Annotated in this window: 41 protein-coding genes and 1 pseudogene; 20 read left to right on the top strand and 22 right to left on the bottom strand. The window is 58.0% G+C overall.

Features of this window, described 5'->3' with window-relative positions:
- Window positions 1–354 precede the first annotated feature (354 nt).
- On the bottom strand, window positions 355–1,008 hold the full coding sequence (nfsB, locus tag ACYASS_RS16705) for an oxygen-insensitive NAD(P)H nitroreductase (protein ID WP_463586940.1): 654 nt from the start codon (window positions 1,006–1,008) through the stop codon (window positions 355–357).
- Between the two features lie 38 nt (window positions 1,009–1,046).
- Window positions 1,047–2,054: a zinc-binding alcohol dehydrogenase family protein gene (locus ACYASS_RS16700; protein WP_463586939.1), complete on the bottom strand. Its 1,008-nt coding sequence runs from the start codon at window positions 2,052–2,054 to the stop codon at window positions 1,047–1,049.
- Between the two features lie 107 nt (window positions 2,055–2,161).
- Between ACYASS_RS16700 and ACYASS_RS16695 the strand changes: the two genes are divergently transcribed.
- Together ACYASS_RS16695 and ACYASS_RS16690 are read left to right on the top strand one after the other, a co-directional pair.
- The gene (locus ACYASS_RS16695) at window positions 2,162–3,067 is read left to right on the top strand and encodes a LysR family transcriptional regulator (protein WP_463586938.1); all 906 of its coding nucleotides are present in this window, start codon (window positions 2,162–2,164) and stop codon (window positions 3,065–3,067) included.
- Window positions 3,068–3,243: 176 nt separating this feature from the next.
- Complete coding sequence (locus ACYASS_RS16690) at window positions 3,244–3,759, top strand: GNAT family N-acetyltransferase (protein WP_463586937.1); 516 nt, start codon at window positions 3,244–3,246, stop codon at window positions 3,757–3,759.
- A 46-nt stretch (window positions 3,760–3,805) separates the two neighbouring features.
- On the opposite strand, the gene ACYASS_RS16685 is transcribed toward ACYASS_RS16690, so the two are convergent.
- From ACYASS_RS16685 to ACYASS_RS16670, 4 genes are all read right to left on the bottom strand, one after another.
- Window positions 3,806–4,300 (bottom strand): copper chaperone PCu(A)C, encoded by a 495-nt coding sequence (locus ACYASS_RS16685; RefSeq protein ID WP_463586936.1) that lies wholly within the window; start codon window positions 4,298–4,300, stop codon window positions 3,806–3,808.
- Window positions 4,300–4,905, bottom strand: a complete 606-nt coding sequence (locus ACYASS_RS16680) for an SCO family protein (protein ID WP_463586935.1) — start codon at window positions 4,903–4,905, stop codon at window positions 4,300–4,302. Before ACYASS_RS16680 ends, ACYASS_RS16685 begins: the two co-directional genes overlap by 1 nt.
- 153 nt (window positions 4,906–5,058) lie before the next feature.
- Window positions 5,059–6,438 carry a PepSY-associated TM helix domain-containing protein gene (locus tag ACYASS_RS16675; RefSeq protein ID WP_463586934.1) on the bottom strand — a complete coding sequence of 460 codons (1,380 nt, stop codon included), beginning with the start codon at window positions 6,436–6,438 and terminating at the stop codon, window positions 5,059–5,061.
- A gap of 91 nt (window positions 6,439–6,529) precedes the next feature.
- Complete coding sequence (locus ACYASS_RS16670) at window positions 6,530–6,949, bottom strand: DUF2946 domain-containing protein (protein WP_463586933.1); 420 nt, start codon at window positions 6,947–6,949, stop codon at window positions 6,530–6,532.
- Window positions 6,950–7,367: 418 nt separating this feature from the next.
- Between ACYASS_RS16670 and ACYASS_RS16665 the strand changes: the two genes are divergently transcribed.
- A complete protein-coding gene (locus ACYASS_RS16665; RefSeq protein ID WP_463586932.1) occupies window positions 7,368–9,746 on the top strand; it encodes a TonB-dependent siderophore receptor in 2,379 nt (792 codons plus the stop codon).
- Between the two features lie 345 nt (window positions 9,747–10,091).
- Here the strand turns inward: ACYASS_RS16665 and ACYASS_RS16660 are convergent, their stop codons facing one another.
- The 3 genes from ACYASS_RS16660 to ACYASS_RS16650 form a co-directional block, all read right to left on the bottom strand.
- Complete coding sequence (locus tag ACYASS_RS16660; RefSeq protein ID WP_463586931.1) at window positions 10,092–10,475, bottom strand: ester cyclase; 384 nt, start codon at window positions 10,473–10,475, stop codon at window positions 10,092–10,094.
- Window positions 10,476–10,546: 71 nt separating this feature from the next.
- On the bottom strand, window positions 10,547–12,814 hold the full coding sequence (katG, locus tag ACYASS_RS16655; RefSeq protein ID WP_463586930.1) for a catalase/peroxidase HPI: 2,268 nt from the start codon (window positions 12,812–12,814) through the stop codon (window positions 10,547–10,549).
- Window positions 12,815–13,364: 550 nt separating this feature from the next.
- Window positions 13,365–14,282 (bottom strand): LysR family transcriptional regulator, encoded by a 918-nt coding sequence (locus ACYASS_RS16650; protein ID WP_463586929.1) that lies wholly within the window; start codon window positions 14,280–14,282, stop codon window positions 13,365–13,367.
- A gap of 199 nt (window positions 14,283–14,481) precedes the next feature.
- Here ACYASS_RS16650 and ACYASS_RS16645 point away from each other — a divergent pair, with 199 nt between their 5' ends.
- Window positions 14,482–15,225: an SDR family oxidoreductase gene (locus ACYASS_RS16645; protein ID WP_463586928.1), complete on the top strand. Its 744-nt coding sequence runs from the start codon at window positions 14,482–14,484 to the stop codon at window positions 15,223–15,225.
- Window positions 15,226–15,374: 149 nt separating this feature from the next.
- Here ACYASS_RS16645 and dctA read toward each other — a convergent pair whose 3' ends face one another.
- Together dctA and ACYASS_RS16635 are read right to left on the bottom strand one after the other, a co-directional pair.
- The gene (gene dctA, locus ACYASS_RS16640; protein WP_463586927.1) at window positions 15,375–16,694 is read right to left on the bottom strand and encodes a C4-dicarboxylate transporter DctA; all 1,320 of its coding nucleotides are present in this window, start codon (window positions 16,692–16,694) and stop codon (window positions 15,375–15,377) included.
- Between the two features lie 145 nt (window positions 16,695–16,839).
- The gene (locus ACYASS_RS16635) at window positions 16,840–18,012 is read right to left on the bottom strand and encodes a mandelate racemase/muconate lactonizing enzyme family protein (protein ID WP_122663228.1); all 1,173 of its coding nucleotides are present in this window, start codon (window positions 18,010–18,012) and stop codon (window positions 16,840–16,842) included.
- 116 nt (window positions 18,013–18,128) lie between these two features.
- Here ACYASS_RS16635 and ACYASS_RS16630 point away from each other — a divergent pair, with 116 nt between their 5' ends.
- Together ACYASS_RS16630 and ACYASS_RS16625 are read left to right on the top strand one after the other, a co-directional pair.
- Complete coding sequence (locus ACYASS_RS16630) at window positions 18,129–19,001, top strand: LysR family transcriptional regulator (protein WP_463586926.1); 873 nt, start codon at window positions 18,129–18,131, stop codon at window positions 18,999–19,001.
- A gap of 173 nt (window positions 19,002–19,174) precedes the next feature.
- Window positions 19,175–21,070, top strand: coding sequence for a metallophosphoesterase family protein (locus tag ACYASS_RS16625; RefSeq protein ID WP_463586925.1), 1,896 nt, complete (start codon window positions 19,175–19,177; stop codon window positions 21,068–21,070).
- Here ACYASS_RS16625 and ACYASS_RS16620 read toward each other — a convergent pair.
- Window positions 21,067–21,750, bottom strand: coding sequence for an ArsR/SmtB family transcription factor (locus ACYASS_RS16620; RefSeq protein WP_463586924.1), 684 nt, complete (start codon window positions 21,748–21,750; stop codon window positions 21,067–21,069). The two genes, ACYASS_RS16625 and ACYASS_RS16620, sit on opposite strands and share 4 nt — an antisense overlap.
- Before the next feature lie 74 nt (window positions 21,751–21,824).
- Here ACYASS_RS16620 and ACYASS_RS16615 point away from each other — a divergent pair, with 74 nt between their 5' ends.
- Entirely contained in the window at window positions 21,825–23,048 is a 1,224-nt protein-coding gene (locus ACYASS_RS16615) for an MFS transporter (RefSeq protein WP_463586923.1), read from the top strand.
- 234 nt (window positions 23,049–23,282) lie between these two features.
- Complete coding sequence (locus tag ACYASS_RS16610; RefSeq protein WP_463586922.1) at window positions 23,283–23,939, top strand: ATPase; 657 nt, start codon at window positions 23,283–23,285, stop codon at window positions 23,937–23,939.
- 103 nt (window positions 23,940–24,042) lie between these two features.
- Here ACYASS_RS16610 and ACYASS_RS16605 read toward each other — a convergent pair whose 3' ends face one another.
- The gene (locus ACYASS_RS16605; RefSeq protein ID WP_463586921.1) at window positions 24,043–24,945 is read right to left on the bottom strand and encodes a LysR family transcriptional regulator; all 903 of its coding nucleotides are present in this window, start codon (window positions 24,943–24,945) and stop codon (window positions 24,043–24,045) included.
- A gap of 107 nt (window positions 24,946–25,052) precedes the next feature.
- Here ACYASS_RS16605 and ACYASS_RS16600 point away from each other — a divergent pair, with 107 nt between their 5' ends.
- Window positions 25,053–26,435 carry an MFS transporter gene (locus tag ACYASS_RS16600; RefSeq protein WP_463586920.1) on the top strand — a complete coding sequence of 461 codons (1,383 nt, stop codon included), beginning with the start codon at window positions 25,053–25,055 and terminating at the stop codon, window positions 26,433–26,435.
- A complete protein-coding gene (locus ACYASS_RS16595; RefSeq protein ID WP_463586919.1) occupies window positions 26,432–27,706 on the top strand; it encodes a glucarate dehydratase family protein in 1,275 nt (424 codons plus the stop codon). The genes ACYASS_RS16600 and ACYASS_RS16595 overlap by 4 nt, the downstream gene beginning before the upstream one ends.
- Before the next feature lie 174 nt (window positions 27,707–27,880).
- Here ACYASS_RS16595 and ACYASS_RS16590 read toward each other — a convergent pair whose 3' ends face one another.
- The gene (locus ACYASS_RS16590; protein ID WP_463586918.1) at window positions 27,881–29,317 is read right to left on the bottom strand and encodes an NCS1 family nucleobase:cation symporter-1; all 1,437 of its coding nucleotides are present in this window, start codon (window positions 29,315–29,317) and stop codon (window positions 27,881–27,883) included.
- 301 nt (window positions 29,318–29,618) lie between these two features.
- Here ACYASS_RS16590 and ACYASS_RS16585 point away from each other — a divergent pair, with 301 nt between their 5' ends.
- From ACYASS_RS16585 to ACYASS_RS16575, 3 genes are all read left to right on the top strand, one after another.
- On the top strand, window positions 29,619–30,329 hold the full coding sequence (locus ACYASS_RS16585; protein ID WP_463586917.1) for a GntR family transcriptional regulator: 711 nt from the start codon (window positions 29,619–29,621) through the stop codon (window positions 30,327–30,329).
- A gap of 18 nt (window positions 30,330–30,347) precedes the next feature.
- Window positions 30,348–31,082 (top strand): aspartate/glutamate racemase family protein, encoded by a 735-nt coding sequence (locus tag ACYASS_RS16580; protein ID WP_463586916.1) that lies wholly within the window; start codon window positions 30,348–30,350, stop codon window positions 31,080–31,082.
- A 396-nt stretch (window positions 31,083–31,478) separates the two neighbouring features.
- Entirely contained in the window at window positions 31,479–32,264 is a 786-nt protein-coding gene (locus ACYASS_RS16575) for a sulfite exporter TauE/SafE family protein (protein ID WP_122663217.1), read from the top strand.
- A 118-nt stretch (window positions 32,265–32,382) separates the two neighbouring features.
- Here ACYASS_RS16575 and ACYASS_RS16570 read toward each other — a convergent pair whose 3' ends face one another.
- The 3 genes from ACYASS_RS16570 to ACYASS_RS16560 form a co-directional block, all read right to left on the bottom strand.
- Window positions 32,383–34,752, bottom strand: a complete 2,370-nt coding sequence (locus ACYASS_RS16570) for a TonB-dependent siderophore receptor (protein ID WP_463586915.1) — start codon at window positions 34,750–34,752, stop codon at window positions 32,383–32,385.
- 117 nt (window positions 34,753–34,869) lie between these two features.
- Window positions 34,870–35,799, bottom strand: coding sequence for a FecR domain-containing protein (locus ACYASS_RS16565; RefSeq protein ID WP_463586914.1), 930 nt, complete (start codon window positions 35,797–35,799; stop codon window positions 34,870–34,872).
- Window positions 35,796–36,302, bottom strand: coding sequence for a sigma-70 family RNA polymerase sigma factor (locus tag ACYASS_RS16560; protein WP_463586913.1), 507 nt, complete (start codon window positions 36,300–36,302; stop codon window positions 35,796–35,798). The genes ACYASS_RS16565 and ACYASS_RS16560 overlap by 4 nt, the downstream gene beginning before the upstream one ends.
- 147 nt (window positions 36,303–36,449) lie before the next feature.
- Between ACYASS_RS16560 and ACYASS_RS16555 the strand changes: the two genes are divergently transcribed.
- The 3 genes from ACYASS_RS16555 to ACYASS_RS16545 all read left to right on the top strand — a co-directional run bounded on the left by ACYASS_RS16555 (window position 36,450) and on the right by ACYASS_RS16545 (window position 40,194).
- Complete coding sequence (locus ACYASS_RS16555) at window positions 36,450–37,133, top strand: HD domain-containing protein (protein WP_463586912.1); 684 nt, start codon at window positions 36,450–36,452, stop codon at window positions 37,131–37,133.
- 87 nt (window positions 37,134–37,220) lie between these two features.
- On the top strand, window positions 37,221–38,894 hold the full coding sequence (locus tag ACYASS_RS16550; protein ID WP_463586911.1) for a methyl-accepting chemotaxis protein: 1,674 nt from the start codon (window positions 37,221–37,223) through the stop codon (window positions 38,892–38,894).
- A gap of 127 nt (window positions 38,895–39,021) precedes the next feature.
- The gene (locus ACYASS_RS16545; RefSeq protein WP_463586910.1) at window positions 39,022–40,194 is read left to right on the top strand and encodes a hypothetical protein; all 1,173 of its coding nucleotides are present in this window, start codon (window positions 39,022–39,024) and stop codon (window positions 40,192–40,194) included.
- Between the two features lie 171 nt (window positions 40,195–40,365).
- On the opposite strand, the gene can is transcribed toward ACYASS_RS16545, so the two are convergent.
- Complete coding sequence (gene can, locus ACYASS_RS16540; RefSeq protein WP_122663212.1) at window positions 40,366–41,007, bottom strand: carbonate dehydratase; 642 nt, start codon at window positions 41,005–41,007, stop codon at window positions 40,366–40,368.
- 148 nt (window positions 41,008–41,155) lie between these two features.
- Here can and ACYASS_RS16535 point away from each other — a divergent pair, with 148 nt between their 5' ends.
- The gene (locus ACYASS_RS16535) at window positions 41,156–41,572 is read left to right on the top strand and encodes a serine kinase/phosphatase (RefSeq protein ID WP_463586909.1); all 417 of its coding nucleotides are present in this window, start codon (window positions 41,156–41,158) and stop codon (window positions 41,570–41,572) included.
- Window positions 41,573–41,768: 196 nt separating this feature from the next.
- On the opposite strand, the gene rimI is transcribed toward ACYASS_RS16535, so the two are convergent.
- Complete coding sequence (rimI, locus tag ACYASS_RS16530; RefSeq protein WP_243247981.1) at window positions 41,769–42,221, bottom strand: ribosomal protein S18-alanine N-acetyltransferase; 453 nt, start codon at window positions 42,219–42,221, stop codon at window positions 41,769–41,771.
- Window positions 42,214–43,011 carry an energy transducer TonB gene (locus ACYASS_RS16525; RefSeq protein WP_463586908.1) on the bottom strand — a complete coding sequence of 266 codons (798 nt, stop codon included), beginning with the start codon at window positions 43,009–43,011 and terminating at the stop codon, window positions 42,214–42,216. The genes rimI and ACYASS_RS16525 overlap by 8 nt, the downstream gene beginning before the upstream one ends.
- Before the next feature lie 143 nt (window positions 43,012–43,154).
- Here ACYASS_RS16525 and mksB point away from each other — a divergent pair, with 143 nt between their 5' ends.
- From mksB to mksF, 3 genes are read left to right on the top strand one after another with little or no spacing between them, the layout of a single operon-like run.
- Window positions 43,155–44,426 carry an Mks condensin complex protein MksB gene (mksB, locus tag ACYASS_RS16520; RefSeq protein ID WP_122663290.1) on the top strand — a complete coding sequence of 424 codons (1,272 nt, stop codon included), beginning with the start codon at window positions 43,155–43,157 and terminating at the stop codon, window positions 44,424–44,426.
- Entirely contained in the window at window positions 44,416–45,126 is a 711-nt protein-coding gene (mksE, locus tag ACYASS_RS16515; protein WP_027900171.1) for an Mks condensin complex protein MksE, read from the top strand. The genes mksB and mksE overlap by 11 nt, the downstream gene beginning before the upstream one ends.
- Window positions 45,123–47,954 carry an Mks condensin complex protein MksF gene (gene mksF / locus ACYASS_RS16510; RefSeq protein WP_463586907.1) on the top strand — a complete coding sequence of 944 codons (2,832 nt, stop codon included), beginning with the start codon at window positions 45,123–45,125 and terminating at the stop codon, window positions 47,952–47,954. Before mksE ends, mksF begins: the two co-directional genes overlap by 4 nt.
- Window positions 47,955–48,028: 74 nt before the next feature.
- Here mksF and ACYASS_RS16505 read toward each other — a convergent pair whose 3' ends face one another.
- Together ACYASS_RS16505 and ACYASS_RS16500 are read right to left on the bottom strand one after the other, a co-directional pair.
- On the bottom strand, window positions 48,029–48,892 hold the full coding sequence (locus tag ACYASS_RS16505; RefSeq protein WP_422765553.1) for a methyl-accepting chemotaxis protein: 864 nt from the start codon (window positions 48,890–48,892) through the stop codon (window positions 48,029–48,031).
- Window positions 48,884–49,654: pseudogene (locus ACYASS_RS16500) on the bottom strand (MCP four helix bundle domain-containing protein); the annotation flags it as partial. The gene ACYASS_RS16505 and the pseudogene ACYASS_RS16500, both read right to left, overlap by 9 nt.
- Window positions 49,655–50,172: the final 518 nt, after the last annotated feature.

Genomic DNA, 50,172 nt, shown 5'->3' with positions numbered 1-50,172 from the left:
CTCTCCTAAGTTGCGGCGCTGCCCGCGCCCGCCCCCCCCCCCGCCCGCCCCCCCCCCCACCACCCCCCCCCCACCCCCCCCCCCCCCCCCCCCCCCCCCACTCCTACAGGGTCGGCGTTGGCCGCGATACAACGCAGTGCCATCGACACCGGTGTCGCGCCTTGCAGATTCAATTTTCGCTGCGGCGCGTCAATGCCCCGGCAATCCGCAAGTGATTGACAGCATTAGGCCAGCTTAGTGCCTGTTTGACGGGCGTATTTCTGCGCGATTTGAGGTAAACCGCGTAATAGAGAGGTCGCAGGTATACAAGTCCCGGGCGGGTGTCGCCCGAGACCTGCCATCCACTGCTTTTACTTACAGAAAGGTAAACACTGACTCGGCAGAGAGACGCGACTTCGGCAGCTTGGCGTTGAAGTCGGTTTCGCTGCGATAGCCCAGGCTGACGATCACCAGGCTGCTGAATCCCTTGGCCCGCAGGCCGAGTTCTTCATCAAGTATCTTGAAGTCGAAACCTTCCATGGGCGTGGCGTCCAGACCCAGCGAAGCAGCGCCCAGCAGCAACGTGCCCAGCGCCAGATAGGTTTGTTTTTCCATCCAGTGCTGCACGTCCTTGAGGTCGAAGCGATGCAGGTCTACATAGCCGCGACGCAGTTTGTCCTGGCCAGCCTTGGCTTCCGCGTTCTGGAAACGGCCGTCCAGTTCCTCTTGATCGACCACCGCCTGCAAGTGAGCTTCGGCCATTTCAGTGCGTGTGCAGAGGACGACGACATGGGAAGCGTTGAGAATCTTCGCTTCGTTGTAGGCAAAGCCATCCTGTGCGCCTTTGGCGATCCGCGCCTTGCCTTGCTCGTCAGCAGCCACGACGAAGTGCCAAGGCTGCGAATTGACCGACGACGGGCTATGGCGTAACTGGTCAAGCAACGAATCAATAGTTGCCTGAGGGATTTTGCGGGTCGCGTCATAAGCCTTGGTGGTGTAGCGGCTCTTGGCGAGGCTGGCGAGTTCCATGGTGTTCTCCAAATCGAAAAGGGTTGAGTCAGCTGAAATCAAAAGCCTTCGAGGACGATCTTGCCTTTCGCCTTGCCGCTTTCCACGACCGCGTGGGCACGGCGCAGGTTGGCCGCGTTGATCGTGCCGAAATGCTCGCCGAGCGTGGTTTTGAGCACGCCTTGATCAATCAGGTCTGCAACGCGATTCAACAGCTCATGCTGCTTGATCATGTCCGGGGTTTCGAACAGCGAACGGGTGAACATCAGCTCCCAGTGCAGCGATAGCGCCTTGCGCTTCATCGGCACCACGTCGAGGGTTTGCGGATCGTCGATAAGCGCCAGCTTGCCTTGCGGACGCAGCGCTTCGATCAACTGCGCGAAGTGGCTGTCGGTGTGGGTCAGGCTGGCAACATGAGTGACCTGGCCAACGCCAATCTGCTCCAGCTGCGCCACCAACGGTTTGCTGTGATCGATAACGTGATGCGCGCCGAGCTGCTTGATCCACGCTTGAGTTTCGGGGCGCGAGGCAGTGCCGACAACGGTCATTCTGGTCATCTGACGAGCCAGTTGAACAAGGATCGAACCCACGCCGCCCGCAGCACCGATGATCAACAGGCCCTCGCCTTCACCACCGCCCTCTTCAACGCCAAGGCGATCAAAGAGCAATTCCCAAGCGGTGATTGAAGTCAGCGGCAACGCGGCCGCGTGGGCGTTATCGATGGATTTCGGTTTATGACCGACGATGCGCTCATCCACCAGATGGAATTCGCTGTAGCTGCCGGGGCGCACGATTGAGCCGGCATAAAACACTTCATCACCGGGTTGAAACAGCGTCACGTCACTGCCCACTTCCCGCACCGTACCGACGGCGTCCCAACCGACAACTTTGGGTTCAGTGGCAGCCGAACCCGCACGGATCTTGGTGTCTACCGGGTTGACCGATACGGCACGCACTTCAACCAGCAGGTCACGAGGACCGGGCGCAGGTTTAGGCAGGTCCATGTCGAGCAGCGCATTAGGGTCTTCAATAGGCAGACCGTGTTGGGTGAAGGCAATGGCTTTCATGGGAATTCCTTTGAATGTGGTTTTTCAAAACGTGGGGCCATACTCACCTTCTCTACCGCAAAGAAAAACCCCTAAAATGCGCCAACACTTTCACAGCTGGAGTGAAGATGATTCGCATTGATGATCTCTCCTTATTCGTGCGGACAGCCGCTTTAGGCAGTTTTTCCAACGCGGCACGGGAGGTCGATCTATTGCCAGGCCAAGTGGCGGCGGCGATCAAACGCCTGGAGCGTGAACTGGACGTGCGCCTGTTTGCGCGCTCCACACGCAGCCTGCGCCTGACGATTGAGGGCGAGCAGTACTTGCCCAATGCCCAAGCCGTGCTCGACACGTTGAAAGACGGCCGCGAGAAGCTGCGCCGCGAATCTGCAGAGCTACAGGGCATGCTACAGGTCGCCGCGCCCTCGGACCTCGGCCGTAACGTGTTGCTGGGGTGGCTGTCCGAATTCCGTCGCGAACATCCGACGTTGTCGATGCGCCTGTTTCTATCTGATCAGGTTGCCGACATGTTCCGCGATCCGGTAGACGTTGCGATTCGCTACGGGCTGCTGGAAGACGCCAATTACATCGCCCTGCCGCTGGCAGCGTGGAATCGGAGGGTGCTGGTGGCGTCGCCCGATTACCTGCAGCGCCATGGCAGGCCCCAGACGCCGGAGGATCTGCTGCGTCACGACTGCTTGCTCTACACTCTCGGAGGGCGGATCTACGATAAATGGCGAGTCGGCGCGCGAGTGATGTCGGTGTCGGGGCCGCTGTTTTGTGATGATGCCGATGTCGCGCGGCGCTGGGCCGTTTCGGGCGAAGGCATTACCTACAAATCGTGGCTGGACGTCAGTCAGGACATCAAGGCTGGCCGACTGGAAATCCTCCTGCCGGATTATCCCGGTGAGCCTGTCCCGCTGAATCTGGTCTGCCCGCACCGCAAACAGTTCTCCCCTGCCATTCAACAATTGCATTCGTTGTTGAAAGGCAAGTTCGCGGAGCTGGAGTTGGAATTGCCTGGGTTGATTTGAGGTAATGGAAATCAAAGCCGGACGCAGGACCTGTAGGAGTGGGCGTGCTCGCCCTTCAGTTTTTTGGGCGCCGCAATTTTCGGCTGAACGGGAGCCAACGCGAGCAAGCGCACACCAACAGGGCCCTCATTTCAACGCCATAATCCGTAAGCACACCCGACAGACTGGACCCGCCCATGCAAAGAACCACCGAACGACTGCTACTCAGACCACCCCGCCCCTATGACCTGGCTGCAATGTTCGCTATCTATAGCGACCCAGCCACCAATGTGTTCAACCCCAACGGCCCGATGAAAGAGCTCGCGCAGGCGCAGATATTTCTGAATGCCTGGATGCGTCACTGGCAGGAACAGGGATATGGCTGGTGGACGGTGGCAACTCGCGAAGCGCCGGATAAGGTCATCGGCTTCGGCGGTGTGGCGTTGATGAAGTACCTCGACGTTGAGCGGGTCAACCTCGGGTATCGCTTCGGTGTTCCGGCGTGGGGCAAAGGTTATGCGACGGAGTTGGCCAGCGCGGCGCTGGGGTATGCGTTTAACGAGCAGAAGCTACCGAAGGTATACGGGCTGGTTCGGCCCACGCATCAGGCCTCGATCAGAGTGCTGGAAAAGATAGGAATGCAACGTATTGATGTGCTGGACGATGTGCCCGGGCAAGCGCCCAGTCTGGTGTTTCTGGCGAACCGGAGTTGAAATCGCGGCAAGCCTGAATAAAGGCCTGCCGACGACATTTAAAGCATCAATGCATCTTGCTGTGATCGTGCATCGCGCCATGATCCGGCGCATTCAACGCACGAGCAGTGGCTTCAACCGCAATCGACTGTTTAACCCCTTTACCGTCCTCGACGATCAAGGTCAGCGGGACTTTATCGCCCTCTTTCACTTGGCTTACCAGATTGATCAGCATGACGTGATAGCTGTTCGGGTCCATGACCACTGGCTGGCCTGCAGGCAAAGCAACCGACGTCACTTCGTGCATGCTCATCACGTCGTCCTTCATGCTCGACTGATGAATCTGCACGATTTTCGCCACCGGCGACTGCGCCTCTAGCAACTTGCTGTCGGTACTGGCCGTCAACGTCAGAAAAGCCCCGGTGGACGACTGCCCCGGCACGGTTGCCCGCACCCACGCATCTTCGACCACCGTTTGCGCCGAAACCTGAGCAGCCATACCGATCAGCGAAAGCCCCAGCAGCGCGTGTTTGAGGAAATTTTTCAGGCGTTCAAGGTTCATCAGCAGACCTCCATGACAGTCAGCAGATCTTCTGTGCACTGTTGGGCAGAAAGGGAGTGAGACAGACCGAGGCGCAGCACGCCACGGGTGTCGTAAACGTAACTGGTCGCGGTGTGGGACATGGTGTACGTGTCGCCCGTCGGGATTTTCTCGTAGAACACGCCGAACTCTTTGGCGGTTGCGGCAGTTTCTTCGAGGGTGCCGTACAACGCCACAAAGGTCGGATCGAAGGCCTTGACGTAGGCATCGAGCATTGCCGGTTTGTCGCGCTCCGGATCCACCGTGATGAAAATAACCTGGAGCGTATCGCCATCCGGCCCCATCAGTTTCTTGATCTGTGCTGCTCGCGCCAGCGCAGTGGGGCACACTGCCGGACACTGAGTGAAGCCGAAAAATACCATCGGCATCGTGCCGCGAAAGCTCGACAGGGTTTTAACATTGCCCTGCGGATCCTTCAGCTTGAAGGTCCGGCCGAGGATATTGTCGCTCAGGTCCTTACCGTACTTGAACGACAGTTTGTTGGAATCACCGCAACCTGCGAGCGCGCCCAGACCCAGCACGCCCATGCCGCCGATGAGCTGGCGACGGGTCAGTAATGTGTTCATGTCCTACCTCTTGAAAAACAACGGAGCCAGTACGCTGTCCCCGTTATTCAAATTCTCGGTGCCGCTAAAGCCGCGTAGGTTACCTGTGACATTTCCTACAGTCGCTGTAGTAATGTCAGAAAATGCTTCACGGCACGTTCTGCCCAGTCGCGGTCAGCCCTGGCTGCGCACAAAGGCGACAGACGGCGCTCTGTACGTGACGATGACATCGCAGATAACCAGTACCAACAGGCTCCAGCCCAACACCGGCAAGCAAACGCCAAGCGTGATCGCCACCAGCGGCCAGGCGACTCGGGCAGCAAAGCCTGATTGCCGCCACGCATCGACCAGTGTCGGCTGCCGTGTGAGAGTCGGCCTGCGCCGCCACCACATCAGGTAACCGATGACCACCATCAAAACCAGGCCACTGGCAAAAAACACCAGAATCAGTTGATTGGCCAGGCCAAACAATACGCCCATGTGCGCGTCGATCCCCCAGCGGGTCAGTTTGGCGGGTACTGAGTACTGGGAAAATTCAACGTGGTCGACCACCGCAAGGTTATTCGGATTGATCGAGACAGCATCAACCTGAGTCGGCCAACTGCGATCGATTTCAGCGACCACCCAGGCTTTTTCCGGTTTGCTCGACGGCCGAATCTCAACCTTGGCAGCCTCGATATTGGCACTGCGCGCAGCGGCCAGCACGCTATCGAACAACGCCGGATCCAGCGCTGCACCTGAGACAGAAGGCGCCATGGGCATATGGTGCTCGGCGTGTTCGTCCATAGGCATGCTCATGTTCATTGGCGTATCAGCCGGTTTTGCCAGCGCCGTCGCAACGCTGGGCGTTGACCAGCCGTAGTAAGCGCGCAGCACACCAATGTTGTCACCGGCGTATTGCGACCAGGTCAATCCGGTCGCCGAGAAGAACAACAAACCGAGCATCAGCCAGAGCCCGGCACTGGCATGCCAACTGCGCAAACCACTGCGCAGGGTCCTGGCGCGCTTGCGTCGCACCGCCCACAACACAACGCCCCCCGCTGCAGCGACCCACAACCAGGAAGCAGCCAGTTCGCTGTAAATGCGGCCAACATCACCGAGCAGCAAACTGCGGTGAAACTGATCGATCCAAGTGCGCAGCGGCAATATCCCGCTGGTCCCGTAGACCTTCATGTCCCCCCGAATCTCGCCACTGACAGGATCAACGAACAGTGCCCGATGCTCGGACTCTCCAAGACCAGGCGCGTTGAACATGACACGGGTGGTATCGCCCTGATTGGGCGCAGGACGTACCGCCGCAACCGTCGCCCCCGGACCGGCAACGGCCTGCGCTCGACGTACCTGCGCTTCGAGGCTCAGTGCCGGGCCGTGGGTTTCAGTGTGCAAAGCGTGGGCGTACAGCTGTTTTTCGAGCTGCGGCGTCAGGGCATAAACCACCCCGCTGAGTGCCGCGACCAGAATAAAAGGGCCAATAAACAGGCCGATGTAAAAATGCAGCCTTTTCACCAGAGCGACAAAAGCGCCTGACGATGGCTGTGCAGGTAAAGCGGACATAAGGCTCACCAACGGTTAAACGCGCTCAGCCAGAGCAGGCTCCGGCGAGGCAAAAAATCGATATTGGTTTTTTAACGACGAGTGGGTGCCGTCAAGGAGCCTGCGGGTTGAGCCCGGGGAAACACTGGCGTGAGGCACGGCCTGGCCAGAGAGCCGGGAAGACGAAGCGAGGATTACGGGTGCGGATCAACCAGCTCAGGGCGACGAAGAAAATCATCGCCAGAGTCAGCGTCCCGGCAAACGAACAGTCGCCGAACAGCGACTGCATGCTGCCCGGCGTGGCCATGTTTTTCGTAGACATGTCCATTGAGGCATCCATCGACATCTCGTGATGCATGCCACTCATGGCCGAAGTGCCGTGATGTTCATGGTGGGAAGGTGCCGCGGCGGGCTTCCCTGAAAACGCCCCCATCATCTGGCCATGACTCATGGCGCACGCGAGACCATTGAACAGGATGAAGGCATACAGCATCCAGGCAATGGGCGAGCGATGGGTTCGGAAGAAATTCATGGCGGCTAATTTAGCATTTCAGCCGGGGGGAAGACAGGACACAGGTCAATGGTACGCATGACACCGCGCCGCTTTGGGGAAACAAGATACGTGTAGGAGCCAACGTGTTGGCGAGACATTGGGCCTGCACAGTCAGGCATTCCGCCTCGCCAACAAGTTAACTCCTACCAGGGACCGTACCGTGACCATCTGCCGCAGCCACTGCGCCGCACGGCAAATCACCAAGGCGTATGAGCACATCTTCACAATAAAGTTCACGACTGATAACGATTTGTATTTGCTGTCGCATTCACACCTTGTTAGGATCGCGTCATCTTGCGCTCCACCGTAGTTCGGCAATGTCTTGAACATTTGTGTCAAAACATCATGCCAGGTGATCTCGTGCGCTTATTTTTTGACCCCTTTCAGGATCACAAAAATGTCCCGTCCCGCCCTATCAGCCTTGACCATCGCTCTGGCGCTCGGTTTATCCGCTTCAGCTTTTGCTGCCCCGGTCCGTCTGGACCTTCCGGCCCAACCGTTGGCGACATCCCTGGCTCAGTTGGGCAAGGCGAGCGGCATGACGGTGACATTCGATCCGCAGTTGGTCGCAGGCAAGCAAGCGCCAACAGTGCGTGGTGATCTGGAGCCTGCACAGGCCCTGCAACGCCTGCTGGCAGGTAGCGGTCTGACGGCCAATGTCGAAGGCAACTCGGCACGCGTGATCCAGCCGACTCAGGGCGCTATTGCTCTGGACGGCGTGAACATCAACGCGGACTATGGCCTTGCAGGCGTCGCAACGACTGAAGGCACCAACTCGTATACAACCGGCTCGATGAATACAGCGACCAAGTTGCCGCTGTCGATTCGTGAGACGCCACAGTCTGTAAGTGTTGTGACACGCCAGCGCATGGACGATCAGGGCATGAACGACGTCAATGACGTAGTCAAATATGCGCCGGGGGTTACTTTGCGCAAGTTTGGTCAGGACCGTCAGCAGTTTCTGGCTCGTGGTTTTACGATTGATAACCTGATGTATGACGGGCTTCCAACCATCCTGAGTACTTTTACTCAGGACACACTGGCAGAAGCCGACCTGGCTCTTTACGACCGAGTGGAAGTGGTGCGCGGTGCGACCGGACTGATGACCGGTTCTGGTAGCCCGTCGGCAACCCTGAACCTGGTACGTAAACGCCCGACGGCGACGCCGCAGGTGAGCATCACTACCAGTGCTGGCAGTTGGGACCGCTATCGCACAGAAGTTGATGCCTCCAACAAGCTCAACGAGTCCGGCACTGTCCGTGGACGCGTAGTAGCTGCCTATCAAGACGACAAAAGCTTTGTCGACGAGCGCAACAAGCAGCGCCAGACCTTCTACGGCATCCTCGAGGCCGACCTGAACGATTCGACCACCTGGACCATTGGTGCCTCGAAACAAAAAGACGACGCGACGTCAGATTGGGGCAGCTTGCCTTCAGGCCGTAACGGCGAAAATCTTGGGTTCTCGCGCTCGACGTTCCTCAGCGGTGACTGGGCCTACTGGAATCGCGACAACGTCAGTCTGTTCACTGACCTGACGCATCGCTTCGACAATGGCTGGAGCGGCAAGCTGGCAGCGTCCAAGATCTGGGCCAAGTCAGATACGTTCTCCAACTACATCGCGTACCCTTTCCCGGACCCGGGCGTCGGCTATGAACAAGGCGCAGGCCAATACGACACCAAAGACACGCAAAACAATCTGGACGCGTCTCTTTCTGGCCCATTCAAACTATTTGGGCGCGAGCATGATCTGAGCTTTGGCGTCAGCCATCGCCAGGAAAAATTCGATCAGCGTGGCGGCTTCTGGGCCAACTATGCAGTTGATCCCTTCGCCATCACTCCGGGTACCGTACCTAAACCTTCAGCTGAAACCCGCAGACCGTACGCAAGCAAAAACGTAGCCACCGAGAACGCAGCTTATGCAGTCGCTCGTTTCAATCCGACTGACCCGCTTCACGTAATCATCGGTAGCCGGTTGAGCTGGTATGACTACGACAATCAGAGCGGCACTGGCGACTATAAGGTCACTCAGGAAGTTACACCGTACGCGGGCGTTATCTACGACCTGAACGACACCTACTCGGTTTACGCCAGCTACACCGAAATATTCAAACCTCAAAGCGAACAGAATGCTTCTGGCTCCGCATTGAAACCAATGACGGGTGAAAGCTATGAAATTGGTCTGAAGGGCGAATACTTCGACGGCGCGCTGAACGCCTCGGTGGCGTTGTTCGACATGACTCAGGAAAACCGCGCGTATCTGATTCCAAACCAGAGTCTCGCGAACTGCCCGTCCTTCCCGGCGTCCAGTTGCTACGACACAGCGGGCGAGGTTCGCAGCCGCGGTATCGATACCGAAATCAGCGGCGCGCTCACTCCAAACTGGCAGTTCTCAGCAGCCTACACCTACCTGCTGAGCCAGTACGTCAAGGATGCAAGCAACCAGGGCAAGCGGTTTGGTCCTGATCAGCCTAAGCAACTGTTCAAAGCCGCTACCACCTATAACCTGGAAGGTGACCTCAACAAGTGGCGTGTCGGTGCAGACGTTCTTGCCCAGAGCGAAACTTTCAACCGCGTCGGTAACGGCCACGCCACTCAGGATGCTTACTCGGTCGTAGGCCTGATGGCAGGCTACAAGTTCGACGAGCACTGGGATGGCCGCGTTAACTTCAACAACGTGTTTGACACCAAGTATTGGCAGGGCATTCCGACTGGCTCGGGCAGCGGCGTGTATGGCGACCCGCGTAACGTAATGTTCTCGTTGAAGTGGACTCTTTGATAAACGCTGATGTGGTTGCCCTCTTCAAGGTAACCACACGCTGACCCGACGCCATCGCGAGCAAGCTCACTCCTACAGGGGATCACATTTTTCCTGTGGGAGCGGTGCTTGCCCGCGATAAGGGCGATGCGGTGTGGCGGGCAGTCCGAGGCCTCGTTCTTCGCGGGCAAGCACCACACACAAGTTCTTCACCATCCAGTGGGACCGGCTTTAGCCGGGAAAGAGCCAGTAAAATCACCGAAAACAGGTTGTTGAAACCATCGCCTTCCCGGCTAAAGCCGGTCCCACGTCGCACATCAGCTTGCGGAGTAAACATAGAATCTCCCACAGGAACCGCGTTTGCACCTAAAGCTGTGCTTCAACGGCTGCTTTATCAATCACCGACCACACCTCGGCAATCCTCCCCTCCCGAAACCGATAAAACACGTTCTCGCTGAACTGCACTTTCCGGCCGTTCACCGGCAGCCCCATGAAACTCCCGATCGGGGTGCAGGCGAAGTCCAGGCGGGCGGCGATATGTTCGGGCTCGGCGATTAAAAACCGTATGTTGAAGTGCAGATCCGGAATCTCTCGATAATCCCGCTCAAGCATCTCGCGATAGCCATTGAGGCCCACTCGCCTGTCGTTATAGTGCACATTTGCATCGACAAACTGCCCCAGCGCCTCCCACTTCTGTTTGTTCAAACAGTCGATATAACCTCGGTACACGTCACGCAGATCACTGCTCATGAAATATCTCCGTCAATAAAAAGCCCCGACCTGATGACTCAGCCCGGGGCTTTTCGTTTCAAGCGTCTACATCAGGCAAGGTCGAAGCGATCAAGGTTCATCACTTTGGTCCAGGCCGCGACGAAGTCACTGACGAACTTCTCCTGGGCGTCGCCTGCGGCATACACCTCAGCCAATGCACGCAACTGCGCGTGCGAACCGAATACCAGATCGACACGGGTGCCGGTCCATTTGACGGCACCGGTCTTGCGGTCACGGCCTTCGAACTCATCCTTGGCATCCGACACCGCGCGCCACTCGGTGCCCATGTCCAGCAGGTTGACGAAGAAGTCGTTGGTCAGTGTTTCCGGACGCTGAGTGAATACACCATGGCGGGTTTGGCCGACGTTGGTGTTCAACACCCGCAGGCCGCCCACCAGTACGGTCATTTCCGGTGCGGTCAGGTTCAGCAACTGCGCCTTGTCGACCAGCAATGCTTCAGACGACGAGCCAAAGCGGCCCTTCTGGAAGTTGCGGAAGCCATCGGCGACAGGTTCGAGGAAACCAAAAGACTCGACATCCGTCTGTTCCTGAGAGGCGTCGGCACGACCCGGCGCAAAAGGAACGGTGATGGCATGACCGGCGTTTTTCGCCGCTTGCTCAACGCCAGCAGAACCGGCCAGCACGATCAGGTCGGCGAGGGAGATTTTCTTGCCGCCTGCTTGCGCGCTGTTGAACTCACTCTGGATGCCTTCCAGTTTCGCCAGCACGTGCGCCAGTTGCTCGGGCTGGTTGGCCTGCCAGAACTTTTGCGGCGCCAGACGCAGACGACCGCCGTTGGCACCGCCGCGTTTATCGGAACCACGGAAGCTGGAGGCTGCTGCCCATGCGGTGGAAACCAGCTGTGAAATGGACAGGCCCGAAGCCAGAATTTTGGCCTTCAGTGCAGACACATCGCTGTCATCAACCAACGGATGATCAACGTCTGGAATCGGGTCTTGCCACAGCAGCTCTTCAGCCGGTGTTTCCGGGCCGAGATAACGGGACAATGGCCCCATGTCCCGGTGGGTCAGCTTGAACCAGGCGCGCGCGAATGCATCGGTCAGCTGATCCGGATTGGCAAGAAAACGACGGGAGATCACTTCGTAAGCCGGGTCAAAGCGCAGCGCCAGGTCAGAGGTCAGCATGGTTGGAGTGTGGCGCTTGGACGGGTCATGAGCGTCAGGAACCAGACCAGCTCCTGCGCCGTTCTTCGGACGCCACTGATGGGCACCCGCCGGGCTTTTGAACAGCTCCCACTCGAAACCGAAGAGGTTTTCGAGATAGTTGTTGCTCCACCGGGTTGGCGTGGTAGTCCAGGTGACTTCCAGGCCACTGGTGATGGTGTCGCCACCTTTACCGGTGCCAAACGTGCTTTTCCAGCCCAGACCTTGCTCCTCGATGTCTGCCGCTTCGGGTTCTGCGCCGACGTTGTCAGCCGGACCAGCACCGTGGGTTTTACCGAAAGCATGACCACCAGCAATCAGGGCCACGGTTTCTTCGTCGTTCATCGCCATACGGCCGAAGGTTTCGCGGATGTCCTTGGCCGAAGCCACTGGATCCGGGTTGCCTTCCGGGCCTTCCGGGTTCACATAGATCAGGCCCATTTGCACGGCTGCCAATGGGTTTTCGAGGTCACGGCCCGGAGCGTCATTACGACTCTCTTCAGTGCCGTGCTTGCCAGCATCGGCCACCAGCACACCTTCGCCCTCGGGTTGAGCTTCCTTGCCGTAGCGCGTGTCGCCGCCCAGCCAGGTTTTCTCGGAGCCCCAGTAAACCGCCTCTTCCGGCTCCCAGACATCGGCCCGCCCACCGGAGAAACCGAACGGCTTGAAGCCCATGGTTTCCAGCGCCACGTTGCCAGTCAGGATGATCAGGTCAGCCCAGGAAATCTTGCGGCCGTACTTCTGTTTGATCGGCCAGATCAGACGACGCGCCTTGTCGAGGCTGACGTTGTCGGGCCAGCTGTTGAGCGGCGCGAAACGCTGTTGACCCGCGCCTGCACCGCCACGACCGTCAGCCGTGCGATAGGTACCGGCGCTGTGCCAGGCCATACGGATAAACAGCGGTCCGTAGTGACCAAAATCGGCTGGCCACCAATCCTGCGAGTCGGTCATCAGTGCGCGCAGGTCTTGTTTGACGGCTTCCAGATCCAGACTCTTGAAGGCTTCGGCATAGTCGAACTTCTCGCCCATCGGGTCGGACAGCGATGAATGCTGATGCAGAATCTTCAGGTTCAGTTGCTTGGGCCACCAGTCACGGTTGGTTGTACCGCCACCCGCAGCTGCGTGGTTAAAGGGGCATTTCGATTCAGTCGACATGTTTTATTTACCTTTGGTCGAGTTCATCCGCTACCGGGTCAGGTCCAGACCTCGAATAGCGATGTGGGTCATCACGGCACAACGTAAACCTTGGCACTGGATCAGCAGATCGCTGTCACCACGCACATACTCTAAAGAAACGGCTACCGGCTCGGCAGCGCCAGAACAAGCCTAGACGCCACTTGACTAGAGAGCTAATAAGCTAAGTCTTGGGGGTCGATAGACATACTCTGTTAATCGATAGATAAAACTTGAAGGTATGAGCTTTTTTAAGCATTTATCTGCGGGAGATTCTATTTTGGCCTGCTCGCTCTATGGTCGATGGCATTCTCTGTTGAAGCGGTGCTTGCCCGCGAATCAGTCGACGAGGTAAATCAGGCAGACCGCATCATCGTTCTTCGCGAGCAAGCTCGGCTCCTACAGTTGATCGCGAAGCCTGTTGGAGCGGTGCTTGCCCGCGAATCAGTCGACGAGGTAAATCAGGCAGACCGCGCCATCGTTCTTCGCGAGCCAGCTCGGCTCCTACAAGGGGTTGCGTTTCGATCGGTGGCTAACTCGTACCCTGCGGGAAACGTTGCGGGTCGGAGAAGCTTGTCAGCAGGTGGTCGTATACCAGACGAACACGCGGCGCCACAGGTCCGCGCTGCGGACGATAGACGAACAACTCCCACGGCGGCGGTGCGATCTGCGCGACCACCTCCACCAGCTTGCCCTCTTTCAGATAAGGCTCAGCCAGATAACGGGGCATTTGCGCATAGGCCAGCCCCGCCAGAGCAATTTCCCGCTCGGCTTCTGGATCGTCGCAGGTAAAAGCTGCTGACTGCGGCATGAACGTCTGCCCATCGGCAAATACCCAAGGCCACGGCCGGCCGGTCTTGCGGTCGATCAGCACGGACAACGGGCGCTGTTTGAGTTCATCCAGGGTCAAGGGCTGCCCCATTGAGGCCACCAGTTGCGGCGCGGCCACTACGTGGAACGGAACAGTGCCCGCCGCCCTCGCGATATAGCGCCGGTCTCGGATATAGCCCACCCGAATGCCGATATCGACCTGTGCCTCAACGGCATCAGTCATTTCATCATCGAAGCGCAAGTCGATGCGCAGCTCAGGGTGCTTGCTCATCAGGGGTTTCAGGAATTCCAGCAGGTAAAGCCGGCCGATGGCATGCGGCGCGGTGATGCCCACGCGTCCGGCCAGGCCGTCTTCTTCAATGCCGGTGTGACGAGTGAACAACTGATCGAAGCCGCTCAAGGTGTCCCGCGCCTGTCGCGCCAGATCCTCGCCGAATGCGGTGATGTGAATTTGCCGAGTGCTGCGGTGGAACAACATTTCGCCGAGGGTGTTTTCCAGTTCCTTGATAGCTCGGGTCACGCTCTGCGGCGAAGTTCCCAGGCGACTGGCGGCCTCACGGAAGGTGTCCGATTCGGCGGCGGCGCAGAAAATTCTCAGCATTTCGACGCGGTTGAGCATGGCAACTCCTGAATACGCATCGCCCTCCCGGCTAAAGCCGGTCCTACGGGGCGCCGCATGACAAAGACAAGACGTCGGAATATTCCAATTTCTGGAATTCCTAAATCCTATCTCTTCCATTTGTCGATAGGAAGAAGGCGATCACAATTGATTTCGAAAGCGGTTATCCATTTCGACATCCACTCAAAGGTATTCAGACATGAGCAATAACATCGAAGGTAAAGTTGTCGTCATCACCGGTGCCAGTAGCGGTCTGGGCGAAGCCACTGCACGTCATCTTGGCGGTCTGGGGGCGAAGGTTGTCCTGGGCGCTCGTCGCAAGGCGAACCTGGACACGCTGGTCAACGAGATCACGGCTGCAGGCGGCAACGCCGTTGCCTACCAGACTGACGTGACCCGTAAAGAAGATGTGGACGCGTTGATCAAAGGCGCACTGGATACTTTTGGCCGTGTGGACGTGTTGATCAACAACGCCGGTGCCATGGCGATCGCGCCTATGTCGGAAGGCAAGACCGATGAATGGGACCGCATGATCGACATCAACATCAAAGGCCTGCTCTACGGTATCGCCGCAACCCTGCCAGTGTTCCAGCAACAGAACAGCGGCCACTTCATCAACATCGCTTCGGTTGCGGGCATCAAGGTCTTTAGCCCGGGCGGCACTGTTTACAGCGGCACCAAATTTGCCGTGCGGGCAATTTCCGAAGGGCTTCGTCATGAAGTCGGTGGCAGCATCCGCACCACGACCATCGAGCCAGGTGCAGTGGATTCGGAATTGAAACTGGGCAGTTCGCACCAGGCCAGTTCTGAAGCGGTGGGCGAGTTTTATAAACAGGCCATCCCCGCCAGCTCCGTGGCCCGCGCTATTGCTTTTGCCATCGAGCAACCGGCCGACGTGGACATCAACGAAATCGTGCTGCGCCCGACTACGCAGGATTTTTGATTACTCGATTGTAGAGCCACGACAAAATCTGTAGGAGTGAGCTTGCTCGCGATAGCGTTCTGCCTGTCAGTTGCCGGTCGAATGACAGGACGCTATCGCGAGCAAGCTCACTCCTACGGGGGATTGCATTTCAATTCGTTTGAATGCGCCTAAACAAGCTTACTCACCGTTTTACCAGCGCCCTTCCTCAGCGAACTCTGCTCTTTCATCGCCGTGATTTCCCGCGCCGCCTGAGCCTGGTCGAATGAGCCATCCCATTTGGCAATCGCGATGGTGCCGATGCCGTTACCAATCAGGTTGGTGACTGCCCGTGCTTCGTTGAGAAAGCGGTCGACGCCCAGCAGCAACACCAGGCCTACCAGCGGAATATCGCCAATCACCGACAGCGTTGCTGCCAGGGTGACAAAGCCTGCGCCTGCAACGCCCGCCGAACCTTTCGAGGTCAGCAACAGCACGCCCAGCACCACCAGTTGATCCATCAAGGTCAGCGGCGTATTGGTCGCCTGCGCCACGAAGATCGCCGCCATGGTCAGATAGATGCAGGTGCCGTCGGAGTTGAAGGTGTAGCCAGTTGGCAAGACCATGCCGACCACGGATTTCTTGCAGCCAAGCTTTTCAAGCTTGACCATCATTCGCGGCAGCACCGCTTCGGTCGAACACGTACCGAGTGTGACCAGAATTTCATCCTTGAAGTAGCGCAGGAACTGCAATAGCGGCAAGCCCGACCAGCGCGCCACGCTGCCCAATATCACGACGATGAAGAACAGCGTCGTGACGTACAGGGCGATGATCAATTGCCCCAACGACATCAGCGTGCCAATGCCGTACTTGCCTATGGTGAACGCCATGCCTGCACCCGCGCCCAGCGGAGCGAGTTTCATGACCATCGCAACGATCCGAAACAGGGTTTGCAGCAGCAGGTCGATGACGTTTACCAGCGGCTTGCCGGTTTCGCCCAGTTGCACCAGCGCAACGCCCATCAATACCGAGACCAGGATGACCTGCAGCATCGCGCCCTTGGCGAACGCGTCGAACAGCGTCGTGGGAATGATGCCCATGAAGAACTCGATCACACCGCCCTGTGCCGCAGCGGCCTGGGTGTAGCCGTTGACTGCGCTGGCATTGAGAGTATTGACGTCGATGTTCATGCCGACGCCTGGCTTGAGGACATTGACGACCACCAGGCCGATGACCAGCGCCAGCGTGGAAAGCACCTCGAAGTAGATCAGGGCTTTGCCGCCAATACGGCCGACTTCCTTGATGCTGCCCATCTTGGCAATGCCGACTACGACCGTGCCGAAAATGATCGGCGCCAGCAGCATTTTGATCAGCTTGATGAAGCCATCGGCAAGCGGTTGCAGTTTGGCGCCGATATCAGGAAGGAAGAAGCCGATGGCACCGCCAATCACGATGCCGATCAACACCTGGACATACAGCTGGCCGTACCAGCGTGTGGGTGTGTTGCTCATGAGAACCTCGATTTTGTTGTTGTATGAGGATTTTCAGCAATCCGTGCCTCTGTAGGAGCTGCCGAGGGCTGCGAAACGGTTGTGTCTGACACACCGCGATTCGCAGCCTTCGGCAGCTCCTACAGGGGTAAGGGTTAATTCACTATCAAGCGCCCTCACCCAGCTCACGCATCACGGCATACAGCGCGGACTTGGCCTCGAAACCGACACCCGGGATGTCCGGCAGGCCTACATAGCTGTTCTCGACCTTGATGCCATCGGCGAAACCGCCAAATGGCTGGAACACGTCCGGATAGGACTCGTTGCCGCCCAGGTGCAGGCCCGCTGCGATGTTCAGCGACATCTGGTGGCCGCCATGGGGCACGACGCGGCGCGATGACCAACCGAGTTCTTTCATCACGTCGAGGGTGCGCAGGTATTCCACCAGCCCGTAAGACAGCGCGCAGTCAAACTGCACAAAGTCGCGATCAGGGCGCATGCCGCCATGGCGCAGCAGGTTGCGGGCGTCCTGATGGGAGAACAGGTTTTCTCCGGTCGCCATGGGCAGGTCATAGTGGTTGGCCAGTTCAGCCTGAAGCGCGTAATCCAGCGGGTCGCCGGCCTCTTCGTACCAGAACAGGTTGTAAGGTTTGATGGCCTCGGCATAAGCAATCGAGGTTTTCAGGTCGAAGCGACCATTGGCGTCGACCGCCAGACGGCGGCCATCGCCAACGACTTCCAGCACGGCTTCGATTCGGCGGATGTCTTCATCCAGCGGTACGGCACCGATTTTCATCTTCACGACGTCGTAGCCGCGGTCCAGATAACTCTGCATTTCAGCCTTGAGTTTGGTCTGGTCCTTGCCCGGATAGTAATAACCGCCCGCTGCGTAGACCCATACCTTGTCGTCCGCGACACCATCACGATAACGATCAGCCAGCAGGCGATAGAGCGGCTTGCCTTCGATCTTGGCCACCGCGTCCCATACCGCCATGTCGATGGTGCCGACGGCCACCGAACGCTCGCCGTGGCCGCCTGGCTTCTCGTTGGTCATCAGGGTTTTCCAGATGGCGAACGGATCAAGATTGTTATGTTCCTTGTCGATCAGACTTTCAGGGTCCGCTTCGGCGATACGCGCCAGAAACCGGTCCCGCATCAGCGCACCCTGACCGTAACGCCCATTGGAGTTGAAGCCGTAGCCGATGACCGGCTTACCGTCACGGATAACGTCCGTGATGACGGCAACAACCGAGCAGGTCATCTTTGAAAAGTCGATGTAGGCGTTGGCAATAGGCGATGCGATAGAAACGGTTTTCTCGCGAATGTCCACGATGCGCATGGGGTAAGTCCTCTCTGATTATTAGGTTGTTGCCAGTGCGAGAGAACTCTAGGGCTAGCAGCCCGGGCGCAGCCAATGCTTATAATCGAGCACCTCATGCACAGGTGGCATTGCCCATGGAACTCGCTTGGCTGGAAGACTTTGTTGCGCTGGCAGAACTGGAAAACTTCTCTCGTGCGGCTGACTCACGCCATGTCACCCAACCGGCGTTCAGCCGCCGGATCAAATCGCTGGAGAACTGGATGGGCGTTGAGTTGTTTGAACGCACCACCCATGGCGCAACGCTGACCGACGTGGGCGGGCAGATGCTCGGCAACGCGCAGGACATGACACGCCGCCTGCATCAAATGCGTCTGGATGCCCGCGAGCTGGCAGGCAAACAGCTGCGCACGCTGTATTTCGCAGCAACTCATTCGCTGTCGTTCACGTTTTTCCCCGGCTGGATCAGAAGCATCGAACGGGAAGCCCCCATCGAAGGCGTGCGCCTGCATTCGGACAACATGCGCTCCTGTGAACAGATGCTGCTGAACGGCGAGGTGCAGTTTTTGCTGTGCCACCATCACCCGGACGTGCCGCCTCGTTTTGCCAGCGAGCAGTTTCTGGGCAAAGCAGTGGGCGTCGATGTGTTGTTGGCGCTGTGCGCGCCAGGGCAACGCAGCGTGAACTCCAGCGACCCACTGGATTATCTGGGCTACACCGCAGATTCCGGGCTGGGCAGGATCATTAATTGGCGGCTTAACCGCTCGCAGCCGGAGCAGCCCCTGCAAACCCTGTTCAGCTCACACCTGGCGGCGGTGCTGCTGTCGATGGTGCAGGAAGGCAAAGGCATGGCGTGGTTGCCGCGTACGTTGGCTGAGTCAGAAATGAGCCAGAACCGGTTGGTGCGGGCCCTGGAAGAAACCTGGGACATCCCCGTGGAAATCCGCCTGTTCCGCGCCCGCACGCCGCTGAGTGATTTCGCCGAGGCGTTCTGGAATGGGTTGGGGTAGCTACCTGAACTTGCCTTGGTAGGAGCTAACTTGTTGGCGAGACAATAACTCGAGGTACGCAGGTCCATTGCTTCGCGAACAAGTTCACTCCTACAAGAGAAGCCGCTGCGCCTCGGATCCTGATCAACTGAGGTACTATCGACGGCTCTTTGTAGCCTGGGTGCATGTGCCGGATGTCTTCAACTGATTCCCTCCCTGCCGTTCTTGCCGGTCCGATTCTACGTCGCCTTGAGCCTTGGCGCCTGGTGATGTGGCTGGTGGGTTCGCGGCCTTTGACGTTGACGTTGCGCCTGCCAGACCGCGATTACCCGCTCGATGAACAGCAATGTCAGGTCGTTGCAGTAGGCCGCAGCGCCTTTATTCACTTGATCGACCTGCCGCTGGATGATGCTCTGCCGTGCGATGTCGCCATTGCCTACGACCTGCTGATTGACGGCCAGCAAGGCATTGCCGAATGGGCGCCGCATCTGCTGTACGCCGACCGCACACTGCCGAATTTCGTGCTGCGCAGCACCATTGAACAGCTGCTCCACGGCTCCTGCCGTAAACCGCATCACGCTGCGGACGAAGGTTTGTTGTGCGCAGACCGGCTGCTGGCGGCCAATCCGGATGCCGAGCATCGCCCAGCGCTGTTGATGATGAGCGGCGATCAGGTCTACGCCGACGACGTGGCGGGGCCGATGCTGCGCGCCATTCATGCGCTGATCGAACGTTTGGGGCTGTTCCATGAGCACCTGGACGGCGCAGTGGTCGACGACAGCGCAGCGCTCTACAACCATCCGGCCAGTTACTACAACCGTGCCGATTTGTTACCGGCACTAAAAAGCAACGACACGCTCCGTGAGCGGTTCTTCGGCGGTGCGCGCAAGCCGATTTTCACCAGCAGCACGGCTGATAACCATCTGGTCACGCTGTCTGAAGTGATCGCCATGTACTTGTTGGTCTGGTCGCCAGTGCCATGGACGCTGATCGCCCCGACACCACCGGTTTTCGAGGCTGGCGAGCAACCTCGCTATGAACAGGAACAGCTGAGAATCGACGCTTTTGTCGATGGTTTGGGCGGCGTATCACGGGTTTTCGCTCACTTATCATGCCTGATGATCTTTGATGATCATGACGTGACAGACGACTGGAACCTCTCGGCAAAATGGGAAGAAACCGCCTACGGCCACCCGTTTTCGAAGCGTATTATCGGTAACGCGCTGCTGGCTTATCTGCTGTGTCAGGGCTGGGGCAACAACCCGGATGCGTTCCCTGATCTATTGGAAAAAACTCAACAGCTGACCCGGCAAACATCCGATGGTTATCTGCAGAGCGAAACGCTCGACAGTCTGATTGGCACGCTGCTGAAATTCCAGCAGTGGCACTACGTGCTACCGACTTCACCCGCGCTGGTGGTGCTTGATACCCGCACCCGACGCTGGCGCAGTGAATTCAATCTGCATCAGCCTTCCGGCCTGCTCGATTGGGAGGCGCTCAGTGAGCTGCAACAGGAACTGCTGGATCATCCTTCAGCGATCATCGTTTCACCCGCGCCAGTGTTCGGTGTGAAGCTGATTGAAACCGTGCAGAAAATCTTCAGCTGGTGCGGGCACCCGTTGTTAGTCGACGCCGAAAACTGGATGGCACATCGCGGCGCGGCACAGGTCATCCTGAACATTTTTCGACACTCGCGCACACCCGGCAATTACGTGATTCTGTCGGGCGACGTGCATTACTCGTTCGTCTACAAAATCCTGATTCGCCATCGAACCGCTAACCCGCACATCTGGCAGGTCACCAGCAGCGGCTTGAAGAATGAATTCCCGCAAAGCCTGCTGGACTGGTTCGACCGCCTGAACCGTTGGCTGTATTCGCCTCGTTCGCCACTGAACTGGTTTACCAAGCGGCGCCTGATGCGCGTAGTGCCGCGCATCCCCGAGCACAGCAAAGCCGGTGAGCGACTGTGGAATTCGGCGGGCGTGGGCCAGGTATTTTTCGATGCCAAGGGGCGGCCGACCGAGATTTACCAGCTTAACGCCAACGGGCGTGAACCCACACGGTTCATCGAGCCAGACGGCAAGGCTTAACTAACGAAAGCTTTAGTCAGTGCGTCACGACCTTTGCTCGTGACGTTCAAGGCTCGGGAATCTAGCTGCCGGGTAACCCAACCGCGCTTGAGCATCAGTTCCAGAATGGCGGCGCCCAGCGCGCCGCCGATATGCGGGGAGCGCTCGCTCCAGTCCATGCACGGATAAGCCAGTCGCCTGCGCTGAGCGCGCATGGCATCAACATCGACGCCCAGCTTTAACAATCGCTCGACGCCCTTTTCGGTGAGGCTGTAATCCTTCCCCTGCGCCTCGATCCAGTTGGCTTGTAGCAGTACGTCATGAAGCCTGACCGCGACCTCACCTGCGCAGTGGTCATAACAGGTCCGGGCGTGCCTGAGTGCGGCGGGCGTGCTGGGCTGGAAAGGAGTAGCGGGTTGGCCGGTAATCGACAGCAACGACTCCAGAGCTCGCGCCACACGGCTATTGGCCAATCGATAGTAACGATGTCGCCCCTGCACCACTTGCTCGACCAGCCCGTGCTCGCGCAGACGCGAAAAATGATTGCTGGCCATGGAGGCTGTCACGTCGGCTACCGCAGCCAGTTCGGTGGCGGTACGCGCCCGACCGTCGAGCAAACTGCACAACATGCGTGAGCGCGCCGGGTCAGCGATGGCACCCGCCACTTCGGAAAGCGAAACCTCTGCGCATTCGACATCCATAGTTCAGCCATCCCTGAAGCATCGTTTTAGGCGCTCATCATACTGAGGTTCACCGCACATTTAGGGATTGAGTCATGAAGCAACCGGGTTTCTTTGGCAGCAAAGTCGTCGCTGCCACGTTTGTAATGGCTGTGTTTGGCTGGGGTATTGGTTTCTACGGGCCGCCGATTTTTCTCTATGCCGTATTGCAGCGCACTGACTGGTCGGTGTCACTGTGCTCAGCGGCAGTGACGTTGCACTTTCTCGCGGGCACCCTGGTGATCGTCAATCTGCCTCGTCTCTACAAACGCTTTGGTCTGGCTAGCGTGACCGTATCCGGCGCGACGGTGCTGGCATTCGGCGTCTACGGTTGGGCGATGGCGAATCAGCCTTATCAGTTATTTATCGCGGCGCTGCTCAGCGGATTGGGATGGGTGACCATGGGCGCAGCAGCGGTCAATGCGGCCATCGCACCGTGGTTTGTCAGCAAGCGCCCCGCCGCATTGGCCATGGCTTACAACGGGGCGAGTATTGGTGGAGTGATTTTTTCATCGGCGTGGGTTTACCTGATTAATCAGCTTGGCTTTGATCAGGCGGCTCTGTGGGTGGGAGGCGTGTCGATCAGCGTTATTTCCTTGCTGGCGTTCAAGTTCTTCGCGTTGCGCCCGGAACACTTGGGGCAATACGCCGACGGTGCCGACCAGGCACCTGCCGAGGCAATCAGCCCGGCCGTATCGCCCTCAACCTCTCTATGGCGCAATCGACAATTTTTGACCCTGGCAGCAGGCATGTCGCTGGGCCTGTTTGCGCAGATCGGATTGATTACCCATTTGTTTCTGGTGCTGGTGCTGCATTTGTCTGAGCAACAGGCAGGCTTGGCGATGGGTTTGGCAACGGCCAGTGCGATTGCCGGCCGGACACTGGTGGGCTGGCTGATGCCTGCCCATGCAAACCGCCGTAATGTGGCGTGCCTGAGTTATGGCGTTCAATTGCTGGGCTGCATCGTAATGCTCGGCGTTGGCCAGGCTCCAGGGCTGGTCTGGCTGGGTGTGGTCCTGTTTGGCGCGGGAATCGGCAACGCGACTTCGCTGCCGCCACTGATTGCCCAAGCGGAATTCCCACGTCAGCACACTCAGCGCGTGGTGGCGCTGATCGTTGCGACCGCGCAAGGCTGTTATGCATTTGCTCCGGCGATTTTCGGGGTCGTGAAGTCATCGAGTGATACGGCGAACAGCGCAGTATTGATATTTACTCTGGCGGCGGCGATTCAAGGGATGGCGATAGTGGCGTTGCTGGCGGGCAAGGTTCGACATTCCTGAGTTGGAATAATCCTCTGTAGGAGTGAGCTTGCTCGCGATAGCGTTTTATCAGACGAGGCTTCCTTGACTGTTAAAACGCTATCGCGAGCAAGTTCACTCCTACAGAGGGTGCCTTTCACCCCACGCACTCATCATTCGTTCAATCGATAGTCACCATCAAAATTCGCAAGTTCTGGTTTTTTCGGCAAAGGAGGAGGATGGCCACATACCGAAACCGCTTGTGAGGAATACGCGATGAGACTTTCAACCCTGCTGACGCTTGTCGCCGTATTGACCGGTGGTGCCTTTGCACCCGCCTTCGCTGCCGAGCAAGCGACCTGCCAATTCCAACCGGTTGCCGACAGCAGCACCGGCCTGCAGCACTCGCAATCGGTTGGTGTGCTGTATAGCGAAAATACCGTCAACACACTCGCCTACCTTGAGCAGTACCATTCAGTTGCCGTGAATGGTGCAAAAAATGCAGATCTGGATTCGCGTATTCGCGAAGCCTTCGTTAACAGCTCCGACCCAAAACTGGCCATCGACTGGCTGAAAAGCTCACTGCAAAAAGAATTCGCCTCGGTGACTGTCTACGACAACCTGGATGCGCTGATGCAAGCCAGACCTGACGTGGTAGTGATGCTCGACACTTACAACCGTCTGGTGACCCAGCGTAATACTCAGGTCGAGGCGCGGTTTGTGGCGAAGTTTTACGACACCAATCTGCAATACATCGGCAAAGCCGAAGGTTATGGCGGCAAGGAAATGACGTCGGTGTGGGTGCATGACAAAGCCGCCGCTGAAATCGCTGCGCAGATTGATCAGCAGCGTGTGCTGCAAGTGAATGCGCTGAAACAATTCGATGCGTCGCTGAAGGCGCTGGTTGTTTCGGGGCAGGTTGCGGCGAATTGAGGTGTTGGATTTCTGTGGGAGCTGAGCTTGCTCGCGATAAGGCTGGACGCGGTTCACTTTTAGATCACGTCCAGCCTTATCGCGAGCAAGCTCAGCTCCCACATTAGATCACCGAGGCATCAGCCACCGCCCCCCTTATCGCATCCAGCAACATCGCAAACGCCGGATTGTCATTGTCCGACCTCCAGATCAGGTGCAGTTCGCTTTGCACGCCCTCGCCCAGATCGATGTCGCGAAACGTCACGCCCTTGAACACCACGCTCGCCGCGCATCGCGGCACCAGTGCCAGGCCCATGCCGGCATTGACCAGCGCCAGAATAGTCAGCGACGAACCCAGCCATTGCACGTACTGCGGCGCCACCCGCGCAGAGCGGAACATGCCGGTCAGCAATTCGTTGAACGGTGGGTAAGCCGCGTGGGAATACATCAGGAATGGCTCGGCATCCAGATCCGACACTGTTACCGTTTCAGCATTAGCCAGCCGATGAGTACTGGGCACCGCCAACACAAACGGCTCACGCACCAGGCACTCGGTGGCAAACCCCGGCTGTAGCAACGGTGAACGAACAATCCCCAGATCGATGCGCCGCGCCCGCATGGCTTCGTGCTGCTGGTAGGTGTTCATTTCTTCCAACGAAATCTTTACCTGCGGCTGTTTGAGCCGTGCCTCGGCAATCACCTTGGGCAGAAACTCATAGACCGCACTGCCGACAAAGCTGATGGTCACCGAGCCAATATCCCCTTCAGCAAAACGCTTGGCCGATGCAGCCGCTTGCTGAGCACGCTCCAGCAGGTTCTGCGCCTCCACGAAAAACGCCCGCCCTGCCGCCGTCAACGCGACGCTGCGAGTACTGCGCGTAAACAGCGCCACACCTAAATGATGCTCAAGCAATTGAATCTGTCGACTCAAAGGTGGCTGGGTCATGTTCAGGCGTTCAGCGGCACGACGAAAGTTAAGTTCGGTGGCGACAGTGGTGAAACAGCGAAGCTGAGCAAGCTCAAACATTGATTCATTCCAGGTATCAATCAAGTGCCAATCTAGATTAGACCGGAACAAAGACTGCGTCCATGATCGGCTCGTCCCCAAAAAAATAATGATCGGGAGTCGCCTCAGTGAACACAGTCCAAAGTCCGACGGACGCCTCAGCGCTTGCCCGGGCAGCCGCCAAGGTCAAGCGCCACGTCCTGCCCCTGTTCGTCATCATGTTCATCGTCAATTACATTGACCGGGTGAACATCGGCTTCGTGCGTAGCCATCTGGAAACCGACCTCGGTATTGGCGCAGCAGCGTACGGCCTGGGTGCCGGGCTGTTCTTTGTCGGCTACGCGATTTTCGAAGTCCCTTCCAACATGCTGCTGCAACGCTATGGCGCTCGCGCCTGGCTGACGCGGATCATGTTCACCTGGGGTCTGGCGGCAATGGCCATGGCCTTCGTCCAGGGTGAAACCAGCTTCTACGTGCTGCGGTTCATTCTCGGTGCAGCCGAAGCCGGCTTCTTCCCCGGCATCATTTATTACTTCACCCAGTGGTTGCCCGGCGCAGACCGCGGCAAGGCCATGGCTATTTTCCTGAGTGGCTCCGCCATCGCTTCAGTGATCTCAGGCCCGGTATCGGGAGCGCTGTTGCACATCAGCGGCATGGGCCTGCATGGCTGGCAGTGGATGTTCCTGATCGAAGGCTTTGCTTCGGTGGTGCTCTGCGCATTCGTCTGGTTCTGGCTGCAATCGCACCCCAGCGAAGCCAAATGGCTGAGCGATGAAGAAAAGGCTGCGCTGATCGGCGCCATTGCCGAAGAGCAGCGCGAACGCGAGGCCTCGCAAACCATAAAGCCATCGATGTTCAAACTGCTGGCCGACAAACAGATCGCACTGTTCTGCTTCATCTATTTCTCCATCGCCTTGACCATCTACGGCGCCACTTTCTGGCTGCCGAGCATGATCAAGAAGATGGGTAATCTGGGTGATTTCCAGGTGGGTCTGTTCAACTCGATCCCGTGGATCATTTCGATCATTGCCATGTACGGTTTCGCAGCCATGGCCAGCAAATGGAAATACCAGCAAGCCTGGGTCGCCGTGACGCTGGTGATCGCTTCGTTTGGCATGTTCATGTCCACCACCGGTGGCCCGGTCTTCGCGTTTGTCGCCATCTGCTTCGCAGCGATCGGTTTCAAAGCAGCCTCGGCGCTGTTCTGGCCGATCCCGCAAGGCTATCTGGACGCGCGAATCGCCGCAGCAGTCATCGCCCTGATCAATTCCATCGGCAACCTCGGCGGCTTCGTTGCGCCCACCGCGTTTGGCTTCCTTGAACAAACCACCGGTTCCATCGAAGGCGGTTTGTATGGCCTGGCGATTACCTCACTCGTAGCCGCAGTGGTGATCTTCTTCGCCCGCACCAAGCCTCGTGGCGACACACCAGGCGTGCTGGGCGGCAAGCCTGACGACGCGAAAAAAAACATGGATAAGCCTCAAGCCCTGACATCGGGAGCAGCCTCTTGAAAATCAAACGTGTAACCGTCACCCCCATCGCCTTTCGTGATCCGCCCCTGCTCAACGCCAGCGGCATCCACGAGCCTTTCGCGCTGCGTTCGATCATCGAAGTTGAAAGCGACAACGGCTACATCGGTCTGGGCGAAAGCTACGGCGACGCCCCGGCGCTGGCGATCCAGCAACAATTGCAGAGTCAGTTGATTGGCCTTGATCCGTTCAATCTCAACCAGCTACGCACTATTGTGCAGGCGACCGTGGCAGCCAACAAACCGGCGAGCATTGCCGGTGCGGAACTGGCCCCCGGTTCCCATGCCAGCAAAGCGGTGAGCAATGCTTATTCGGCTTTCGAAGTTGCGCTCCTGGATTTGCAGGCCCACTACCTGAACGTTCCACTGGTGGACCTGCTTGGCGGTGCGATTCGCGATGAGATTCCGTTCAGCGCCTACTTGTTCTTCAAGTACGCGCAGCATGTGGATTCACCCTACAAGCCAGACAACTGGGGCGAGGCGCTGAATGAGGAGCAGATCGTTGCTCAGGCTCGGCGGATGATCGAGGAATACGGATTCAAGAGCATCAAGCTCAAAGCCGGAACCCTGCCCCCGGAGCATGAAGTGTCCTGCATCAAGGCACTGAAGAAAGCCTTCCCGGGCTATCCATTGCGCATCGACCCTAACGGCAACTGGTCGCTGGAAACCTCGATTCGCATGGCCGAATTGCTGGGCGACGATCTGCAGTATTACGAAGATCCGACGCCAGGTCTTGAAGGCATGTCCGAGCTGCACAAACGCACCGGCTTGCCGCTGGCCACCAACATGGTGGTGACGGATTTCGATGAGTTCCGCCGCAGCGTCGCGCTCAACAGCGTGCAGATTGTGCTCGCCGACCACCATTACTGGGGCGGCCTTCGCGACACTCAAGCACTGGCCAAGATGTGCGACACCTTCGGACTCGGCGTCTCGATGCACTCCAACTCGCACCTGGGCATCAGCCTGATGGCGATGGCGCATGTCGCCGCGTCAGTGCCGAATCTGGATTACGCCTGCGATACCCACTACCCATGGCAGGAACCGGACGAGGAAGTGATCAAGGGCGGCAAGCTGCCGATTGTCGACGGCTGCGTGAAAATCACTCGCGCGCCAGGGCTGGGTCTGGAGCTGGATCGGGATCAACTGGGCAAGCTGCACGATCAATACTTGACGTGTGGCATCCGCCAGCGCGATGACGTGAAACAGATGCAACGCTACAAGCCAGACTGGAAAGCGGTTAAGCCGCGGTTCTGATCTGCCCTGGCTCACCAGACATACCTTTGGCCCGACACTCCCCCTGTGCCGGGCTTTTTTTGGACCTTTTTTGTTGGAGCGAGGCTTGCCCGCGAAAGGGTTCTGTCAGTCGACATACATATTGACTGGCACACCGTATTCGCGGGCAAGCCTCGCTCCAACAACTTATTCCATTCACGCCATCGCGGGCGCAGCCATTTTCACATCCCGACGTGCCAGCACCAGATAGAACGCGCCACCCAGGAAGCAGCCGGTGAACCATGCAAAGTTGGCAATTGGCTTGAACCACGGCACGAAGGTAAACAACAAACCAATCAGTGTCGCGGCCAGCAACGCTTTGATCGCCACCGGGTTGAAGCCGTTGGTGTACCAGTAGCGGCCAGCCGGGGTGTCGTCGAACAGAGCATCCACATCGATGTACTGCTTTTTGATCAAGTAGAAATCCACCAGCAGGATGCCGAACAGCGGGCCGATAAAGGCCGCCAGCACGTCCAGGGTGTAGTGAATCACTTCCGGATTGTTGAACAGGTTCCACGGCGTGATAAAGATGGACGCCACTGCCGCGATCATGCCGCCCGCACGCCAGCTGATTTTGCTCGGGGCGCAGTTGGCGAAATCGAAGGCCGGGGACACGAAGTTGGCCACGATGTTGATGCCAATGGTGGCGGTCACAAAGGCAAACGCGCCCAGCAACACGGCAACGGTGTTGTCGATGCGTGCCACGGTGGCGATAGGGTCATGAATCATTTCGCCAAAGACCGGCAAGGTCCCGGACACGATCACCACCGTCACCAGCGAGAACGCCAGAAAATTCACCGGCAAGCCCCAGAAATTTCCGCGTTTAACGTCAGCCATGCTCCGGCAATAACGACTGAAATCACCAAAATTCAAAGTAGGCCCGGAGAAGTACGACACCACCAGAGCCGTTGCCATGACCACCTGACCGAATGCTTCCCAGCCGCTCAGGGATTTTTCCGACAGGGTGAAACTGATGTTGCTCCAGCCTGCTTTCCAGACGATCCAGCCCGCCAGCAGGAACATGACCGCGTAGACTACCGGGCCCGCCCAGTCGATGAAGCGACGAATCGAATCCATGCCGCGCCAGAACACAATGGCCTGCAATACCCAAAGGGTGAGGAAGCCCATCCAGCCGAGATAAGACAACCCGGCGAAGTGCACCTGAGCGAGGCTTTCCATGGACGGAAAGAAGCGCAGTACGACAATGACCAGTGCGCTGGACGCCAGATAGGTTTGCACCCCATACCAGGCAACTGCGATCAAACCGCGAATTACCGCCGGAATGTTTGCGCCGAACACACCGAACGCCAATCGGCAAATAACCGGATAAGGCACGGCGGCTTGCTGACTCGGCTTGGCGAGCAGGTTGGCGATGACCTGAATGATGCAAATCCCGACCAGCAAGGCGATCAACACTTGCCAACTGGCGAGCCCCAACGCGAACAGGCTCGCGGCGAAGACATAGCCGCCAACGCTGTGCACGTCGCTCATCCAGAACGCGAAGATGTTGTACCAGGTCCATTTCTGCTTAACCGGGCCGAGATCTTCGTTGTACAAGCGAGGGCTATAGCCCTTTGGAATTTCTGGATTCATCGCACGCACTCTCCTTTGATCGATGCCGCTCCGGAGACTGCATACGGAGGCTGGCGTTATTTGTATACGATCTGAAAGGCATGATGCATGCCAAACACGGCGAACGCGCCCAAAAGGCAGGCGCTAGAAGTGTCCGTGCATCTCAGCCGCAGAGCCGCCTTATCTTTAAATGCTCAATTAAAGTGCATAAATGCGCAGTGTCAGTGCATACAATCAGCGTTACTACGGCTATAAGCGGTGATGGCAAATCGACCAGACTTTGTATACGATCAGCCACACATTCACCGGTTAAAGCGGCCTTATGAATCCTCTCTTCCTCGCCACCCCTGCGATGAGCGACTCCACACTGAGCCGCGATGAACAGATCTATCAGGACATTCTGGAAGCCATTGTCGAACACCGACTATTGCCGGGCACCCGCTTGCCCGAAGATGCCTTGGCGGAAGTGTTTGCCATCAGCCGGACCGGTATTCGCAAAGTTCTGCAACGGCTGGCACTGGAGCGGCTGGTGACGTTACGCACCAATCGCGGCGCGGAAGTCGCGCAGCCCACCGCTAAAGAAGCTCAGGATGTGTTTGCTGCCAGGCAATTGATAGAGCCTGCGCTGATGCCAGCCGTGGCCGAACAGATTGACGCCGCGCAACTGAACACACTGCGCACGCTGGTCGATGAGGAACACCAGGCCCAGCGCGACGGTTTGCACAGCAAAGCCATTCAGTTGTCTGCGCGCTTCCATGTGCAGTTGATTGCGCTGGCCGACAATCAAGTACTGACCGAACAGGTCGCCCAGTTGACCACGCGCTCGTCACTGATCATTGCTGTTTATGGTTCGCGCCACAGTGTGGGCTGCGACTGTGGCGATCATGGTGAGCTGCTCGGGCTGCTTGAAGCAGGCAATGGCGCGTCGGCCGCGCAATGGATGGGCAAGCATCTGGCAAGCATCCGCGCCAGTTTGCAGGTCGATCAGGTGACGCCGGTCGAGCCGGACTTCAAAACCATTTTCAAGCGTTGATCCGCGAGTCGAGTCGAAATGAAAATCCAGGTCATCAACCCTAATACCAGCCAGAGCATGACGGCGAGCATCGGGCGGGCTGCCCGCGCGGTGGCACGGGCCGACACTGAAATCATCGCCTGCTGCCCGGACGCTGGCCCGGAATCCATCGAAGGCCATTTCGACGAGGCCATCGCCGCCGTCGGCGTGCTGGAAGAAGTTCGCAAGGGCGTCGAAGCGGGTTACGACGCACACATCATTGCCTGCTTCGGCGATCCGGGCTTACTGGCTGCGCGCGAACTGGCGCGCGGCCCGGTCATTGGCATTGCCGAAGCGGCCTTTCATGTTGCCAGCCTGATCTGCACGCGGTTTGCGGTGGTCACCACCCTGACCCGCACGCGAATCATTGCCGAGCATCTACTTCGCAACTACGGCATGACCGAGCATTGCACCTCGGTACGCTGCGTTGATGTGCCTGTGCTGGAACTGGAAAGCATGGGTGAGCAGGCCCTGGCTGAACGCATTGCCGAGCAGGCGATATACGCACGCGACAACGAAGGTGCAGGCGCGATCATTCTCGGGTGCGGCGGGATGGCAGACTTGCCGGGGCTGGTCAGCGAAATGACAGGCTTGCCGGTGGTAGACGGCGTCGCCGCCGCCGTCAAACTTGCCGAGGCATTGGGTGAACTTGGGCTCGCTACCAGCAAGCACGGGGACCTGGCCTTTCCGTTGGCCAAGCGCTTTACTGGGCGCTTTGCGCATTTCGGTCGTTAGCCAAGCCTGCTCTCATCAAATGTAAAATAACTGTGTGAGTTTAAAGGCTATTTCTGTAGGAGTGACCGAGGTGGCGATCCACATTGCTCGCGATAGAGTCAGCTCAGACGATACTTTCTAACCTGATCCACCGCTATCGCGAGCAAGCTCACTCCTACAGGGAAATATCTGCTGCGAGGCAGCGATGGCGTTCGGTCTGATACACCGCTATCGCGGCCTTGCGGTGCTCGTGCGCTCCTACAGGGTCTGATGTCCGCTACACAAAACAGCTGCTCCCACCGAGCACTAATAAAGATATATCGATAGACCGTATCGATATAAGAAGTTATTAAAAACGTCGTTATGCTGCCCGCCAGTTTTTTCTGACAGTCGCCCTTTTTGTTGTGGGAAGCAGTAATGGATTTTGGTGGTTTGGGGTTGGTGGTTGCGGGCCTGGTGGTGGGCTTCATCGTGGGCATGACGGGTGTGGGCGGCGGCTCGCTGATGACGCCGATCCTGCTCTGGTTCGGCGTCAATCCGGCCACGGCCGTTGGCACTGACCTCTTGTATGCAGCCATCACCAAGTCAGGCGGTGTGTGGGTCCATAAAAGAAACGACAACATCGACTGGAAAATCACCGGCTGGCTGACCATGGGCAGTGTCCCGGCGGTACTGCTGACGCTGTGGTTCCTCAGCACCTTGCACGCAGCTCCAGACGCCATGAACGCGGTGATCAAGCAGGCATTGGGTGTCGTCCTGCTGCTGACCGCTGCGGCGGTGTTCTTCAAAAAACGCCTGCTCGCATTCGCCCACAACCGGGCAGGTGGTAACTACAACCCAAGCGGCAAGAGCCTGAACGCGCTGACCGTGGTAACCGGCCTGATTCTCGGCACAATGGTCGCACTGACATCCATTGGCGCCGGTGCGCTGGGTACTGTCGCGCTGTTTATCCTTTACCCCTTCCTCGCCACTCGCCGACTGGTGGGCACCGAAATCGCCCACGCCGTCCCGCTAACACTGGTTGCAGGTCTGGGACACGCCGGTATGGGCAACATGGATTGGGGAATCCTGGGGTTCCTGCTGCTGGGTTCGCTGCCGGGAATTTATCTGGGCAGCCACCTTTCCGGCCGGGTCTCGGACGACATCCTGCGTCCATGCCTGGCAATCATGCTGGCGTTTATCGGGTACAAGCTGGTTTTCTGATTCACGACTCTGTAGGAGATGCCGCAGGCTGCGAATGGCGGCGTGTCAGGATAAATCCTTCGCAGCCTTCGGCAGCTCCTACAGAAAATGCATTTCAATCCATTAGCTTGCGTGTTGGCTACCAGCGATAACTCACCGAGCCAATCACACTTCGCTCATCGCCATACCGGCAGGTTGTGTTGCAGTACAGATATTTACGGTCCGCGAGGTTTTGCGCCTTGGCGGCCACCTCCCAGTGCTTGCCGATTTCATAACTGACCAGCGCATCGACCAAGGTGTAAGCGCCGATCTTGCCTTCGTAGTCTGTCGGCGTAGCGCGGGTCGTGCCGATGTAACGAGCGCCCGCAGCCACGCGCATTTGCGGAATACCGAATGCGCCCAGACGATAGCTCGCCCACACACTGGCGCTGTGATACGGAACACCTTCGATACGTTTGCCGACGTTAGTCGCTGCCTGATCTTCAATGACGTGCGAGTCGGTATAGGCATAACCAGCTGTGAGTGTCAGGTTTTCGGTCGCCTCGGTCTTGGCCTCCAGTTCCAGTCCCTTTGAGCGGGTTTTCCCGTACTGCACATAGGTGGCGCTGGCAGCATCGTAGCTGAGCGCATTGTCCTGAGTAAGCTGATACACAGCAGCGCTGAGCATCGTCTCGGTGTCGGGCGGCTGATAGCGCAGCCCCAACTCGTACTGTTCACCCTCAAGCGGCGCAAACGCGTTGCCAAAAGCCGGGTTGCTGACACTCGCAGGCTGGAAGGACTGGCTGTAGCTCACATAAGGAGCCAAACCGTTTTCGGCGAGGTAGACCAGGCCGATGCGCCCGGTAGCCTTCTTGTCATTACGTGACTGGCGGCTGTCATCAGCATGACTGGTGGTTCGACTCTCCGCCCAATCCTGTCGGCCACCCAGCAGCAGCACCCATTTTTCGTCGAAGGTGATCTGGTCTTGCAGGTAAACACCTGACTGGGCGCTGTGCAGATCTGAACCACTGTCTGCGGCAGTATTGGCCCCGACACCGGTATACACCGAGTTGGCCAGATTCAAGGGTGGCGCGAACTGCGCCAGCGTGCCGCTGATGTAGCGATGCGAATCATAGGTCTTGTGGTAGTAATCAACGCCGGCGAGCAGAGTGTGTTTCCAGTTTCCGCTCTCGAAGGTGTACTGCACATTGTTGTCAGTCGTCCAGCCCGTCGAACGTTCTTCTCGCTCGCTGTAACGTCGAAGCAGATTAGAGCCGACGATGGAGAACGGAATCAGATAATTCCAGTCAGTGTTCGCCTGAAAGTAACGCAGGCTGTGATTGACCTTCAGGTTCTCATTGAAGTCGTGGCTGAACAGGTAACCCAGGGTGTCCATACGGTTATTGAAATGGTCGTAGCCTGGCTCACCGGTGAATTGATCACGACCAATCTTGTAACCCGGCGTTGAGCTGTAAGTCGTCATGCGATAACTGGTGGGCGGCGCGAAACCGGTATAGGTTTCCTGATGGCTGGCCAGCACGGTCAGTGAGGTGTCCTCATCGGGACGCCAGGTGATGGCCGGAGCGATGTAACGCCGATCATCATCAACGTGGTCGACCTGGGTATCACTGTCGCGCCACAAGCCGGTCAGGCGGTAACTGAACTGGCCCTGATCGTCCAGCGGCCCACCGAGATCGAAGGTGTACTGCCGTCGATCATGGTTGCCGAATTCCACGCCAATTTCATGCACGGGGGTGTCCGTCGGGCGCTTGCTGACGGTATTGATCATGCCACCCGGTGACAGCTGACCGTAAAGCACCGAGGACGCGCCTTTGAGTACTTCGACACGTTCAAGGCCATAGGCCTCGACGCTGCCGTCGTAAGGGTTGGACTGTAATTTCATACCGTCGCGGAGGATGCCGCCAGTACCCGCGCCTACGTTGAAGCCGCGCAGCGTGTAATCATCAGCAGTGCGACTGAAGCCGCTCGGCTGACTGGTAAAACCTGGGGTGTACTTGAGGGCGTCGGAGATATTGTCACTCTTGCGTTGGTCCATTTCGGCACGTGTCACCACCGACACTGATTGCGGGGTTTCCAGCAATGACGTATCGGTTTTGGTTCCCACACTGCTGCGCCGTGCGACGTACCCCGCTTGCTCACCGTTGCTGCCATCTCCTGCAGTAGCCGCATTGATGCTGATCGCCTCCAGCGTCATGCCTTCGCTCGGTACAGGCTGCACGCTCAATGCGCCACTGGCGGTGATCTGCAAGCGCAGACCGCTACCCTGCAACGCACGCTCAACCGCCGCCGCAGCACTCATCCGGCCGCTCACGGGCGCAGAAACGCGCTGGGCAACATCAGCCGGTATGAACAAAATCTGCCGCGAACTCTGCTGGCCGATCTGAATGAGCGCGCCGGTCAATGGCCCGGCAGGTACAGAGAAGTCATACAGAGTGTCAGCAGCCTGAGCGCTCACCGAAACGGCGACCGCCAAGGTCATGAACAATGGAGTAACAAGTGATGGACGCATGGACAATGCTCAACCTCGCTGGCAAAACGGAGCGCGCAATCTGGCGCCTTTACCTGTTCTGTAGAGTGAGGTGGCGATTTGTTAAGGGCTCCTGTGATTTATTTTTCAGCAGGCGTTTCAGACCCGATCAATCCGGGTCCATAGCCCCCAGTAGTGATCAATGCGCAGTGGCAGAATATCTTTCAAGGCTGCCAGTGCCTGATCGCTGTTATCCAGATTGAATACGCCGGAAATAAGCAGCGACGCCGCAGCATCGCAAACCTGCAAAACTCCGCTTCTGTAGGGACGCAACCGGTCGACGACCTCTGCGAGGGATTGATCACTGACCTCCAAGAGCCCACGCACCCAGGCACCGGGGTCTGTCTGACTGACCGGCAATGGATGGACACCCAGCCCATCAAGACGCGCGCCCTGCCCGGCGGTCAGAACCAGCGTCTGACGCTGCGAGCGGATCTGTGCAGTGCCGGCTTTCAGCCAAAACTGCGTGTGATCCTGATACTGGCTCAGCACACACTGACCAGAGGTTAACTGCACACTGCCGTCACGGCACCCCAACTGGAAAGGCCGGTCTTGCGCTTCGATACGCGCCATGAGGCCTCCACGCAGCAAGCGCACGCTGCGCATGCTCGCGGTGAAATTCACATCGATAGCACTTTCTGCGTTCAGGGTCAGGCTGGAGCCATCGACCAGAACCAATGTCTGGCGCTGCGCATTGGCGGTCGCGACATCCGCCGTGAGCCTGTCCAGCGGCATGCCAGGCCAGGTCAACAGTCGTGCGGTCAGCGTACAGCCGCCGACGGCCAGCGCTCCACGCAGTAGATGACGACGACTCGTGCCGGCGCTCAATACCTGACGGGCACGACTGCCAGACAAATGCGAGAACGTCTGATCAAGCCGGGTACGCAGACCGTTCCATGCCGCAGCATGGGATTGATCAGCCGCAAGCCAGCGCTCAAACGCACGAAGTTCCCCCTCGGAGAATTGCCCTGAGGCCTGGCGCGCATGCCATTCGATGGCCTGTTCGAGGGCCGCAGGCAGTTCGTTCATCGTTGGACCGCACAGATGGCTTTGAGACCCTGGACCACATACTGATGGACCCGGGGTGCTGACACGCCCAACTCGGTACCGATCCGGGCGTAGGTCCAACCGTCCAGCTGGCTGTATAGAAAGGCAGCCCTGGCCTTGGAGGAAAGGCCGTTGAGCAATTGATCAACCTCCAGCAAAGCTTCCATCATCAGGTAACGTGCTTCGGCAGATGGCTCAAATAGCTCGGGTTCGGCGGCCAGCGACTCAAGATAAGCCCGCTCCAGGTCACGCCGACGCCAACTGGCGAATATCAGTCTTTTGGCAATCGTCGTCAGCAAGGCTCTGGGTTCACGAATCGCTTGCGTATCGGGCAGCGCAACCACGTGTGCAAAAGTTTCGGCAGCCATGTCTGCGGCGTCATGGCGACAGCCAATTCGCGCGCGCAGACGATCCAGCAGCCAGCCATGATGCTCGCCAAACAGGTGAACAAGCGCAGCATTACGACGTTGCAAGGTGTGGGACATCTCGATTGCCAATGAAAATCATTAACAAATGATGCAGGCTTGTAAATGGCTTGGCAATACGTTTGAAGCGGCGAATGACAGCGGATATTTGCCCAAGCCTGTTTATCTGCAATGCTGTCATTACACTCATGCTAAGCGGTACCGCTGATGACTGACGCCTTCGCCCCCTTTCAGGACCTCGCCACTTTCCTACTGCCGCACACCGTGGCCGAAAAAGTCGACGGCTCTCATGACACGTCGCACTTGCAGCGGGTGTGGAGCAACGTCTGCGCGATTCGTGATGTAGAAGGCGGCGATCCGGAAATCCTGATCGCTGCCACGTTGTTGCATGACTGCGTATCCGTGGAGAAAAACTCCCCCTTCCGGTCCAGTGCTTCACGACTGGCAGCGGCCAAGGCTACGGATCTGCTCACCGAAATGGGCTGGGGCGAAGAACGCATCGACGCCGTGGCCCATGCCGTTGAAGCGCACAGCTTTTCGGCAGCGATTACCCCAAGAACACTCGAAGCGAAAATCCTACAGGACGCTGACCGGCTCGATGCACTGGGGATGATTGGCGTAGCCCGCATGTTCTACGTTTCCGGGCGAATGGGCGGTGAGCTATACGACCCGCAGGATCCACACGCGTCGCATCGTGATTACGATGACAAGCGCTTTGCCGTGGATCACTTTCACACCAAGCTTTTCAAGCTGAGCGACGGCTTCCAGACCGCAACAGGCGCGCGATTGGCGCAAGTGCGGCACGCACGCATGAAGCGCTTTCTGGATGAACTGATGCAGGAAGTGGGTGCGCCGAAACACTCACAGCCGAACGATTCATCGGAAATTTGACGTCAATATTCGCGATGTCACAAAGACATCACAGAACTGCCCTATAACCCAGTCTCCGATGTTTCTATCGATTGGGTTTTTGCCTCAGTGAAAAAATTATTGCCTGCCATTTTGCGCCGACGCTCCGGGACCACAGTCTTGCGGCGTTTCAAGATCACTCAGCGTCTGGTGCTGTGTTTCGGCATCACCTCATTACTCACGGTAGCGTTGGGAGCGTTCTGCCTGTTCCAGATGCAGGAGATCCGCAAGCAAGGTGAAACGGTAGAAAGCGGCTCGCTGCCCAGCATCGCCATGGCCGATGCGCTGGCGATCACACTGGTCAAAATGCGCAGCGAAAGCATTCGTCTGATCGCCAATGCTGACGACCCCGGCGCGGTTGTTACCAGCAAGATCAACGTCGAAACACTGAAGAATGATGCCGAAAAAGGCTTCGCCGACTATCTCGCTCACGTAAAGGACGCCACCGAGCGAGATTCCCTTGTTGCTCTGCAGGACGCCTACAAAGCATTCATCCCCGGCCTTTATGACGAGATCGCGCTGATCGAGCAGCGCAAGATTGAAGACGCCCGCATGTTGGCCAATACCATGCTGTCCCTGCAGGGCGACCTGATGGACATGCAGGTGCAGTTATTACGCGAGCTCAACAAGCAAAGCGCGGCGACGGCGGTCGACGACGCCAGCGCCAGCTACGCCCAGACACGCATCATTGCCCTGAGCGTCATTGCCGCAGTGCTCGCCATGACCTTGCTGCTGGCCTGGCGCCTGAGTGTCAGCATCATTCGTCCGGTACGTCAGGCCTTGAAAATCGCCAGCACCATTGCCGATGGTGACTTGAGCCCGCAGACGATCCCCGAGGGCAAGGACGAAACCGCTCAGTTGTTGAACATGCTCGGCCGGATGCGCGGCAATCTGCACTCGACCATCGAGCAGATCTACGCAGCCGCGAACCAGCTTTCACAATCGGTGCAGGAGATGAGCAGCATTGCCGAGTCGGGTGCGGAAAACCTGAAAATGCAGAACAGCGAAATCGAACAGGCTGCTGTTGCCGTCAATCAAATGAGCCAGGCGGCGATGGAAGTTGCCAGCAATGCCAGCAATACGGCGACCGAATCCCTGGCCTCTAACGAAGCGGCGGCCAACGGCAAGCTTCGCCTGGCCGACACGATTGGCTCGATCAAAGAACTGACCGGCAATGTGCTGGACACTTCACACCAGGCTGAAGGGCTTGCCGAGCGGACCTTGAGCATCAGCAAGATCCTTGATGTGATCCGCGCCATCGCCAACCAGACCAACCTGCTCGCGCTCAATGCTGCCATCGAAGCCGCGCGCGCGGGTGAGGCTGGACGCGGATTTGCCGTGGTCGCCGACGAAGTTCGCTCGCTGGCACAGCGCACCAGCGCGTCGACCACAGAAATCGAGGGGCTGATCAACAGCGTGCAACAAAGTACCCAGGAAACCGCCCAGGCGCTGCGGCTGACAGCCAATCAAGCCAGCGTGACACTTGAACAGGCTGCTGCCACCGGCGAGGCACTGACGGTGATCATCAGTTCGACATCTACTATCAATGACCGCAACCTGCTGATCGCCAGTGCGGCCGAGCAACAGGCACAAGTTGCTGGTGAAGTGGACCGCAACCTCAGCAGCATTCGCGATCTGTCGACTCAAAGCGCATCAGGCGCGCACCAGACCACGGCGGCCAGCAACGCTTTGTCTGTGCTCGCAACAGATTTGAACCTGATGGTTCAGCGTTTTGTGCTCTGATTGCATCCACACATCATGCTTGGGGCAGTAAATATATTTGCTGCCCCCCGTTTATTCGTAGTGGCACATTGCTTCAATATTGAAGCGACCCGAAACCTCGGGGCAGATTGCCAAAAAGGATATGAGCATGCTGAAAGCCGCTGTATGGACTGCGACACTTGCCACCCTCACCTTCGGATCGCTGGTGCAGGCCGATGTAAACGTCAAACTGGGTAGCAGGGAGCGCGTGACCCAACTCTTCGCCTTCCCCAACAACTGCAACGTCATCTGTTATCGCAACTGGACGCTGGAACAGACCGTCGAGCATTACCTGACTCAAAGCGTTCAGCGTGATGGCTATAGCGGCAAAGTCAGCGTGACCAGCGATGGCGATGTGGTCTATGCGCAGATCAGCGGTGTACCGGACGGTTACGACAAACCCCTGACACAACTGCTGGACGCGGGTGACCTCGCCTACAGCGGCGCACAAAAACTCCTCGCCTCCGGCCCTGACAAGTGGCAGTACAACTGGTATTTGTTCCTGCCGTTGGGCATGGCCCTGGAGAATCGGAAAAGCGTCGAGCTGCTGCATTTCCCACCCGATTATTCGCTGACCCAGGCTCAGGATTATCTGAAGTCCAATACCACCGACCGCTGGGCGCAGTTGCTGTCTTATAACGGCATCCCACTGGCACAGACGCCGGCCTATCAAACCATCATCGATATCGCGCCGATTGCAGCGCCTGCTTCAGCGGGTAGTTCGCTGGAAGGTGTGTACAGCTTCTTCCAGGATTACCAGACCACGATGGTCAAACAGCTGAGTCAGACCACTGGCGGTGCATCGTTGCCGATGGTTGCGTTCGGCGCCCCGGTACGTAACTGGATCAAGCAGCAGTACTCGGCGAGCGTGCCGGTGCTGGGTTTGGCGACCATCAGCCCGACGCAGGGACAAACCGTACCCGTGCTAGGCTCCAACCATCCGAGTTACATCTGGTACGCAGCTGACAAATCCAACTATGGCGGCGACGAAGCCAAGGCAGATGCGGCCGGTCTGGCGGTCATGGGGCAGGATTTGAGTGCGGCCTGCTGGCAGGCTGGTATGGGCCAGAAGCCGGGTGCGGATCCAAAGGCGACGCTGAACAGTTGCACACAGAACTGGCAGGTGACCAATAAAATCAAAACCTGTGTGCTGTTCTACACCGACGTGCGCAAGCTGAGCCAGGCCGACGCCGACGCCAAGTGCACATCAGGCACGGTATCGCGCTCGCTGAAACAGTTGCAGAAGCCGCTGACAGCGCCAGCGGTTCATCCGTATATGTAAATCACGCGCGGTGCCGCAGACACCAGACACCACGCTGACTCACAAAAACACGGATCTGTAGGAGCTCGCGAGCAACGCGAGGCAGCGATTGCGGCGTGTCAGATACACCGCGATCGCTGGCCTCGTAACCTCGGTGAGCTCCTAAAGGGCCGGTTTATGTCCAGACGCTACTTACTCCCCCAACGGACGCAAACGATACTGCGGCGGCAGTTGTTCGAAGCCGCTGATCGTCGCGTTCAGGCTTTTCCAGCGGCCGTCCTTGATGCCGTAGATACAACCATGGATCGAAAGGCTCTGCCCGCGATGCCAGGCATTTTGCACAATGCTGGTATGGCCGACGTTCGCCACTTGCTGGATGACGTTCAGCTCGCACATGCGGTCAACGCGCTCTTCCTCGGTAGGCAGCTTGGCGAGGGTTTCGCGATTTTCGTAGTACAGGTCGCGAATCGAACGTAACCAGCCATCAATCAGACCCAACTGGCGGTCCTGCATGGAAGCCCTTACGCCACCGCAACCGTAGTGGCCGGTCACCAGGATGTGTTTGACCTTCAGCACGTCGACTGCGTACTGGATCACTGAAAGGCAATTGAGATCGGTGTGCAGCACGACGTTGGCGACGTTGCGATGCACGAACAGATCACCCGGCAACATGCCGACGATCTCGTTAGCGGGTACACGGGCGTCCGAGCAACCTATCCATAGGAATTCCGGGGTCTGCTGGCGTGCCAGCTTGGCAAAAAACTCAGGATCTTCCTTGGTGATCGCGTCTGCCCAACGTTCGTTGTTGTCGATCAGGTCTTGTAGCTCGTTCATGTGTCATACCTCGAGGATGTGCCAGCTTATGACTGGGGCTCGGCAATCCGGGTCACTACTCATTTCAGCCTCCGCTCGTGCAAGCAAAAGGAATCTTCAGGATAGGTGCCGGTCCACCTTTCACGCCCCTGAATAACGAGGATTCGCCATGAATGATTCCCGCCGCCCTTACGGTGCAACCCAACCCGAGCCAATTGACGATAACGAAGATCGAATGGGCTCCATGCGTGAGCTGAACTTCGACGACAAAGGCGACGATGCACGCATCGGTGACTTGGTCCCTGAAGATGAGCTTAGCCACGAGATTCCGGAGCAGCGCGTACGCGAAGCAGGCTTAACCGGCGCTTCGACCCCGGATCACCACCCGACTGACGATGACCTGGACCCTGAAATCCTGATCCGTGAAGACGGTGCACGCTCGGGCGACGAAGAAGGCGAAGACAGTCCAGCCGATTTCAATCTCACGGTAGTGGATGAAGATGACATTGGTGGGGGGGATGGTCTGGATGAGGCCGAGCTGGGTCGGCTGGATCCGCTGGATGGCAAGCCTGAGAAGCGCGAGTAACCTCAGGCGCCCAAAACTCGCAGGACTGGCCAGACGGCGCTGCGCTTTAGCCGGTCCTACGACATGCCGCCATATCCGTGGGAGCGAATTCATTCGCGAAGAGGCCAGTATATCCGCAGTCTATGTGTAGCTCGGAATACCGCCCTCCCGAATAAATTCGGTCCTACCGGGAAATGCGCATGGTCGGGAGTGCGGATTACTCAAACAACGTACACGCCATGACCAGCGCATCTTCGCGGCCGCCTGCGACCGGGTAGTAATCACGGCGGCGGCCGATTTCGTTGAAGCCGAAGCGCTCGTAGAGGCGGTAGGCCGCGCGGTTGCTGTCACGCAGTTCGAGGAAGCATTCCCGGGCGTTCAACTGGTAAGCCCGTGACATCAAGTGTTCGAGTAAACGCAGTCCAAGACCGCGGCCCTGGCTTTCAGGTTTGACGGTAATGTTGAGCAGGTGGGCTTCATCGATGATGACCTGCACCACGCCGTGACCGACTTGCTGGTTACCTTCGAACATCAGCCATATTTCGTAAGACTTGAGGCCGTCGAGAAAGATGCCGCGTGTCCATGGATGGCTGAACGCTGCGTATTCAATCTTCAGTACAGCGTCCAGATCCGCCTCGGTCATCGGGCGGAAGCTTATTGCGTCACTCATCTATCGGTTTCCAGCGCGCCATCAGCCGACGCATGGCTTTCCAGACATCGGCCTTGCGTTGCGGCTCGTCCATCAGTAATTCAAGACCCGGCAACGCCCAGGCAGAACCCAGGCCTTCAACCTCGAGTTCACTGTTATACGCCTCGGCATTGGCCTCCCCGGCAAAGCGCACCGACGGCAGGCCGACCAGCCACAAGCAGGCACAGGGTGCCTCTTCCAGCCGGGCTGAGACAAAGCCCTGCACGAAATCACGCGCCGCTTCAGGCCCCTGATCCATCTGGCCACGGCTCAGCAACGGCCAGCGTACCGGCTCGCCAATGATCTGTGGGCTGTCCGGCAGACCGGCGGCACGCAGCATGTCCTTAAGCAGCAGATAAGCCGGGTCACGACTCTGGAAAGGCTGACCTGTGGACAACTCCACCAACAACAGGCAACGCCCGGCGCGTAACAGTTGCAGTGAAAAACGCGGTGGCGGCGTGACCACAGCCTTGACCGGTGCTGGAGCAGCCTCGTCCTCGGTGACGGCAGGTTTGCGAGCAGCAGCCTGAGCAGGTTTTGGCACTTCGATCTTCGGCCGTACAACCGGAGCCGGGCTAGCCGCAACCGGAGTCGCCACCTGATTGACCGCAGCTTCAGGCACCGCGATATCCACCACCGGTTCAACCTGTGGCGCAAGCGGTGCCAGCAGCTCCGGACGTGACGGAGCCGCAAAAGGCAGTTCGGTGCGCGGCAGCCAATTGACCACCTGCATGGCGGTCAAATAAGCGCGGCGGCGGGACTCGTTGAGCAAAGGTCAGCCACCTGTGGATAAGTTAGGACGGCGATTCTACAACTCTTCGCCAATTCCCGCCGCAGTTGATCGCCCGGAGATGAAATTTGAGGCGTGCGATGCAGTACAATCGCCGCTTTTATTTACCTACAGTCGGCCTTCCAATGATCGAACCCAAGCGCGTCTTGCGCGCCCTTGCCGAACACTGGGCGCTTCTTGAGCCACTGTGCGAACATTTCGACCAGGGTACTTTGAGCCTGAGCGAATTGCGCTTGCAGCTGGCCGCACAGCAACTGGACAGCACCCCGCAGGACATCACCAACCTGCTGGATGTGTGGATTCGCCTGGATATCCTCGTACCGGTGGCGAAAAGCCCCAACCGTTTTGAACTCAATGCGCAGATTCATGACTTCCTGTCCTATCTGCGCCGTGAACACCGTTTGGGCCTGTGCCTGGAAATCGAAGCCTATCTGCGCCATCTGGAGCGGCTGGCTGGCTATATTCAGGACGCCTTTGATATCCGCGACGCCAACGACCTCGCCCGGCAACTGCGTTTGCTGGACATGCGTGTGCGCGACGTCCTGAAAAAGCTCGCCAACGACGAACAGGCACTGGTGGGCGTTGCTGACCGGGCCAAGACCAGCGATCGGCAGATTCCGTTGCGTCAGCGTTATGCAGAAGTGCTGGCCACTTGGGACGAATACGTCGAGCCGATGATTCAGTTGGTGAACGCTGACGGCGCTTTCGAACAAGGCGTGCGCAAGGTCGAGAACGTGCTGTTGCGCTTGCTGACTGAACAGCAACGCCTGGGCCAACTGGTAGACGACGACATGCTGCTGCGCACTCACGCGCGCATTCTCGAAATGCAGACCAGCGCTCAGTTAACGCTGCGTCATGCCCGCGAACTGTTGCTGCCGCTGCGCGAAGAAGCCCGCCGTCACAACGCAGTCACCCGTGGCGCGGCGCTGGCCTTGTCGGCGATTCGCCGTAAAGGCATCGATGCTGTGCCGCAAGCAGCGATGCCGATGTTCACCCGTCCGCAGAGCACCTTTCTCGGCAGCGCAAGCCAGGTCGAGGCCTACGTTTATGCACTGGCCCGCTTCGAACCAAAACCGGCGAAGTTTCCCAAGGCCGGTGGCGGCAAACGCAAAGGTGATTCACCGCAAGCGCCGCGCACGGTCAAGGAAATGCTCGAACGTTGCGAAGACGCCCTGCCAATGCCGGACCTGATGGTCTGGCTGCTGGAACAGGAACCGACGGGCGCTACCGACGAATTGCTCTACTGGTTCTCGCGCCTGTCCCGCGAGAAACGCTTTACCCGCGAACGCCTGGAGCGTCGTGACTACTTTACCCAGGAGCATCAGGTCAGCCTGCGCTCCTTCGCCCTGCTCTCCAGCAGTGATGAGCAAACGGGGAACCCAGCCAATGCATCTTGATCTCTCAGAAATGTCCCAGCTCGCGCCGATCTTCCGCGAGCTGTTCAAAGGTTTCCACATCAGCCGCCGCGACCCGGAGCTGTACGCGCAATTGTCCAACGCACAGGATCAATACCGGACGCTGTTCAAGGCGCTGGGGTTCGAACTGGTCTGCGATACACGCGGCTTCTATTACTTCGTCCCGGACCAGGCCGCTGCGCAGGTCAACAAGACCGCACAACGTCTGGCGCTGTTCACCTTCATTCTGGTTGAACACCTTGCCGATCAGGGTCGTGATCCGGTAGCCGTGCTGGATGGCGGCAGCCTTGGCCGTGATGAATTGCCATCGATGCTGGAGAAGTACCGCGATCTGTTTTTGCAGGCCGAAGTGCAAACCCAGGACGAGCTGGAAGAGAAAATCATGCGCCGCATGACCCAACTGGGTTTCGCCGCTGAAGAAACCGGTATCTACCGCTTCCTGCCGCCGATGCACCGCTTCCTCGACGTTTGTCTCTCGGTACAACAGGACCGCGATCTGGCCGCCAGCCTTCACAGCGTGCTGCCATTGCCAGTGCCAGTCCTGATCGACGAAGACAGCGATGAAAAGCTGCTGCAAACCGATGACCCACTGGACCTCGCCGAATTCGAAGACGTGGAAGAAACCGAAGAGCAGGCTCTGGCCCGCGCGATCGCTGACGAGCAACAGGAGATGGATGCATGAGCCAGGAACGCTACGGCATCCGCCGCTTTGCCCTGCTGAACACCGCCGGTTACAGCCTTGGGCTGTTCCCGCTGGAGCACCCGTTGTCGGTGTACGGGGCCAACAACCTCGGCAAGAGCGCCTCGATCAACGCACTGCAGTTCCCGATTCTGGCGCGCATGTCGGACATGAGCTTCGGCAAGTACAGCCTGGAGCAATCGCGCAAGTTCTACTTCGCCTCGGACACCAGTTACATTCTGGTTGAAGTTTCCCTGCCCCACGGTCCACACGTCATTGGTGTGGTCGGACGTGGCCCGGGTGGCGGTTTCGGTCACCAGTTCTTTGCCTATGCGGGCAAACTGGATCTGGGCCATTACCAGAAGAACGACACCTGCCTGCGTCAGAAAGAGCTGTTCAGCAACCTGGAAAGCCAGGGCCTGAAAGCTTACGAACTCAAGCCTGACGAACTGCGTCGTTTGCTGGTGGGCGGACACACGTCGATTCCATTGGACCTGACGCTTATTCCGCTGCGCTCCACCAGTGAACAGAGCCTGAAGACGTTCCGGGCGCTGTTCATCAACTTGCTGCACATGCGCGAAATCACCGCCGCCAAGCTCAAGCAGCTGTTCCTCGATGCTTTTGAACACAGCCTGCGTTCCGGCAGCGTGGATTACATCGCTGCATGTGAAGAGGCTTTCCGCGACGTGCGCCGCATGGAGCAGGACTACAACTCGCTGGTCAAGGCGGGCCCGTTGGTCGAAGCCCTGGCTGCTGGCGTCGCTCAGCGTGATCTGTTGCGCGGCAAGCTGCATCGCCTGTCACCCCTGCTCGACTCGTTGCTCGGCACCTGGCTGGACTATTCCAGCGCACGCAAGGAAGAGCTGGTCATCCAGGCCGAGCATTACCGCAGCCAGCAGGACGAACTGCAGAACGATCAGCGTGGTGGCACTCAGGAGCTGATGCGTCTGGAGCGTGAAATCAGCAGTATTCAACGCTGGATCGGCGAGCTTGCGGTCCTCAAGAATCGCTTCGCGCTGGTCGACGACGCCAAAGTGCTGGAACAACAGTTGCTGGCCGCCAAGGATGCTCACGACGAACTGGCCGGTGCTTTGGCGCAATCGCGTCAGTTCAGTGCCGAGGATCTTGACGAGCGTCTGCGCGATCTGGAAAAACGCCTGAAGTCGGTGAAGCAGCAACTCGATCACGCGGACAACAACAGCTATGCGCGTCTGCGCGAAGAGTTCTCGCAGCCTGATGTAGAACGCTTGATGCGCCTGTTCAACAGCGCCCTGTTCAGCTTGCCACTGGGTGAGCAAGGCATTGCGCTGGATGATGGCGACGCGTGGGTCAAATCCCTTGAGGCCATCCTCGATAGCTTCAAAGGCGACCAGTTCCAGGTGCCGGGTCTGTCGATCAACCTGACCAACATCGAGCCGCCTGCCCTGCAGGCGCTGGCAGACCGTGCCGCGTTGCGTGATCAGAAAGAACGTCTTGAGAAAGAGCTGAAACAGCTCAAGACCCAACAGGCCGTAGCCTCTGACCGCGCAGCGAGCAAGACTCAGACTGAAGCCTTGTATCAGCAGGTGCTGGACGCACAGAAAGCACTGGAAGACTTCCGTCGTTGCCAGACCCTGAGCGCTGAAGAGTCAGAGAAGCACGAGCAACTGGCACAGATGGAAGCTGCGCAGGATGAACTGAAGCGCTCCAGTGATGCGTTCACCGAGCGAGTCCAGCAACTGTCGGCCAAGCTGCAACTGGTCGCGCGCCAGATTGGCGACCTTGAGTCCAAGCAACGCACACTGGATGACGCACTGCGTCGTCGTCAGTTGCTGCCCGCCGACCTGCCGTTCGGTACGCCTTACATGGATCCGGTGGATGACTCGCTGGATAACCTCTTGCCACTGCTCAATGACTATCAGGACAGCTGGCAAGGTTTGTTGCGCAGCGACGGGCAGATCGAAGCGTTGTATGCGCAAGTGCGCCTGAAAGGTGTAGCCAAGTTCGACAGCGAAGAAGACGTCGAGCGTCGTCTGCAACTGCTGATCAATGCTTACGCACACCGTACAGACGAAGCACTGACTCTGGGCAAAGCGCGCAGGGCAGCCGTGACCGACATTGCGCGAACGTTGCGTAACATCCGTAGCGACTACGACAGCCTTGAACACCAACTGGCCCTGTTCAACCGTGAGATCAACAAGCGTCAGGTTTCCAACCTGGCCAGCTTCCGCATCGTGCTTGCTCCTAACAAAGAAGCGCTCAAACACATTGACCAGATCATCCATAGTGCTGGCCAGTACGAAGAAGGCGAAACGCTGTCGGTGTTTGACCTTAGCCAGAGTGCCGAGCAGGACAATAAGAACGAAGAGGCCAAGGAATACCTGGCTCGCCTGGTTGCAGCGAATCACAACCAGTTGGGTCTGAAAGATCTGTTCGAATTGGCCTTCGAGATCACCAAGGTCAATGGCCAGCCAGTGATCCATACCGACATCGACGGTGCCGCTTCAAACGGCACCACGATGACCATCAAAGCGCTGACCAATATGTACCTGTTGCTGCACTTGATGGATCGCGATCAGGCCGGTCGTGTGCGCCTGCCTTACTACCTGGACGAAGCAGCAGACATCGACGAGAAGAACCAGGCAGCGCTGCTGGAAACGAGTCTGCAACTGGGCTTTGTACCGATTCTGGCGAGCGTGAAGCCGCAAGTATCGGCACACGTGGCGATCGACCTGGAGGGCGGCAGTGGGCCTAACGGCATCTACATTGATGAGGCGGACTGGAAGTACATCCGTCGCCGTGATGAGGTGAAGGCGACTGTTTCTGAAGTCGCTGAGGAAGCGGCTGAATAAGCTGAGTCCGCATGAACAAAAAGGCCGCATGAGAATGCGGCCTTTTTTGTGGGCGTTTCGTGGTTCGGCGTTTGTTAAATCTTGAACTTGCCCACCATCTGATTCAACTCAACCGCCAGACGCGACAGCTCCTGACTGGCAGCATTGGTCTGATGAGCACCGTCGGCTGACTGCAGCGACAGATCACGAATGTTAACCAGGTTGCGATCCACTTCGCGGGACACTTGCGCCTGCTCTTCTGCAGCGCTGGCAATAACCAGGTTACGGTCGGAAATTTCACCCACGCTGCGGGTGATTTCCTCAAGAGCATCACCAGCGCTGCGAGCCACCTCCAGAGTGCTTTGAGCGCGGCTGCTGCTGTTCTGCATAGAAGCAACAGCCTTGCTGCTCCCTTGCTGGATGCCGCTGACCATCACTTCAATTTCTTGCGTGGACTGCTGGGTGCGATGGGCAAGCGCCCGGACTTCGTCAGCAACCACAGCAAAACCGCGTCCGGCTTCCCCAGCGCGAGCCGCTTCGATGGCTGCGTTGAGAGCCAACAGATTGGTCTGTTCAGCGATGGCGCGGATCACGTCCAGAACCTTACCGATATCTTGAGTCTGGTCAGCCAGGCTACGGATCTGCTCGGAAGTCACTTCGACGTCGCTAGTCATTTGCTGGATGGCGTTGACCGTTTCCTGAACACGCTGGCGACCTTGCATGGCCGAGGTGCTGGACTGTTGCGAAGCAGTCGACGTGTTGACGGCGTTGCTGGCGACTTCCTCGACGGCGGCAGTCATCTCATTGACGGCAGTGGCGGCTTGTTCGATTTCGTTATTTTGCTGCTGCAGCGATCGCGAACCTTCCTCGGTCACCGCATTGAGCTCTTCAGCCGCTGAGGCGACTTGAGTTGCCGAGCCGGAAATTCTTTGCAGCGTATCGCGCAGGTTGATCTGCATGGTTTGCAGTGCTTGCTGCAGGCGGGTGACTTCATCACGACCATTCACCTGAGCCGTTGTAGTCAGATCGCCACGCGCCACGTCTTCAGCGGCACGCACGGCCTCGCTGAGAGGACGAACGATGCTACGAGTCAGGATCACGGCCAACAGAACGGTCAGTGCAGCGGTCAACACCAGAACAGCAATGATGATGTTACGTGCACTGGTGTATTCACTCGCAGAGTCCGCAACGGCAGCGTCCGCGCCCTTGCCGTTAATCTCCAGCAGCCCCTCTACCAGAGGCGCCATCTGGTCTGAATACTTCTTGAGTTCACCGCTGATCAAACCTGGAATTTCAGCGTCACGTTTGGCCAGTGACGCTTGGCGCAGCTTGTCTTGAGCCACCAGATAGCTAGCCAATGCTTCCTTGAACTGCTGGAACTTGGCGCTCTCCTCGGGACTACGAACCAATGGCGCATAAGCAGCGACGATGTTGTTGGCCTTCTTGGTCAACACCTCAAGACGGGCCTCAGCCTTATCGATGTCCGCCTGGGTGCGGTTAACCATGATCAGGTAGGACATGGTACGGAATCGCGACGTGGTGTCTGCCAACTCACCCAGAAGTCGAGTGGACTTCAACCAACCGCCACCGAGATCAGTGGTGTTTTTGTTGAGCCCGGACATTTTGTCGAGGCTCATGACACCGAGGAACAGAACGAATAGAGCCATGAGGGAGAAGCAGAGAGCGGCGCGAAGGGCAATTCCGAGATTACGCAGTGTCATACGGCTGAACTCAAAGAGTGATGTTAGCTAGCTATCGGCTGCGATGCGGGAAGATGAAGGTGTGTCCGTATGTTTCATTTAACAGTACACAGGTAGGAGCGAACTTGTTCGCGAAGGGGCCCGTACATCCGCAGCTTGTGTATCGCCTGACATTCAGCCTTCCCGAATGAATTCGGTCCTACCGAGGTGGGCGCATGGACGGTAGGAGCGAACTTGTTCGCGAGGGGTGCGGTACAGCCGCAGCTTGTGTATTGCCTGACATTCAGCCTTCCCGAATGAATTCGGTCCAACCCGATAGGGTGAACCGGTAGGAGCTGCCGAAAGCTGCGAGGCGGTGTGTCAGGCTAGAAGCGTGGGCGTCCATCGCGGGCAAGCGCGCTCCCACCGCTAATTCTTTTTTCTTCGCGCATAAACAAAACCCCTGAACGCGTAAGCGATCAGGGGTTCTGGAATTTAATCTTGACGATGACCTACTCTCACATGGGGAAACCCCACACTACCATCGGCGATACATCGTT

It is taken from the genome of Pseudomonas sp. HP_14 (genome assembly GCF_055283875.1).
Note: the sequence above shows the minus strand (reverse complement) of the source record. Positions and strands in the feature narration are given on the sequence as shown.

Excerpts from the sequence above, each read along its gene's own strand:
- ACYASS_RS16645 (WP_463586928.1), top strand. The coding sequence starts at position 14,482 with ATGAGCAATAACATCGAAGGTAAAGTTGTCGTCATCACCGGTGCCAGT.
- mksB (WP_122663290.1), top strand. The coding sequence starts at position 43,155 with ATGATCGAACCCAAGCGCGTCTTGCGCGCCCTTGCCGAACACTGGGCG.
- ACYASS_RS16560 (WP_463586913.1), bottom strand. The coding sequence starts at position 36,302 with ATGTCCCACACCTTGCAACGTCGTAATGCTGCGCTTGTTCACCTGTTT.
- ACYASS_RS16690 (WP_463586937.1), top strand. The coding sequence starts at position 3,244 with ATGCAAAGAACCACCGAACGACTGCTACTCAGACCACCCCGCCCCTAT.
- rimI (WP_243247981.1), bottom strand. The coding sequence starts at position 42,221 with ATGAGTGACGCAATAAGCTTCCGCCCGATGACCGAGGCGGATCTGGAC.
- ACYASS_RS16630 (WP_463586926.1), top strand. The coding sequence starts at position 18,129 with ATGGAACTCGCTTGGCTGGAAGACTTTGTTGCGCTGGCAGAACTGGAA.
- ACYASS_RS16670 (WP_463586933.1), bottom strand. The coding sequence starts at position 6,949 with ATGAATTTCTTCCGAACCCATCGCTCGCCCATTGCCTGGATGCTGTAT.
- ACYASS_RS16575 (WP_122663217.1), top strand. The coding sequence starts at position 31,479 with ATGGATTTTGGTGGTTTGGGGTTGGTGGTTGCGGGCCTGGTGGTGGGC.
- ACYASS_RS16555 (WP_463586912.1), top strand. The coding sequence starts at position 36,450 with ATGACTGACGCCTTCGCCCCCTTTCAGGACCTCGCCACTTTCCTACTG.
- ACYASS_RS16605 (WP_463586921.1), bottom strand. The coding sequence starts at position 24,945 with ATGTTTGAGCTTGCTCAGCTTCGCTGTTTCACCACTGTCGCCACCGAA.
- ACYASS_RS16570 (WP_463586915.1), bottom strand. The coding sequence starts at position 34,752 with ATGCGTCCATCACTTGTTACTCCATTGTTCATGACCTTGGCGGTCGCC.
- ACYASS_RS16590 (WP_463586918.1), bottom strand. The coding sequence starts at position 29,317 with ATGAATCCAGAAATTCCAAAGGGCTATAGCCCTCGCTTGTACAACGAA.
- ACYASS_RS16665 (WP_463586932.1), top strand. The coding sequence starts at position 7,368 with ATGTCCCGTCCCGCCCTATCAGCCTTGACCATCGCTCTGGCGCTCGGT.
- ACYASS_RS16685 (WP_463586936.1), bottom strand. The coding sequence starts at position 4,300 with ATGAACCTTGAACGCCTGAAAAATTTCCTCAAACACGCGCTGCTGGGG.
- ACYASS_RS16535 (WP_463586909.1), top strand. The coding sequence starts at position 41,156 with ATGAATGATTCCCGCCGCCCTTACGGTGCAACCCAACCCGAGCCAATT.
- ACYASS_RS16615 (WP_463586923.1), top strand. The coding sequence starts at position 21,825 with ATGAAGCAACCGGGTTTCTTTGGCAGCAAAGTCGTCGCTGCCACGTTT.
- ACYASS_RS16565 (WP_463586914.1), bottom strand. The coding sequence starts at position 35,799 with ATGAACGAACTGCCTGCGGCCCTCGAACAGGCCATCGAATGGCATGCG.
- ACYASS_RS16545 (WP_463586910.1), top strand. The coding sequence starts at position 39,022 with ATGCTGAAAGCCGCTGTATGGACTGCGACACTTGCCACCCTCACCTTC.
- mksF (WP_463586907.1), top strand. The coding sequence starts at position 45,123 with ATGAGCCAGGAACGCTACGGCATCCGCCGCTTTGCCCTGCTGAACACC.
- nfsB (WP_463586940.1), bottom strand. The coding sequence starts at position 1,008 with ATGGAACTCGCCAGCCTCGCCAAGAGCCGCTACACCACCAAGGCTTAT.
- ACYASS_RS16680 (WP_463586935.1), bottom strand. The coding sequence starts at position 4,905 with ATGAACACATTACTGACCCGTCGCCAGCTCATCGGCGGCATGGGCGTG.
- ACYASS_RS16625 (WP_463586925.1), top strand. The coding sequence starts at position 19,175 with ATGTCTTCAACTGATTCCCTCCCTGCCGTTCTTGCCGGTCCGATTCTA.
- ACYASS_RS16505 (WP_422765553.1), bottom strand. The coding sequence starts at position 48,892 with ATGCAGATCAACCTGCGCGATACGCTGCAAAGAATTTCCGGCTCGGCA.
- ACYASS_RS16635 (WP_122663228.1), bottom strand. The coding sequence starts at position 18,012 with ATGCGCATCGTGGACATTCGCGAGAAAACCGTTTCTATCGCATCGCCT.
- dctA (WP_463586927.1), bottom strand. The coding sequence starts at position 16,694 with ATGAGCAACACACCCACACGCTGGTACGGCCAGCTGTATGTCCAGGTG.
- ACYASS_RS16695 (WP_463586938.1), top strand. The coding sequence starts at position 2,162 with ATGATTCGCATTGATGATCTCTCCTTATTCGTGCGGACAGCCGCTTTA.
- can (WP_122663212.1), bottom strand. The coding sequence starts at position 41,007 with ATGAACGAGCTACAAGACCTGATCGACAACAACGAACGTTGGGCAGAC.
- ACYASS_RS16650 (WP_463586929.1), bottom strand. The coding sequence starts at position 14,282 with ATGCTCAACCGCGTCGAAATGCTGAGAATTTTCTGCGCCGCCGCCGAA.
- ACYASS_RS16700 (WP_463586939.1), bottom strand. The coding sequence starts at position 2,054 with ATGAAAGCCATTGCCTTCACCCAACACGGTCTGCCTATTGAAGACCCT.
- ACYASS_RS16585 (WP_463586917.1), top strand. The coding sequence starts at position 29,619 with ATGAATCCTCTCTTCCTCGCCACCCCTGCGATGAGCGACTCCACACTG.
- ACYASS_RS16675 (WP_463586934.1), bottom strand. The coding sequence starts at position 6,438 with ATGTCCGCTTTACCTGCACAGCCATCGTCAGGCGCTTTTGTCGCTCTG.
- ACYASS_RS16610 (WP_463586922.1), top strand. The coding sequence starts at position 23,283 with ATGAGACTTTCAACCCTGCTGACGCTTGTCGCCGTATTGACCGGTGGT.
- katG (WP_463586930.1), bottom strand. The coding sequence starts at position 12,814 with ATGTCGACTGAATCGAAATGCCCCTTTAACCACGCAGCTGCGGGTGGC.
- ACYASS_RS16620 (WP_463586924.1), bottom strand. The coding sequence starts at position 21,750 with ATGGATGTCGAATGCGCAGAGGTTTCGCTTTCCGAAGTGGCGGGTGCC.
- ACYASS_RS16660 (WP_463586931.1), bottom strand. The coding sequence starts at position 10,475 with ATGAGCAGTGATCTGCGTGACGTGTACCGAGGTTATATCGACTGTTTG.
- ACYASS_RS16580 (WP_463586916.1), top strand. The coding sequence starts at position 30,348 with ATGAAAATCCAGGTCATCAACCCTAATACCAGCCAGAGCATGACGGCG.
- mksE (WP_027900171.1), top strand. The coding sequence starts at position 44,416 with ATGCATCTTGATCTCTCAGAAATGTCCCAGCTCGCGCCGATCTTCCGC.